This is a genomic window from Mesorhizobium sp. LNHC252B00 (assembly GCF_000502955.1).
Classification (GTDB): domain Bacteria; phylum Pseudomonadota; class Alphaproteobacteria; order Rhizobiales; family Rhizobiaceae; genus Mesorhizobium.
In genome coordinates, this window is sequence record NZ_AYWO01000022.1 from 1 (window position 1) to 57402 (window position 57402).

Consider the following 57402-nt stretch of genomic DNA (forward strand, 5'->3'; position numbering starts at 1 on the left):
CGTCAGGAGACGCTCAGATGAGCACCGCCACTCGTTCCATGCCCCGCACCATCGGAGCCCACGCGATCCTGCTGACCTACACGGTGATCGCGCTGTTTCCGGTGATCCTCGTCATCATGAATTCGTTTAAATCTCGCGCTGGCATCTTCGGCGCGCCGCTGACGCCGCCGACGCCCGGGACATTCGACCTGATCGGCTACACGACCGTGATCGGCCAGGGCGACTTCATCCACTATTTCCAGAACAGCCTCGTCGTCACCGTCGCCTCGTTGTTTTTCGTGCTGCTGTTCGGCGCCATGGCGGCGTTTGCGCTGTCGGAATACCGCTTTCGCGGCAATTCGCTGATGGGGCTCTATCTGGCTCTCGGCATCATGATCCCGATCCGCCTCGGCACCGTCGCCATCCTGCAATTGATGGTGGCAAGCGGGCTGGTCAACACGCTGACGGCGCTGATCCTGGTCTACACCGCTCAAGGCCTGCCGCTCGCCATCTTCATCCTGTCGGAATTTATGAAGCAGGTCTCCGACGATTTGAAGAATGCCGGCCGCATCGACGGACTGTCCGAATACACCATCTTCTTCCGGCTGGTGCTGCCGCTGGTCAGGCCATCGATGGCAACCGTCGCCGTCTTCACCATGATCCCGATCTGGAACGATCTGTGGTTCCCGCTGATCCTGGCGCCGTCGGAAGAAACCAAGACGGTGACGCTCGGCGCTCAGCTGTTCCTCGGCCAGTTCGTCACCAACTGGAACGCCATCCTGGCCGCGCTGTCGCTGGCAATCATGCCGGTGCTGATCCTCTACGTCATCTTCTCGCGGCAGCTGATCCGCGGCATCACGTCTGGAGCCGTCAAGTGAGTTCGCAAACGCCTCTTCGCGTCCCAAATCCTCTACGGGTAATCGTCGCCGGCCTCGGCAATATGGGCCGCAGCCACGCGCTGGCCTATCACACCAATCCGGGCTTTCAGATCGCAGCACTCATCAACCGCTCCGATGTGCCGCTGCCGGACGGGCTGTCCGGCTACGGCATCAGGCGTTCCTTCGATGATGCCCTGCGTGACGAAAAGCCCGATGTCGCCTGCATCGCCACCTATTCCGACAGCCATGCCGACTATGCGGTGAGGGCGTTGGAGGCCGGCTGCCATGTCTTCGTCGAAAAGCCGCTGGCGACGACCGTGGCCGATGCCGAGCGCGTCGTCGCGGCGGCCAAGGCCAATGGCAAGAAATTGGTGATCGGCTATATCCTACGTCACCATCCCTCCTGGATCAGGCTAATCGCCGAGGCGCGGAAGCTCGGCGGCCCCTACGTCTTCCGCATGAACCTCAACCAGCAATCCTCGGGGTCCACCTGGGAGACGCACAAGCAGTTGATGCAGACGACCTCGCCGATCGTCGACTGCGGCGTCCACTATCTCGACGTCATGCTGCAGATCACCGACGCGAAGCCTGTCGAGGTGCGCGGCATGGGCGTGCGGCTGACCGAGGAGGTCGCGCCCTCCATGTACAATTACGGCCATTTGCAGGTGCTGTTCGATGATGGCTCGGTCGGCTGGTACGAGGCCGGTTGGGGTCCGATGATTTCGGAAACGGCCTTCTTCGTAAAGGACGTCATCTCTCCTAATGGCTGCGTGTCGATCGTCATGAAGGAAGGTGTGAAGTCGGACGACATCGACACCCACACCAAGACATCGACCATCCGCCTGCACAGCGCCGCGACCGGACCGGACGGCAAATTCGCTAGGCCGGACGAAATGTTGTCGATGGCAGGCGAACCCGGCCATCAGGACCTCTGCGACCTTGAACAGGCCTTCGTGCTCAAGGCGATCCGCGAGGACCTGGATCTGACCAAACATATGGACGACGCGGTCAAGTCGCTCGCCGTCTGCCTTGCCGCCGACGAGAGCGTGCGCAGCGGAAAGGCGGTGCGATTGTGACCGCAGAATTGCCGTCAGGGGTTGCATTCGCGCCCACATTCCAATCCGGAGGATCGCCGTGGGCTCGCTGAACATCGAGAACGTGAAGAAGGCCTTCGGGCCGGTCGAGGTGCTGAAGGGCATCAACCTCGAAGTGAACGATGGCGAGTTCGTCGTCTTCGTCGGTCCGTCCGGCTGCGGCAAGTCGACCTTGCTCAGGGTCATCGCCGGACTGGAGGATTCGACCTCCGGCCGCGTGGTCATCGACGGCGCGGATGTCTCCGTCACGCCGCCGGCCAAGCGCGGCATTGCCATGGTGTTCCAGACCTATGCGCTCTACCCGCATCTGACGGTGAAGAACAATATGGGCCTCGGCCTCAAGCAGGCCGGGACGCCGGCGGCCGAGATCGATCGGCGTATCGGCATCGCCTCGTCGATGCTGTCGCTGGAGCCCTATCTCGAGAGGCGGCCGGCGGAACTCTCCGGTGGTCAGCGCCAGCGCGTCGCCATCGGTCGCGCCGTGGTGCGCGAGCCGAAGCTGTTCCTGTTCGACGAGCCTCTGTCTAACCTCGATGCCGCGCTGCGCGTCAACACGCGGCTGGAGATCGCGCAGCTGCACCGCCGGTTGAAGGCGACGATGATCTACGTCACCCACGATCAGGTCGAGGCGATGACGCTGGCCGACAAGATCGTCGTGCTCAACGCGGGTCGCATCGAGCAGATCGGCGGCCCGATGGAGCTCTACAATTCGCCGGCGAATGAGTTCGTCGCGGGCTTCATAGGTTCGCCGAAGATGAACTTCGTCGACGGCGCGAGGCTCGGAGAAACCGCCAAGACCATTGGCGTGCGGCCGGAACACCTGACCGTCGATCCCAGTTCAGGCGCATGGAAGGGAACGGTCGTCCATGCCGAGCATCTCGGCGCCGACACCAATCTCTATCTCGACTGCGAGAAGGCCGGGCTGATCACGGTGCGCATTTTCGGCGTCTATGATGCAGAGCCAGGTGCGACGCTGTATGCGACGCCGGATCCTGCGAAGACCTATCGGTTTGGCGCGGATGGGAAGGTGCTGAAGTAGGCGGGCGCAGCCCCCTCACCCAGCCTCCGCTTCGCTCGGCTGACCTCTCCCCGAGGGGAGAGGAGATTGTCAGCGCCGACGCTCACCTCTTCTCCCCAGCGGGGAGAAGGTGGCCGCGAAGCGGCCGGATGAGGGGGCAGCGCAACCTCTACACGTCCGCCTTGAACGTCTGCTTCTGCTGGCCGAGCCCTTCAATACCAAGCTCCACCACATCACCAGCCTTCAAAAACACCGGCGGCTTCATGCCGAGGCCAACGCCGGGCGGCGTGCCGGTCGAGATGATGTCGCCGGGGTGCAGCGACATGAACTGGCTGAGATAGGACACCAGGTACTTGACGCCGTAGACCATGGTCCTGGTCGAGCCGTTCTGCATCGTCTTGCCGTTGACCGTCAGCCACATCTTCAGGTTCTGCGGGTCGGCGATCTCGTCCTTGGTCACCAGCCATGGGCCGGTGGGGCCGAAGGTGTCGCAGGACTTTCCCTTGGTCCACTGGCCCTGCCGCTCGGCCTGGAAGGCGCGTTCCGACACATCGTGAGCAACGCTATAGCCGGCAACGTAGTCAAGGGCGTCGGCTTCGCTGACATATTTGGCTTTTCTGCCGATGACCACGGCCAGTTCGACTTCCCAATCGGTCTTGTCTGAGCCGCGCGGGATCAGCACGTCGTCATCCGGCCCGACAATGGCCGAGCTTGCCTTCATGAAGATGATCGGTTCCGGCGGCACGGTGGCGCCGGTTTCGGCGGCATGGTCGGAATAGTTGAGGCCGATGCAAATGAATTTGCCGGTGCCGGCGACGCAGGCGCCGAGGCGCGGGCTGCCGGAAACCGCCGGCAGCGATTTCGGATCGATCTTCGCCAGATCAGCCAGCAATGCCGGGTCCAGCGCCTTGCCACTGATGTCGGCGACATGAGCGGAGAGATCGCGGATGATGCCATCCGTATCGAGCAGACCTGGGCGCTCGCTTCCCACCTCGCCATAGCGCAGCAGTTTCATCTAGATACTTCTCCTGATTGCGGCCATCGGCCGATTACAATTCGCTCCGTCGCCGCGACGACGTGGTTCCAGGGCCGACGGAACCTAGCCAGTGGATGGTGGCCCGGCAAGCGCGGAAGCAACCTGCTTTTCCGCTAGGGAGAGCACCCTAGATCGACCAGCCGCCGTCGATATTGTAGGCCTGTCCGGACGTATAGGTGGCGCCCGCCAGATAGACGGCGAGATCGGCGATTTCCTCCGGCGTGCCGAGCCGGCCCATCGGCTGGCGGGCGATAAAGGCGGCGCGGGCGGCATCGTAATCGCCTTGCGCGTGCATGCGGTCCTGCAGCGAGGGGCTCTCGACCGTGCCGGGGCAAATGGCGTTGCAGCGTATGCCCTTGCCGACATAGTCAGCGGCGATCGCCTTGGTCAGGCCGATGACGGCGGCCTTGGTGACACCATAGGCGAAGCGGTTGGGCACGCCTTTGCCGGCGCCGGCGACCGAGGACATGTTGATGATCGATCCGTCGCCGCGCTCCAGCATGCCGGGCAGCACGGCCCGCACGGTGCGGATCATGGCGCGGACATTGAGGTTGAAGGCGAAATCGAGATCGGTATCCTTCATCTCCAGGATCGAGCCGGAATGGACGAAGCCGGCGCAATTGAAGAGGACGTCGACGATGCCGATCTCGGCAAAGGCCGCGTTGACGGCCTCGTCATTGAGCACGTCCAGCTTGCGGGTCTTGATGCCGGTGGTCTTGGCGAGCTCAGCCAGCAGCGCTTCGTTGATGTCTGTGGCGTGGACCACGGCGCCTGCCTTGGCGAACGCCAGCGCGCTCGCCTTGCCGATGCCTTGCGCCGCTGCCGTGATGACAACGACCTTGCCTGCCAGATCCGCCATGCTGTTCTCCTCGTCCGCTTGGCATCGTTAGGGTCTATCGGCAGCCGGCCGGGGCGTCATGTGCCAGTCAGCCATCATCATGCGGCCTGCGCGTCATCAACTCACAGATAAAGATGTTTTTTCTCGTTAAAGAACATGCATCCGGGCGTCAAGTCCGAATACGATCACCATCGCGGACAGCCACATGGCTCAATCCCCGTAAGGCACCCAGACATTCTTGACCTCGACGGCGCGGCGCAGGAAAGCATCGCCGGCGGCCTCGTCGGACGCCCAGTCGAGGCCGCGGCCATTGCCGCTCCAGACCCGCTTGAGGTTGCCGATGGAGTCGGCCTCCGCCTTGGCGCAGGTCTCGGCATCGGCGAACACCCACAGCCCGTCGACGTCGTCGTGCTTGGCCAGCACGCCGGCAAGTTCCGCCGTGCGGCCGGTGACGATGTTGATGGCGCCGGCCGGAACGTCGGAATATTCGATGACCTGATAGAGGTCCGTGGCCAGCAGCGGGTATTTTTCCGAAGGCACCGCGACCACCGTGTTGCCCATGGCCAGCGCCGGTGCGACCAGCGAGATCAGGCCGAGCAGCGGCGAGGTGTCAGGCGCGACGATGCCGACGACGCCGACCGGCTCGTGCAGGGCCAATGTCACGGCACGCGCCGGCGGCTGGTGCACGCGGCCCTCGAACTTGTCGGCAAGGCCGGCATAGAGGAACAGCCGCTCGATCGACTGGTCGACCTCCTCGCGCGCGGCCTTGGCGGTGACGCCCGTGAGCTGCACGAGGCGCGCCGAGAACTCGTCGGCACGGCCGGAAAGATTTTCAGCCAGATAATAAAGCACCTGGGACCTGTTATAGGCGGTCGCATCCGGCCAGCCCTTGCAGGCGCGGGCCGCAGAGACGGCATCGCGGATATCCTTGCGGCTGCCTAGCCCGACCTCGCCTGCAAGCTTGCCCTTGGCGGTGGCGACCGCCAGCGAGTAATTGCCGTCCGGCCGAATTTGCTTGCCGCCGATGAACAGCTTTGCCGTGCGGTCGATGGCCGAACCGTCCGCCTGCTCGACGGGCGGCGCCGAGATCGTCGCCGGCTTGATGACCGGGCCAAGCGGCAGTTTCGCCGTGAGATATTCGAACATGCCTTCCCGCCCACCCTCGCGGCCGAAACCGCTTTCGCGGTAGCCGCCAAAACCACAGGCGGCGTCGAACATGTTGGTGCCGTTGACCCAGACGACGCCGGCCTTCAGTTGCGGCGCGACATGCAAAGCGAGATTGACGTTCTCGCTCCATACCGAGGCGGCGAGCCCATAGCGCGTGTTGTTGGCGAGCTCGATTGCTTCCTCGGTGTTGCGGAAGGTCATGGTCGCCAGCACCGGGCCGAACACTTCCTCTTGAGCAAGAATATTAGCCGGCGAAACACCGGTGGCGAGTGTCGGCAGGTGATAATGGCCGGAGGACGGCAGCGCCGCATCCGGCTGCCAGCAGACCGCGCCTTGTCTGGCTCCTTCGGCGACCAGACCCTTGACCCGGTCGAGCTGGGTCAAATCGACCAGCGGGCCGATATCGGTGTTCTTGTCCAGCGGGCTGCCCACACGCAGTCGGCTCATTCGCGTCTTGACCTTGGCGATCAGGGCGTCGGCGATGCCTTCCTGGACCAACAGGCGCGAGCCGGCGCAGCAGACCTGGCCCTGGTTGAACCAGATGCCGTCGACCAGGCCTTCGACGGCGCTGTCGAGATCGGCGTCCTCGAAGACGATGAAGGCCGACTTGCCGCCGAGTTCCAGCGACAGTTTCTTGCCCGAGCCGGCGGTTGCCTTGCGGATGATCTTGCCGACCTCGGATGAGCCGGTGAAGGCGATCTTCTGGACGCCGGGATGGTTGACGATGGCGGCGCCCGCTTCCGGGCCGCCCTGAACGATGTTGACGACGCCTTTCGGCACGCCGGCGCGCTCGCAGATCTCGGCGAACAGGATCGATGTCAGCGGCGTGAACTCGGCCGGCTTCAGTACCACCGTACAACCCGCGGCGAGCGCCGGCGCGATCTTCCAGGCCAGCATCAGCAGCGGAAAGTTCCACGGGATGATCTGGCCGACGACGCCGACACCCTTGTGACCGGGGAAATCCCTGTCCAGCGCCTGTGCCCAGCCGGCATGGTGGATGAAATGACGGATCGCCAGCGGCACGTCGATATCGCGGCTTTCGCGGATCGGCTTGCCATTGTCGATTGTCTCAAGCACCGCGAACAGGCGCTGATGGCGCTGCATGGCACGGCCGATGGCATAAAGCACTTTCGCCCTGACATAGCCTGAACTGGCGCTCCACTTGGGCAGCGCCTTGGCGGCCGCCGCAACCGCCGCGTCGATATCGGTGGCCCTGGCGTCGGAGACTTTGGCCAGCAGCTTGCCGGAGGATGGCTCGCTGGTCTCGAAGCTCTTGCCGCCGGATGCGGCCTTCCAGGTACCATCGATGAACAGCGCCTTGGAAAAGTCGCGGGCGGCAAGCCAGGCATCGGCCTCGTTGCGGGCTTCCGGCGCCGGGCCGTAATCCATGGCGTGATAGCGGTCGAGAATGTTCATCAGGTGCCTCCTTCACCCTCCCTGCAGGGAGGGGTCGATCGGCAAGGCCGATCGGGGTGGGGTGCTCAAGCCATTGCGTGGCGATGATTGGCCGAATAGTGACCGGTCAAGTGATGTTCGAGCTGACGCTCGATGTCGGTCAAGAGGCTGGACGCACCGAAGCGGAACAGGTCCGGTTCCAGCCACGGCCGGCCGAGTTCTTCCTTCATCAGCACCAGCCAGTCGAGCGAAGCCTTGGCGGTGGAAATGCCGCCAGCCGGCTTGAAGCCGATGAGATAGCCGGTTTCCTCGAAATAGGCCCTGATGGCGCGCACCATGGCGAGGCCGACGGGCAACGTCGCGTTGACGCTTTCCTTGCCGGTCGAGGTCTTGATGAAATCGGCGCCCGCCATCATCGCCACCATCGAAGCCAGCATGACATTGCGCAGCGTGGCGAGGTCGCCGGTGCCGAGGATGACTTTTAGATGCGCGTCACCGCAGGCGGCGCGCATCGAGACGATCTCATTGTAAAGCTCCCGCCACTTGGCACCGAACACCAGGCCGCGCGGAATGACGACATCGATCTCGTCGGCGCCGTCGCGGACCGAAGCCTCGATCTCCTGCAGGCGGGTGGTGAGCGGTGCAAGGCCATGCGGAAAGGCGGTTGAAACGGCGGCGACATGGATGCCGGTGCCGCGCACGGCCTCGACGGCGGTGGCGACGAAGGGATGGTAGACGCAGACGGCGGCCGGGTGGATCTTTTCATCGGCTATGCCGAGACCCTCGGCGATGTCGCGGCGGAACGGGTTGATCGCCTTGGCGCAGAGGCGGCGCACGCGCTCCTCGGTGTCGTTGGAGTTCAGCGTCGTCAGATCCATGCAGGCGACGGCGCGCAGCAGCCAGGCCGCCTGGTTGTCGGCCTTGATCGAGCGCCGCTTGGTCAGGCTGGCGACGCGCCGTTCCAGCGCCGAACGGTTGACGCTGCGCACCGATTCCATGAAGCCGAGGTCGAGCTTCATGCCGGGATTGCGCGCGATGCGATGGTCCGGCGGAACGGCTGTGTTGGCGGCGGCACGCGCGGGCAACGGTGTCACCTTGGTGCCGAGATCGGCTTCGCGGATTGTGCTGCTCATCTCCTGCCCTTTCATTCAGCGGCGTGCGCTTATGCCTTGGCGCGTATCGCTTTCCCAAGACCGCTCGACCCTTTTGGACGATACGCACGAAGATAGCTCGCGAAGTTATACTTCACGAGTCCTGTGGGCCGTCATAGCTGAAAAAGGCTACCGGAGCAGCTGATTTTTGACCGCATGGTCAAAATGTAAAATTAAGATGTCGCCGGCCCAGGCCTAGCCGACGAAGGCGCGCTCGACGACGAAGGTCGCCGGATGGCTCAGCGAGCCTTCGACGAAGCCGAGGCTTTCGGCCAGTTCCTTGACATCCTTCAGCATGTGCATCGAGCCGCAGATCATGATGCGGTCGGTTTCCGGATTGAGCTTGTCGATGCCGAGATCGCTGTAGAACTTGCCGGAACCGATCAGCGCCGTGATGCGGCCCATGCGCGGCGATTCTTCGCGGGTCGTGGAATTGTAGAGCGTGACGCGGCCGGCGGTCAGCTCGCCGATCAACGGGTCGCTCTCCAGTGCAGCGACCAACTCCTGGCCATAGGTCAGTTCGGCATTGTCGCGGCAAGTGTGGGTCAGGATCAACTGATCGAACTTCTCGTAGGTATCGGGATCGCGCAGCAGGCTGGCGAAGGGCGCGATGCCGGTGCCGGTCGAGATCATGAACAGCCGCTTGGCCGGGGTCAGCGCGTCGACCACCAGCGTACCGGTCGACTTCTGGCGCATGATGACCGTGTCGCCGACCTGGATCTTCTGCAGTTCCGAGGTCAACGGGCCGTCCGGCACCTTGATCGAGAAGAATTCCAGCTCTTCGTCCCAGGCCGGGCTTGCCACCGAATAGGCGCGGTACACCGGCTTCTCGGCATTGGGCAGGCCGATCATGACGAACTCGCCGGAGCGGAAGCGCAGCGACTGCGGGCGGGTGATCCGGAACGAGAACAGCCGGTCGGTGTAGTGCTTCACCGAGACGACGGTTTCGGCGTAGACATTGGCCGGAATCGGGAATTGCAGCGGGCGGGCGCCGACGGTGTTGAGAGCGGTTGTGGTGTTCATCAAATCCAACCTTCTGGCCCAACTGTGGATGCGGGCGCCAAACTTTCACCTGCGCGCCCGAACCATTCAGGTCCCGGCGTGCTGTTCGCACACTCCAAAGCGGCAAGCTCTTGTGTCCCGAATTTATTAGTATACAAACGATATTTGCGTCAAGATGCTCCCTTAAAACAGCTTTCCAAACTGACGCATATCCGTAGTCCGCGCATTTCGGGTTTCGATGATGGAAGAGAATTTTTCGGCGCAAGCGCATGATTCCCTGGGAAATGTCGTTGCCGGTATCGATGTCGGCGGCACCTTCACCGATCTGCTCCTGATCGACGGACGCGACGGTGGCAGGGTGTATCTAGCCAAGACCCCGACCACGGTCGACAACCAGGCGTTCGGCGTCGTTTCGGCGCTCGGCGCCACCGGATTTGCCATCGACGGCATCGATCTCATCGTGCACGGCACGACCACCACAACCAATGCGGTGCTCGAACGCCGGCTGGCGAAAACCGGCATGATCACGACGCGCGGCTTTCGCGACGTGATCGAGCTTGGCCGACGCACGCGGCCGCAGGCCTATGGCATGACCGGCAGCTTCGTGCCGATCATTCCGCGCAATCTGCGGCTCGAGGTCTCGGAGCGCGTCGAGGCGTCGGGCGCGATACGCACGCCGCTCGACGAGGCCGAGATGCGTGACGCCGTGAAGACGCTGATCGCGGCCGGCTGCGAATCCCTCGTCATCCATTTTCTGCATTCCTACGCCAACCCGATGCATGAGCGCCGCGCCGCCGAAATCGCCGCCGAACTCTGGCCGAACGGCTACATCACCGCAGGCCATGCGCTGCTGTCGGAAGCGCGGGAATTCGAGCGGGGCGTCACCGCCTCGGTCAACGCCTCCGTACAGCCGATCCTCGAGCGCTACGTCGAGCGGCTGCGCAAGGAATTGGGCGCAAAAGGCTATGCCCGCGACTTCCTGATCATGAACGGCAATGGCGGCATGATCTCGGCCCGTTTCGTCACACGTGAATCAGCCAAGACGGTGATGTCCGGTCCGGCATCGGGTGTCATCGCCGCTGCCTATACGGGCAAGCGCGCCGGCTTCGAAAACCTCGTCACCTATGACATGGGCGGCACCTCCACCGACGTGGCGCTGATCCGCAATGCCGAGCCGGCTGTGTCGAACGAGATCGAGATCGAATACGCGATGCCGATCCACGTGCCGATGGTGGCGGTGCACACGGTCGGCGCCGGCGGCGGCTCGATCGCGCGCGTCGATGCGGCCGGCCTGATCCAGATCGGCCCGGAAAGTGCCGGCGCCAATCCGGGCCCGATCTGCTATGGACGCGGCGGCTTGGAGCCGACCATCACCGACGCCAATCTGGTGCTCGGCCGGTTGGCGCCGAAGAAATTGCTGGCGGTCGAAAACCCGGTCACATCAGAGCGCGTCACCGGCATATTCGAGGACAAGATAGGCAAGGCGACCGGCCTGTCCGGGGTCGAGGCGGCTGGTGCGGTGCTGCGGCTGGGCAACATGAAGATGGCCGGCGCCATCCGCATGGTCTCCGTGTCGCGCGGCCACGATCCGCGCGATTTCGCGCTGTTCGCTTTTGGCGGGGCGGGTCCGCTGCATGCGACAGCCCTTGCGCGTGAACTCGGCCTGCCCAAGGTACTGGTGCCCGCGCGTCCCGGCATAACCAACGCGCTCGGCTGCGTCGTCGCCGACCTGCGCCACGACTTCGTCAACACGATCAATCAGCCAGTCGCGGTGCTCGACGAAGTCCAGCTTCACAACCTATTGGAACGGCACCGAAACGAAGGCGAAGAGCTGATCGGCAAGGAAGCGGTGAAGCCGGAGACGATCCGCGTCACCCATTCGGCCGACATGCAGTTCGTCGGCCAGACCCACATCATCAACGTGGCGCTGCCGTCGTCATCGGTGACGCGGGCAACGCTGCAGCAGCTTTTCGAAAAGGCCTATTTCGCCCGCTTCAAAGTCGAACTGCCGGAAATCCGCGCCAATCTCGTCAATCTCAACACCTCGGTGACCGGCGTCAGGCCGGCGATCGATCTGTCGCGGTTGATCGATCCGGCGGGGCGCACCAAGACACTCGACGAGGCGCGACGCGAAATCCGGCCGGTCTGGTATGCCGGCCGCTGGCACGACACGCCGGTATACGCACGCGAAAAACTGCCGTTAGATGCGATCATCGAAGGACCGGCAATCCTCGAACAGATGGATGCCACCACTGTGCTCGAACCCGGCGACTGCGCACGCTGCGACGCCGACGGCAACATCATCATCGATATTGGCGAGGCCTGAGATGGAAAAACTCGACGCCATCACGCTTTCGGTCCTTCAGGCGGCGCTGCAGCAGGTCTGCGACGAGATGGACCTGACCTTTTCGCGCGCTGCGTTCTCGCCTGTGATCGCCGAGGCCAACGACCGCTCCGACGGCATCTATTCGGCCGTCGACGGTTCGCTGATCGCGCAAGGCAGCCAGGGCCTGCCGGTGTTCGTGGGTGTCATGCAGTATTCGACCAGGACGGTGATCGAGATGATCGCCGATGGCCGCTGCTTGGCCCCGGACCCAGGCGACATCTACATCGTCAACGATCCGTATCTCGGCGGCACCCATCTGATGGATGTGCGCTTTGCCATGCCGGTCTATCGCAATGGCAAGATATTCTGCTGGCTGTCCAACACCGGCCACTGGCCCGACATTGGCGGCTCCGTGCCGGGCGGGTTTTCCGCATCGGCAACGGCAGTCGAGCAGGAAGGGCTGCGGCTGCCGCCGGTCAAGCTGTTCAAGAAGGGCGTGTTCGACGCGGAGATCTACGCCATTATCTGCAACAACATCCGGGTCGCCGACCAGCGCATCGGCGACATCAGGGCCCAGGCCGCAGCGCTGCTGATCGGCCAGGACCGGCTCAACGGAATCCTGGATCGTTACGGCGACGAAACTGTTGTCGAGGCGATCGCCGAATTGCGTCGCCGCGCCGCCGAGCAGATGCGTGCCAACATAGTGGCCATCCCCGACGGCACCTACAGTTCCGAGGCGTTCGTCGACTCCGACGGGGTGGTCAACGAGCCGCTGACCATCGCGCTCGCCATCGAGAAGCAGGGCGATACGCTGACCTTCGATTTCTCCGGCTCGTCGAAACCGTGCGCCGGGCCGATGAACAGCGTGCTGGCGACGACCCTGTCGTCGGTCTATCTCGCCATGCGCCACATTTTCCCCGATGTGCCGATCAGCGCCGGCGCGTTTGAACCGCTGATCGTCAAGCGCCCGGAAGGCACTTTCCTCGACGCGAAATACCCGCGACCCGTATCGGGTTGCGCCGCCGAAGTGTCGCAGCGCATCGCCGAGGCGGTGTTCGCGGCCATGGTGCAGGCAGTGCCGGACAAGGTGACGGCGGCCCCGGCCGGCTCCAGCGGCAATTTCGCGCTCGGCGGCAACGACCCGGCGCGCGGCCGCGACTACGTCATGTACCAGATCTCCGGCGGCGGCTATGGCGGCAATTCAAGTCATGACGGCTTGACCAATGGCTGCTCGACCATCGGCATCTCCAAGTCGCCGCCGGTCGAGATCATGGAACAGGCATTCCCGGTGCTCTACCGCCACTATGCCTTGCGCGAAGGCTCGGGCGGCGCCGGCAAGCATCGCGGCGGCTTTGGCCTAGCTTATGAGGTTGAGATCCTGCGCGGCGACGCGCGCGCCTCCTTCGTCATGGATCACGGCCGTTTCGGCCCGCAAGGCGCACTCGGCGGTGAGGACGGCGCGGTCAACACCGTTACCGTTTTCCGCAATGGCGAGGAACATGTACCACTGCATCTGTCCAAGGAGCAGGACATCGCGCTGAAAGCGGGAGATCGGGTCAGGGTCGGCACGCCGGGTGGTGGCGGCTATGGCGATCCGCGCGAGCGGGATGCCGATCTGGTGCTGCGCGATGTGGCGCTGGGATATTATACGCCTGCGGAAGCCAGCGAAAAATTCGGCGTCGTCCTGTCGGTGGGCGAGCTCGCGGTCGACCGGAAGGCGACGGACAAGCAGCGCGCCCGCTAACAGCGAAACGACCGAAAAGACGGATGTTCGAGATCGCCGTTGAGCGCAAGAAGTCTGCGGGCTTCAAGGCGCGCGGCGGAGACGGAAACGAGATGGACATCAAAGGGCCGGATGCCGCGACGCCGCTTCGCGGCTGCTCCGCCCGTGGACGACGAAGTTGGGGAAGCCTCGGCCAATCCCAACTACCGGCTCCGCTTACCCCCGCCGATCCAGCCGCGCCACAAGCCTGTCCCCCACCCACTGGATGCCGCAGACCAGGATGATCAGTACGATGACCACGGCGATCATGACTGACGTCTCAAAACGTTGGTAACCGTAGCGGATGGCGAGGTCGCCGAGGCCGCCGGCGCCGATGGCGCCGGCCATGGCCGAGGCGCCGATCAGGGTCACCAGCGTCACGGTGAAGCCGGCGACGATGCCGGGCAGGGCTTCGGGCACTAGCACCTCGCGGATGATCGTCCAGCGATTGCCGCCCATGGCGCGGGCCGCTTCGATCAAACCATGATCGACCTCGCGCAGCGACACTTCTGCGATGCGCGCGTAATAGGGCGTGGCGGCGATCGACAGCGGCACGATCGCCGCCCATGTGCCGATCGAGGTGCCCACGATCAGTCGTGTCACCGGGATCAGCGCCACCAGAAGGATGATGAAGGGCACCGAGCGGAAGCCGTTGATGACGGCACCCAGCGCGCGATTCACCCACAGGCTTTCGGCAATGCCGCCGCGTTCGGTGGCAATCAAGGCCAGGCCGAGCGGCAGGCCGAAGACCAGCGAGATGAGGCCGGAGGCGGCCGTCATCAGCACCGTCTCCCAGATCGAACGCAGCAGAAGCTCAAACAGGATTGGCGACATGGCCAAGCACCTCCACCCGCGTCTGGCGGGCCTTCAGGAATGTGATGATGTCGGCGAGACGATTTGCATCGCTGCCGGGAACCGAAAGGAACAGCGTCCCGACCGGCTGCTGCTGGATGTGGTCGATGCCGCCATGGACGAGGCGGAAGGCACCTGGAACAGCCGTGGCAAGGTCGGACAGCAGCGGGCCGCTTGCCGCTTCGCCGGCCACATCGACGCGCAGGATCGTCTCCGCGCCGGCCGCCGGCAGCAGCCGGGCCGCCAGTTCGGCCGGAAGCTGCGGCCGGATGGCGCCGAGCAGGCTCCGCGTAATCTCGGAGCGCGGATCGGCAAACACCGACCAGACCGGCCCTTCCTCGACGATGCGCCCGGCGTCGATCACCGCCACCCGGTCGGCGATCGAGCGGATCACCTCCATTTCGTGGGTGATCAAAAGGATGGTCAGGCCAAGCCGCCGGTTGATGTCTTTCAGCAGGGCAAGGATCGACCGCGTCGTCTCCGGATCGAGCGCCGATGTGGCCTCGTCCGATAGCAACAGCGCCGGGCGCGCCGCAAGCGCCCTGGCGATGCCGACGCGCTGCTTCTGGCCACCCGACAGCAAGGCCGGATAGGCTTTGGCTTTCTCCGACAGGCCGACGAGATCGAGCAGCTCGGCCGCGCGCGCCAGCCGCTCGGCCTTCGGGCGGCCTTCGATCTTGAGCGGCAGCGCTACATTGTCCTCGACGGTCTTGGCCGACAGCAGGTTGAAATGCTGGAAGATCATGCCGATGCGCCGGCGCAGCGGCTGCAGGTCGCGCTCGCCGAGCCGGCCGATCTCGCGGCCCTCGATGAACACGCCGCCCGAATCGGGCCGCTCCAGGCCGTTCAGGCAGCGGATCAGCGTCGACTTGCCGGCGCCGCTGCGACCGATAATGCCGAGGATCTCGCCCTTGCGCACCGTCAGCGAGATACCGTCGAGCGCTGCCGTGACACCGAAGCGGCGTTTAAGCTCGACAAGGCGCACGACATCTTGCTGTGTTGCGCCGGCCTGCTCCGCGGTCTCGACGGTCGAGGTAAAGTGCTGGTTCATGGGCGGATCCTGAAAATACGAGTGCGGACCGCGCGTGGCGCGGACCGCCTTGCTGTCAAAGCAGACGCTTGAGCGCCTGTATGTCCTCAATAGGCGCTGAGGCCGGTGCCCTTGTAGACCTTGTCGAACTCGGCTTTCACCGCCTCGTTCTGGTACGAAGCCACCAGCGTTTTCACCCAGGCCTCATTCTCGTTGCCGGACTTCACCGCGATGAAGTTGCGGTACGGATTGTCGGCAATGGGCTCCTGCGCGATGCGGTTTTCCGGCGTCAGGCCGCTTTTTAGCGCCCAATCGGTGTTGACCACGGCAGCGTCGAGATCCTCAACCGAGCGTCCAACGATGCCTGCGTCCAACTCCTTGATTTGGACCTTCTTGGGATTTTCCGCGATGTCGGCAGTGGTGGCCAAGATGCCGGTGGCGTCTTTCAGCTTGACCACGCCTTCATTCTGCAAGACGCGCAGCGCCCGGCCTTCATTGGAGGGGTCGTTCGGAACGCCGATGACCGCGCCCTCGGGCAGCTCGGCGACCTTGGTGTACTTCTTCGAGTAGAGACCGATCGGCCATACGCCGGTGTAGCCGACGCGGACGATGTGATACCCTTGAGTCTTGATCTGGTTGTCGAGATAGGGCTGGTGCTGGAAGGCGTTGGCGTCGATCTCGCCACGCTCCAGCGCCTCGTTGGGTTGGGTGTAGTCGTTGAACACCACGGTCTCGATGGCGAGGCCCTTTTCGGCAGCCTGGGCGACGACGACCCGCCACACATCCTCGTCTTCGCCGCTGATGATGCCGACCTTGATCGCCTTCTTGTCTTCGGCGAACGACGCGCCGGGCGCCAACAGGCTGCCAATCGCGACGGCCGAGGCAAACAGCAGAGCAAGGCCACTGCGCCGGCTTAGGGGTGACCAGAGGGAAGAGGGCGAAGTGTTTTTGAAGTCGGTCATGATTGATCTCTGCGGTTGTGAAGTCATCGCGGCCAGGCGGACTGCCTAAGCCTTGGTCGCATCGTCATAAATTCTATCGATTATATCAAAGAACGCATTTCGCCGTTCCCACCACAGCCAGGAATATTCTCTCAAAAATTTCAACGAAGAGAGAACAGGACGGCTTCGGCCGACCGCAGCGGTGCACACAGCATCGACGACCCGCCGCCTTTTACGATTCTTTCGCACGAGTGGGAGACGCCCGGCCGCTGGTGGCGGAAGCAGTTGCGGGGGCGGTGACCGGATGATCATGGATGCGACCCTTGCGGCTCACGTCCGGTTTCCGACCACCACCCCGGCGCACGTCCCAGTGGCCGGCCATGATCCAGCCATGGCAACTTTTTCGTGAAGCTGCACGGGTTGATCCGATAGCCTGTTTGCCTAGGTAAAGAAGCGGCGGGGGCCATGCAAATCCGACAGTCGGTATGACATTTTCCTCGATTCGAAAGCTCGCCATTCCTGTTCTCTTCGCCGGTATCCTGTCTTCCTGCGTCGTTCCCGACGATACGTCACGCATGGCCAAGGCTGACCCCACAGCGTCGGCGGCCCGCAAGGAGATGGTCGGTCTCAGCGAAGCCGACGTTCGAATGTGCGCCGGGTTTCCGACCGCCACCGCGGACGCTGGCCGCTCGGGCCAGATTTGGACCTACAAGCGCATCGTTCAGCGCGGCAATCTAAGCATTGTCGTTCCAACCCTGGCGGTCGGCGCGATCCCGGCGGTCGGCGGTTCCGTCAATGTCGCTCCCGGCGGTTATTGCGACACGCAAATTCGCATGGTCGACGGCCGCGTCGCCGAAGTCGCCTACGCCGGCGACAACAATCTGCCGAACAGGCGCGACGCGCTATGCGTCAGCACGGTGGATGCCTGTGTTGCCTATGCCCGCCAACACAGTCAAAGGCCGGCGGCCAGATAGCCGGCAGCAACCAAACCGCGACGGCAGGCCGGGGTGCTCGATCTGTTGATGGAGTTGCAGCGCGCGCCCGGTGTCGCCATCCTGTATCTCGGTCTGTGTCCGCATTGTCCGCGTAATGGCGCCAAAGTGCGCCGCTTTGGCCATGAAATGCGCAGTGGCCTCTTGCCGATCATGCTCATCTTCCTAATGTTCGTCTTGCCGATGGGGATCGTGGAGGGCCGGTCGGCTTCATCGTGATGGGAGGAAGTAGACCATGAAGGCATGCTATTTCGTTTCTGCCGCCCTTCTCGCCGCTATTGCAAGCTCCGCTTCGGGTGCCGAGATTTCCGATGGCAAGGTCAAGATCGGTATCCTCAACGACCAGTCGGGCGTCTATGCCGATTTTGGCGGCAAATGGTCGGTCGAGGCCGCCAAGATGGCGGTCGAGGATTTCGGCGGCAAGGTGCAGGGAGCGCCGGTCGAAATCATCAGCGCCGACCACCAGAACAAGCCTGACATAGCCTCCAACATTGCGCGGCAGTGGTATGACACCGAACAGGTCGATGCCATCATGGAACTGACCACCTCTTCGGTCGCGCTCGCCGTCCAGGGCATTTCCAAGGAGAAGAAGAAGATCGACATCGTTACCGGTGCGGCGACCACGGAGCTGACCGGCAAGCAGTGCTCACCCTACGGTTTCCACTGGGCCTATGACACCCACTCGCAGGCGGTGGGAACCGGCGGCTCTCTGGTGCAGCAGGGCGGCGACAGCTGGTTCTTCGTTACCGTCGACTATGCATTCGGCTATTCGCTGAAGGAGCAGACCGCGAAGTTCGTCGAAAGCCACGGCGGCAAGGTGCTGGGCGAAGTGCGTTATCCCCTAGGGGCGACCGACTATTCGTCCTTCCTGCTGCAGGCGCAATCGTCGGGTGCCAAGGTCATCGGGCTGGCCAATGCCGGCCTTGATACTTCCAACTCCATCAAACAGGCCGCAGAATTCGGCATCGTCCAGGGCGGCCAACGTCTTGCCGCACTTCTCTTCACTCTGGCCGAGGTGCATGGGCTGGGCCTTCAGGCGGCGCAAGGCGTCGTGCTGACCGAGGGCTTCTACTGGGATCGCGATGACAAGAGCCGCGAATTCGCGCAGCGCTTTTCCAAGCGCACGAACCGCATGCCGAACATGATCCAGGCAGCGACATATTCGGCGGTAACGCAATACCTCAAGGCGATCGACAAGGCCGGCACCGACGAGACCGAAGCCGTCGCCAAGCAACTGCATTCGCTGCCGGTGAACGACGTCTTTACGGCCAACGGCAAGGTGCAGGCGGACGGCAACATGATCCACGACATGTATCTTTATCAGGTCAAATCGCCAGCCGAGAGCACCAAGGAGTGGGACTACTACAAATACCTCGCCACCATTCCCGGCAACGAGGCCTTCCTCAGCGAGAAGGAAAGCGGCTGTTCGACGGCCAGCCAGTGATCGGCGCGGCCATGGCGCCGCCTGAGGTGAACGCGAACGAGCCGCATGTGGTGCTTTCCGCCCGCGGGTTGCGGCGCGACTTTGCCGGCTTCGTCGCCGTCAAAAATGTCGATCTCGATGTCCGCCATGGCAACATCCATGCGCTGATCGGACCCAACGGCGCCGGCAAGACGACCGTCTTCAATCTGCTCACCAAGTTCCTGGCGCCGACCAGCGGCAGGATCGAACTGCTCGGCCACGACATCACCCGAACCTCGCCGGCCAGGGTTGCGCGCATGGGTCTGGTGCGCTCGTTCCAGATATCGGCGATTTTTCCGCACCTCAGCGTGCTCGACAATGTGCGCGTCGCGCTGCAGCGGCCGGGCGGGCTCAGCGTCCAGTTCTGGCGCTCGCTCGCGGCGCTCGATCGGCTGACGCCGCGCGCCGAGGAACTGCTGCGTTCGGTCGGTCTCGACGACGCCAGGAACAGGCTCGCCGGCGATCTCTCCTATGGCAGGAAACGCGTGCTCGAGATCGCCACGACACTGGCGCTCGATCCGAAAGTGCTGCTGCTGGACGAACCGATGGCCGGCATGGGACACGAGGACGTGGCCACGGTTTCCGACCTCATCCGCTCGGTGGCACGGGATCGCGCCGTGCTGATGGTCGAGCACAATCTGACTGTCGTGGCCGACCTTTGCGACTGGATAACGGTCATGCAGCGCGGCGAGGTGCTGGCGGCCGGCGACTACGCCACCGTCAGCCGCGACGAACGCGTGAAGGTCGCTTATATGGGTACCGCCGATGACTAGCGCCGCGCCCCTGCTTGCGGTCAGCGGTCTCAACGCCTGGTATGGCGAGGGTCACGCGCTGCACGGCGTCGATCTGGAGGTGTTTGCCGGCGAGACCGTCACGCTGCTCGGCCGCAACGGCGTCGGCAAGACGACGACGCTTCGCTCCATCATGGGGCTCATCCGCAAGCGAACCGGCCGGATCGCTTTCGACGGCAAGGATCTGATGCGGGTGCCGCTGCACCGCACCGCCCATCAAGGCATCGGCTTCGTGCCGGAGGAACGCGGCATTTTCGCGACGCTGACAGTCGACGAGAACCTGGTCTTGCCACCGGTCGTCGCCGAGGGCGGCATGAGCGTCGAGGAAATATTCGATCTCTTCCCCAATCTCAAGGAGCGGCGCAACAGTCCCGGCACCAGGCTGTCGGGCGGCGAGCAGCAGATGCTGGCGATTGCGCGCATGTTGAGAACCGGCGTGAAAATGCTGCTTCTCGACGAGCCGACGGAGGGTCTCGCCCCCGTCATCGTGCAGCGCATCGGCGAGTTGCTGGCGACGTTGAAAAAGCGCGGCATGACGATCCTGCTGGTCGAGCAGAACTTCCGCTTCGCCAGCCGCGTTGCCGACCGTTTCTATCTGATGGAGCACGGCAAGGTCGTGGCAGGATTTCCGGTCGGCGAACTGCCGGACCGCATGACGCTGCTGCACGAAGTCCTGGGTGTATGATGGCGCCATGACGATGATCTTCGGAATCCCCGTTCAGGCCTTCCTCGGCCAGTTGCTGGTCGGGCTGATCAACGGCTCGTTCTACGCCATGCTGAGCCTCGGCCTGGCCGTCATATTCGGCCTGCTGCGCGTCATCAATTTCGCCCATGGCGCCCAGTATATGTTCGGTGCCTTCGTCGGTTATCTGCTTCTCACCCATCTCGGCATCGGCTATTGGCCCGCTTTGATCCTCGCGCCGCTGATCGTCGGCGTCTTCGGCATCGTCGTCGAGCGCCTGGCACTGTCGAGGCTGTACGATCTCGATCCGCTCTACGGCCTGCTCTTCACCTTCGGTCTCGCGCTCGTGCTCGAAGGCATATTCCGCTACTATTACGGCGTCTCGGGAAACGCCTACGCCGTGCCGCCGCTGCTTTCCGGCGGCACCAATCTCGGCTTCATGTTCCTGCCCAACTATCGCGGCTGGGTGGTGGTCGCCTCGCTGATCGTCTGCTTCGGGACCTGGGCGCTGATCGAGAAGACCAGGCTGGGGTCGTACCTGCGCGCGGCAACCGAGAACCCCCGTCTCGTCCAGGCTTTCGGCGTCAACGTGCCGTTGCTGCTGACGCTGACCTATGGCCTCGGTTCAGCGCTTGCCGGGCTTGCCGGTATTCTGGCAGCACCCGTCTACCAGGTGAGCCCGCTAATGGGATCGGATCTCATCATTGTCGTCTTCGCGGTCGTCGTGGTCGGCGGCATGGGATCGATCCTCGGCGCGATCGTCACCGGCTACATGCTCGGCCTCGCCGAAGGCCTGACCAAGGTCTTTTACCCCGAGGCTTCCAACCTGGTGGTCTTCGTCATCATGGCAATCGTGCTTTTGGTCCGGCCTGCCGGCCTGTTCGGAAGGGACGCCTGAGATGCCGGGAGAGACATCCGAGATGTCGGAAGCGAGATCCGACGTGGCTGACCTGACGCTTCGCGAAACATCGGCCAGGACCTCGGCAAGGCTTGAATGGACGCTGGTCGGGCTCGGCATCGTGGCGCTGCTGGTTGCGCCTTTCCTGATCTATCCGATCTTCCTGATGAAGATGCTGTGTTTCGCGCTGTTTGCCTGCGCGTTCAATCTTCTGCTCGGCTATACCGGGCTCCTGTCGTTCGGCCACGCCACCTTCTTTGGCGGCGCCGCCTACTTCACCGCGCATGCCGTCAAGGTCTGGGGCTGGCCGCCGGAAGCGGGCATCCTGCTTGGCATGGCAGGCGCGGCCCTGCTCGGCCTTGTCATGGGCTTTTTCGCCATTCGCCGGCAAGGCATCTATTTCGCCATGATCACGCTGGCGCTGTCGCAGATGTTCTTCTTCTTCTGCGTGCAGGCGCCCTTCACGCAAGGCGAGGATGGCATCCAAGGTGTTCCCCGCGGCATCCTGCTTGGCATCCTCGACCTGAATGTCTCGCTGAACATGTATTATTTCGTGCTTGTCGTATTCCTGGTCGGCGTCTTCGCCATCTGGCGCATCGTCAATTCGCCGTTCGGCATGATCCTGCGCTCGATCCGGGAAAACGAAAACCGCGCCATTTCGCTGGGCTATTCCGTCGCCAACTACAAGCTGGGCGCCTTCGTCATGTCGGCGGCGCTGGCCGGGCTGGCCGGCTCGCTCAAGGCGATCGTCTTCCAGTTCGCCACGCTCACCGACGTCACCTGGCAGATGTCGGGCGAAGTGATCCTGATGACGCTTCTCGGCGGCATCGGCACGATGGTCGGGCCGATGATCGGCGCCAGCCTGGTCATCGGACTGGAAAACACCCTTGCCACCTCCGGCTTTCCGGTGACCATCGCCACCGGGCTGATCTTCATGGTGTGCGTGCTGATCTTCCGGCGCGGCATTGTCGGTGAATTTTACGCGCGGGTGATCAGGCGGGCGGGGAAGGAGTGAACAGTTCCGGATAGGTTTGGATGCGGTCCAGCGGTCCTGAAGGATCTGCAGGACGCGTTGCGCCCGACCATGCTGTTCATTAGCAACGATCTGCTCTTCGCGACCTCCTCAGGAGCTCGGAAGGCCAGCCCTCGACAGCATTTCAAGGAATCTCGCGTGATGATGATCCTTCACATAGCGCGGCACAAAGCCGGGGCAGACATTACCCAGGTTGAGATGCGGAAGTTGTGACAGGCAATGATGGATGGCCCGCGAGGCCTCTTCGTTGTTTCCGGTTGCCGACGCGGCAGCAGCCCAGTAGAGGGCGCCGCGAACGAATCCCGGCTTTGTCCTAACCACCCTGCGTGCGGCTTCGAGCGCCCGCCGATCGTCTCCGCCGGCGAACAGTGCAACAGCCAGGCCATGGTGACGCCAGAAGTCGATGACGTCATGCGTTCCGAGCCGGATTGCCTCGTTGGCTTCACGCACTGCTTCACCGACCTGTCCGCGCAACGCGAAGAGCATCGAAATGTCGCCATGGCCGGTCGGATAGCTCGGGTTGAGGCTGATCGCATGTTGGCACTCGGCGATCGCCTCGTCGATGCGACCGGAACTTTCGAGCGCGAAGGACAGGATGCAGCGGGCGATTTCGTCGTCAGGCACTGCCCGTACCGCTGCTTCCGCAAGCTCGACCGCACGCTCGATTTGCCCTGGCTCCCGGGGCAGCGAGCCAAACGCCACGCCCATGGAAATTAAGACCGAGAGCGTTCGCTTCGCACGAGCGTTGTCGGGACCTATCGCGACAGCATTCTCGGCAAGCTCTATCCCGACCAACAGCGAATCCCGGGTCATTTCAAAATATTTCATGAGAGCTTCGTTCACCAACCTGCGCACTTCAGGGGGACCGGGTGGGCTCTTGTCGCGGACTTTCCAGTTGGTCAGTTGAAGGTCGAGGATCACGGCCAGCACAACCGCCTGAGCGATCCTGTCCTGGAATTCGAGCGCGTTCTCGGAGTGGCCATCGAACTTCTGGGCCCAGACGTTGTGGCCGCCGGCGGCATCGACAAGCTGGATGTTCACCCTCAGCCCATTGCCGGATCTCTGGACGCTACCGCTGAGCACATATTGCGCCCGAAGCATGCCCGGGATTTTGGTTTCTTCGGCAGGGCCGTTCTTCTCCACGGGTGGAAATGCGGAAAGCACGATATAGTCGGCGACCTCGGAGAGGGCCGTGGTGATGTCCTGGACGAGTCCCTTGGCGAAAAAATCGTCGCCCTGCTTTCCGGTCAGATTGATGAAGTCGGCAACGCTGATCGATGGGTGCCCGAGGCGCTGGCTGGCTGGAACAGCATTTGCCGGCTGGGCATTTGAGGCCGTGGCGACGGCAGACAGCACGGATTGCCAAAGCGCTCGCGTCTGCGGGCCAACGTGGACGCCGAGCTCCTTCTTCAGCATGCTTCTACAGGCCTCGTATGTCCTAATCGCCCTGTCGTGTTGACCACATGCGAGGAGCAATTCCATCTTGAGCCGGTAGGATTCTTCCCGCGTCGGCTCCATGGCCAGAACACGATCGACCAGGATGACCCCGGTTTCCGCGTCGACGAGGCGGGCCAATTTTTCGAAGGCCTCAAGTGCGCGGCTCAGCAGCCTGTCGCGTTCGGATGCGACCCAGTCATCGAACCCACTGCTTCCCAGATAAAGCCCGTCGAGGAACGGCCCGGTGTAGTTCGCCAGAGCCTTTTCGAGTTCCTGCACGGAACGGGCCGAGAGGCCTGCTTCGAATTCCTCCACGTCAACTCGAACCGCGTCTGGCGCGAGGCCGATTAGGTCCCCGCGGGAATGGATAAGATCCACACCTGCGCGCGACAGATCCCGACGCAGGACACTGAGCGTTTGCCGCAGGCTATTACGCGAGTGTTCGCTATCGCTGTCACCCCAAAACAGATCAGCCAGTCTCTCCCGTGTCGCCACCATGCCTGGACACCGGGCCAGATAGGCAATGATCGCAGGACCTCTTTTCCCTGTCAGCCGGAGCGGATCCGCCGACCCATTTTCGATCCGGAAACCACCGAAGAGTGAGATTATATTGGCGCCACTGCCCTCATTTTGCATTTGCTCTTCCAGCCTGACGAAATTCTAACTCAAAACTAACGCTTCGGAACTCTAGCGCCCCGCACTCAAGCGCTGTCGTGACGCAAGGTCAATTAGCCTTCGCTGAATTAGGGCCAGCCGAGTCAGCAATAGGCTTTGGCTCGAGGGGGTGGCGGGTGTCCAAGACTAGAGCCAATTTGCTGCTGCTGTTTGCAGCCGCTTTGTGGGGCCTCGGCAATGTCGCGCAAAAGACGGTACTTGCTCATCTCGACCCGCTGAGCGCCGTCGGCCTGCGCTGCCTGATCGGTGGGCTGCTTGTGCTGCCTTTCGTCTTGACCGAAAGGCGACTGCCCGCCGGGCCGGGCTATCTTTCCAGCCTGGCCAGGGTGGGCGTTCTGTTTGCCATCTCCATCACGCTTCAGCAGCTTTGCTATCTCGGCGCCACGGTCACGAATGCAAGCTTCCTGGTGAGCACTGCAACGGTGATGACACCACTGGCCGCCTGGCTGCTCATCGGCGAACGTCCGACAGCGAGCCTCACCGCTGCCGCCGGGCTGACCGTGGTCGGTGCCATGCTCTTGTCCGGCGGGATCGCCGGTCTCAGCAGCGGCGACCTCACCGCCATCCTGTCGGCTGGCTGCTATGCGCTCTGGATGGTCGAGCTTGGTCGGCACATGCAGGCGCATGCGCGCCCGTTCACTGCCGCGGCGACACAGTTCCTCGGCGCCGCCGCCTTCGCCCTGCCGCTCGGGGCACTGCAAGGCAACCTGTCGCTGGCCGCAGCATTTGCAGCCGGCCCGGAACTCGCAGTCCTCGGCGTATTCTCCACCGCAATCGCTTTCGGCATGCAGATTGCCGCCCAGCGCTTCACCTCCGCTAGTCATGCCGCTGTGATCGTCAGTGCCGAAAGCGTCTTCGGGGCGTTGGGCGCGGCGATCTTCCTCGGTGAACGGAACTCATCCGGGAGCGCACTGGGTGCCGCGATCATTCTCGGTGCGATCCTGTCGGTCGCAATGTCGAATCGAACGCCGCAGGCACGCACGCCCTCGCTGGCCGGTCCGGTTCCCTTCGACGCGGCGCCCGCCTTTGCGGCTGTGCCTGCAGCCTGGGCGGGGAATCGTCTTGCTCTCAATTCAGGTCCAAAGGAGGAATGTGATGACCCTTGCGGTTGATGCGAACGTATTCCCAACCCGACGGCCGCCCCGCACGTCTGCACCGACCGGCTTTCGCCGGCAGGTTCGGGCGATACTCAGCGGCATTCCGATGCCGACGAAACGATCGACCAGAGAACCGGCAAGACGGATCAATTCGTATTTGAGAGTGGCGGGGACACTTGCAGCTTCGGTGTTTTGGGGACTGCAGGCACACGCAGCCGACGTTGATGTTGCCGTTGTATTCGCTGTCGACTTCTCGTCCTCGATCGATCCAGAGGTTGCCGATCTACAGCGCGAGGGTCATGCCGCGGCGCTTACTTCGCCGGAGATCATCGCGGCCATCACGCGGAACTACGTTGGCTGCATCAGTGTGGCCTACTTTGAATGGTCGAGTCCCGGGCACACACGCATTGTGCTGCCGTGGACAAGCATCTGCGGGCTGGAGGATGCCAGAGCGGCCGCGTCGGTGATCAGCAAGAAAGGCGATACCGGCGTTACCCGTAGAGGGCGAAGAGGAACATCCGTTTCCTCCGCTATTGACGTCGGTAGTCTTCTGCTCGACCAGTTTCCGGGAAAGGCGGCCAAGAAAGTAATCGACATCTCCTCCAACGGCGAGAACAACGATGGGCTTCCTGTTCAACCGAGCAGGCTGAACGCCATTGCCAAGGGGTATACGATCAACGCGATCGCCATTCCAACGCAAGATGAGAATCCCGATCAACCGTTGGCGTCTTACTTTGCCCAATCGGTCATTGGCGGTTCGCAAGCCTTCGTCATAACGCCGAAGGGGCCAAACGACTACGCCATTGCCCTTCGCCGCAAACTGGTCACCGAAGTAAGCATGGACGTCGGCCGACAGTTCCCGCCACCGGCCGATGATCGCACTTCAAGCCAGTGATCCCGGAACCTTGAGGAGAGTTGAGCCTAAGCCGGCCTGTCCCGAGCTGGGCGGTATTGGTCGACGATCGCAACGGCTCCGAAAGTAAAGTGGTCGTTAGCCGTTGCAGCGGATGCCGCCATCAACCAGCGCGCGCCCCTGCACATCATTGGGACAGAGCAGCGGCTTCAAGCCTAGACGCGCCGCTCCCCCTCACCCATAACACCCGCGCTCCACCGCCAGCCGCCGCACCAGCGCCAGCACGGCATCGATGGTGGGTGTCGGCTTGTCCGTTAGCCGGCCAAGTTCCTGGACTGCGGCCACCAGCGCGTCGATCTCCATCGGCCGGCCGCGCTCGAGGTCCTGCAGCATCGAGGTCTTGTGTTCGCCGACATCGCCGGCGCCCTTGATGCGCCGATCGACCGCTATGGGGAAACGCACGCCGAGGCTTTCGCCTATCGCCTGCGCCTCCAGCATCATGGTGCGGGCCAGCGTGCGGGTGCCGTCGTCGGCAACGATCGCCGCCAGCGTGCTGCCGGTCAGCGCCGAGATCGGGTTGAAGGAAAGATTGCCCCACAGCTTGACCCAGATCTCGCTGCGTATGTCGTCGCGCACCGGGACCTGCAGTCCGGCCTTGACCATTTCCTCGGCCAGAAGCGTAACCCGCTCGCTGCGCTCGCCAGACGGTTCCCCAAGCGAGAAACGCTTGCCCTCGACATGGCGGATGAGCCCGGGCGCATCGACTTCGACGGCGGGGTAGACGACCGAGCCGATGACGCGCTGCGGCCCGATCCGCTGCCAGATTGCGCCGCCGGGATCGACCGCGTTCAGCCTGGTGCCTTCGAGCGGCCCGCCAACGCCATGGAAGTACCACCACGGCACGCCGTTCTGCATGGTGACGACCGATGTGTGGTCCCCGAGCAGCGGCGCGATCTGGTCGAGGGCCGGGGTGAGGGAGTGAGCCTTCAGTGCCACCACGACATAGTCCTGGGCGCCAAGTTCCTCTGCCTTGGCGACGGCCCGGACGGGGACCGAAATTTCCCGGCCATCCTCGATCAGGCGCAGGCCATTTGCCTTGATCGCTTCCAGATGGGCGCCGCGCGCGACGATCGAAAGATCGGTCCGTCCAGTGATGGCAAGCTTGGCCGCGAGATAGCCGCCGATCGCGCCGGCGCCGAAAATGGTGATCTTCATCGTCAAAGCCCGAGTTTGGCGGCGAGGCCGATGCGCTGCAATTTGCCGGTCGCGCCCTTGGGGATCTCGTCCAGGATCAGGATTTTGCGCGGCACCTTGAAATCGGCAAGCCGCGTCGCGGCATAGGTGCGGATGTCGCCCTCGGTAGCACTGATACCATCGCGCAGCACAACCGCCGCCGCCACCTCGTCGCCAAGCTTGTCATGCGGCATGGCGAAGGTGACGACCTGCGCCACCGCCGGATGGTCCATCAGCACATCGTCGACCTCGAGCGGCGAGATCTTTTCGCCACCGCGATTGATGATCTCCTTGAGCCGTCCGGTGACCCTGAGATATCCGTCATCGTCCAGCACGCCCTGGTCGCCGGTGTGGAACCAGCCATGTGCGAACGCCGTGGCGTTGGCATCCGGGTTCTTCTCGTAGCCATCCGTCACATTGGGTCCGCGAATGACGATCTCGCCGGTCTCGCCGGCCTTGAGCAGTCGCCCGTCGGGAGCCATGACGGCCACGTCCGGACCGGCGGAGGCGCCGACGCTACCCGGCTTGCGCAGGCCCGGCGGCAGCCGGTTCGACGCCATTTGGTGCGCGGCCTCGGTCATCCCGTAGGATTCGATCACCGGGCAGCCGAAGGTCGCTTCCAGTTCGGCCATCACTTGCGCCGGCAGCGACGCCGAGGACGAACGGATGAAGCGCAGACGCGCCGCTGCCAGCACCTCGGCATTGCGCGCTGCGCGCGGCAGGATCGCCTGATGCATGGTCGGCACCGCCGTGTACCAGCTCGGCCGCGCCTCGCCCAGCCACTGGAAGAAGCGCAGCGCGTTGAAGCCGGGCGTGCAGTAGATGCTGCCGCCTGATGCCAACGACGACAGCACGGCCGCGATCAGGCCGTGAATGTGGAACAGCGGCATGATGTTGAGGCAACGGTCATCGGCCGTCAGGCCAAGCGTCGCACGAATATGGGCGGCCGAGGCCGCGATGTTGGCATGGCTGAGCGGCACCAGTTTTGGACGTGATGTTGTGCCGGAGGTATGCAACAGCAGCGCGATGTCATCATCCCGCGCCATGTCGGGCGTTGCCGGCGGTCCGATCGCTGGGCCCTCGATGGCAAAACTGCCGGCCGGTGTGTCGGGCTGCACGACAAGCCGCAGCACGCCGATGCCGAGGCGTTCGGCCACCGTCACCGCCGGTCCGGTCTCGCCCTCGGCGACAAGGATCGCCTTGGCGCCGATGTCCGTCAGGTAGAAATCAAGCTCGTCGACCCGGTAGGCGGGATTGAGTGGCGCCGTCGAGGCGGCGGCCGCCACGGCGACGAAGGCGGCGGCCATCTCGGGCCCGTTCGGCAACACGATGGCCACCCTGTCGCCCCGGCCGATGCCGCGCGCATGCAGCTGTTTCGCCGTGTCGGCGATCAGGTCGCGCAAACCGCCATGGGTTAGCGTCGCCCTGTCGGGCGCCGAAATCGCCGGCGCATCATCGGTGCCGGCGGCGAGACGGCGGGAGAGGTCTTTGGGATTTGCAATATTGGTCATGATCACCGGTTGGATTTCGAACGACTATTGGCGGGAGCCCCGCTAACGGGCTTGCCTCGATATGGATACGCCATTGGACAACGGATCGCCTCAGTAGCCAAGCGCCAAACCATCCTTGCGCGGATCGGAGGCGCCGGTCAGCGTCCCTTTCTCCCAGTCGATCAGCACCACCTGTCCGCCACCAAGCGGATGATGCGGTTCGGTGATGCGGTGGCCGCGCCGGCGCAGACCGTCGATCGCTTCGGCGGGCACGTTGCGTTCGGCCTCCACTGTATCGTCATTGTAGAACACCCGCGGGGCATCCAGCGCCTGCTGCGGGTCCATGCCGAAGTCGAGCATGTTGGTGAGCAGATGGACATGGCCGAACGGCTGATAGCCGCCGCCCATGACGCCGAACGGCATCACGACGCGGCCGTTCTTCGTCGCCATGCCCGGCATGATCGTGTGCATCGGCCGCTTGCCGGGCGCGATCGCGTTCGGGTGCGTCGGATCGAGGCGGAAGCTCGAGCCGCGGTTCTGCAGCACGATGCCGGTTTTCGGGCTGACCACGCCGCTGCCGAACGAATAGTACGTCGAGTTGATGAAGGAGACGGCGTTGCGGTCGCGGTCGACGATGGAGATGTAGACCGTGTCGCTGCCGGGCAGGTCCACGCGCGGCAGGTGCGTCATGGCGCGGTCGCGGTCGATCTCGGCGCGCAGCCGGTCGGCATAGGCGCTGGAGAGAAGCTCTTTCACCGGCACCGGGACATGATCCTGGTCGCCGACGTAGCGGTCGCGGTCGCGATAGGCCAGCCGCCCGGCCTCGATCTCCAGATGCAGGCGTTCGGCGCCGTTGGGGTCCAGCCCGCCAAGCTTGAAGCCCGACAGCAAATTCAGCATCAAAAGCGCCGTCAGCCCCTGATTGTTCGGTGGCATCTGGTGGATGTCATGACCGCCATAGGAGGTGCTGACCGGCGTCACATAGTCGCCTCTGGTCGCGGCAAAATCCTCGGCCGAATGAAGGCCGCCCAACTCGTTGAGCCGGCGCACGATATCGTCGGCGACGGCGCCTTCGTAGAATCCGGCGCGGCCATGCGTGGCGATGATGCGCAAGGTGGTCGCCAGTTCCGGCTGGCGGTGGACGTCGCCGGCCTTCGGCGCTTTGCCGCCCGGCAGGAAGATGCGCGCGGCATGTTCGTCGGCCGAAAGATCGGTCTCCGGCTCGGCCCAGTCGACGGCGACGCGGTCATGCACGACATAGCCGTTTTCGGCATAATGGATGGCCGGCGCCAGCGCTTCGGCAAGGCCCTTGCGGCCATAGTCTTCGAGCAGGCGGCTCCAGGCATCGACGGCGCCCGGCACGGTGACCGCGTGCGGGCCCTGCAGCGGGATGCGGTCGAAGCCTTTTTCCAGATACCAGTCGACCGTCGCCTTGGCTGGCGCTCGGCCTGAACCATTGAAGGCCAGCACATTGCCTTGCCCTGCCGGGCTATAGAGCACGAAACAATCGCCGCCGATGCCGGTCGACTGCGGTTCGACCACCGCCTGCACCGCGGCGGCGCAGACGGCGGCATCCATGGCATTGCCGCCGGAGCGCAGCATCTCGATGGCGGCAAGGGTTGCAAGCGGATGTGACGTTGCGGCAACCGCCTCAGTGGCACGAACCGGCGAGCGGCCGGGAAACTGGAAATCACGCATTCTGTCTGGATATCCCCTAGTCACTTCTGCAAATTGGTCACTTCTTCGAATTGGTCATCTGAATCAATGCCGCCGCCCGAAGATCTGCGCAACCGACAACAGCACGACCGAGAGCACGATCAGGCAGGTCGAGATGGCGGCGATCGTCGGGTCGATCTGGTCGCGCAGCGCGTTGAACATGCGGCGCGTCAAGGTCGTGGTCTCGCCGCCCGAGATGAACAGCGAAACCACCACTTCGTCGAAGGAGGTGATGAAGGCAAACAGCGCGCCAGAGATGATCGAGAAGCGGATCTGCGGCATGGTCACCTGCCAGAACGCGGCGACACGTCCGGCGCCAAGGCTGCGCGCCACGCGTTCCTGGTTCATGTCGTAGGAGCGCAGTCCCGACAGCACGGTCAGCACCACCAGCGGCAAGGCCTGCACCGTATGCGCGATGACCAGCCCGGTCAGCGTGTTGTTGAGCCCGATCCGCGCATAGAGGAAGAAGGTGCCGATGCCGATCAGGATCACCGGCACGATCAGCGACGCCGTCAGCAGCGCATTGATGGTGCCGTTGAAGCGCAGCGTGCCCCTGTTGATCGCGTAGGCTGCGGCGGTGCCGAGCGGTGTCGCGACGAACACGGTCATGACAGCCACCTTGACCGAAACGATGGTCGCGTCTCGCCACTCCAGCGACTGGAAATAGGTCTGGTACCAGCGCAGCGACCATTGCTGCGGCGGGAATTGCAGCAGCGTCGAATCCGAAAACGACATGATGACGATGATGATCGACGGCGCGATCAGGAACAACAGCACGAGACCGCCGAGGCAGTAGAGCCACAGGCGTTGCCGGTGCGAAATAGGCAGGCCGATGTCCTCGCTCATCGTGAACTCCACACACCGGTGGCGCGCGCGCCGAGCAGCCACTGGAACAGGCCAAGAAGCGCCAGTGTAACCACCAGCAGCACCACGCCGAGCGCGGCACCCGCCCCCCAGTTGGAATAGAGGCTGGTGGTCTGTTCCATGCGCATTGCCCACATGATCACCTTGCCGCCGCCCATCAGCGCAGGGGTGACGAAGAAGCCCAGGCACAGCACGAAAACGATGACCACGCCCGAGGCGAGTCCTGGAAGCGACAGCGGAAAGAAGATCTGCCGGAAGGTGGCGACCGGACCGGCGCCGAGGTTCATGCCGGCGCGCAGGCAATCGGTGTCGATCGTCTTCATCGAGGCGTAGAGCGGCAGCACCAGGAACGGCAGCAAGATATGCGTCATGCCGATGACCACGCCCGACAGATTGTTGGCGAGCGACAGCGGTTGGCTGATGACGCCGAGGTCGATAAGCCAGCTGTTGATCAGCCCCTTGCGCTGCAGGATCACCAGCCAGGCATAGGTGCGCACCAGCACCGATGTCCAGAACGGCAAGATGACGAAGATCAGGCAGATCGACGCCGCCCGGCGCGGCAGTTGCGACAGCATGTAGGCCAGGGGATAGCCAAGCAGGACACAGGCGCCGGTGACGATGAAGGCGACCTTGAAGGTGGTGACGAAGGTCTTGATGTAGGAGGCCTGCTCGAAGAAGCGCGCATAGTTGGCGGCGCTGAAGGCGCCGGCCTCGTCGAACAGCGACAACCAGAACAGCCAGCCGATCGGCACGATGATGATGGCGAAGACCAGGAACAGGCTGGGTGACAGCAGCGCCAGCAGCCGGAGCTGCTCGCGCCGCGCATCGGCGCGCAGCGCTTGCGCGTTGAGGTCCCGACCGGGGCCGCCCGCAGTCTCGTTCAGAAGGACGGATTGCGCGCTCATCGCTCGGCCGCCACCAGGATCGTGTCCTGCGCATCGAGGCCGAGACTGATCGGCTGGCCGGGAGCCGGCATTCTGGCCAGCACGTCGCTGCGGCAATAGTCGCGCAGCGTCAGCTGGCGACCGTCGCGCAGCGCCGCGTAGCAGACGAAGCTGTCGCCCTGGTAGATGATGTCACTGAGCGTCGCGTCGAGTACATTGACGCCGCTTTGCGGTTCGGCGTTTGCCAGCAGCCGCAGCTTTTCCGGCCGCACCACCATCAGGTGCAGGCCCGATGCAGGCGCCGGCGCTGCGGTGTGGATTCGTCTGTCCTCGTACCAGACCGACCCATTGCGGCACTCGACCGGAATGAAATTCGATTCGCCGATGAAGCCGGCTACAAACCGCGTCCGCGGCGTGGCGTAGAGGGTTTCGGGTTTGTCGAGCTGTTCGATGCGTCCGCCGTTCATGACGGCGATGCGATCCGACATGGTGATCGCTTCGCGCTGGTCGTGCGTGACATAGACCGTGGTCATGCCAAGCCGCCGGTGAAGGGCACGCAGCTCGATCTGCATATGCTCGCGCAGGCCCTTGTCGAGCGCCGACAGGGGTTCGTCCATCAGCACGATGCGCGGCTCGAACACGATGGCGCGCGCCAGCGCCACGCGCTGGCGCTGGCCGCCGGAAAGCTGGTCGACCCGGCGCTCACCCAGGCCCTGCAATTTCACCAGATCGAGCGCCTTCTCGACGCGCTCGGCCGTCTCGGCGGCAGCGACGCCGCGCTGCTTCAGCGGAAAGGCGATGTTGTGAAAGACGTTCATATGCGGAAACAGCGCGTAGTTCTGGAACACCATGCCGATGTTGCGCTTGTGCGGCGGCGTGGTGATGATCTCGTCATCGCCGACCCTGATCGAGCCGGCATTGGCCCGCACGAAGCCGGCCAGGATCATCAGCAGCGTCGTCTTGCCGGAGCCGGAAGGCCCGAGCAGCGTCAGGAATTCGCCGGCCTCGACATCAAGGTTGAGGTCACGCAGCACCGACACGCTGCCAAATCGTTTCTCGATCCGGCGCATGCCGATCGGCAGCGCGGATGGCGCAATGGACAAGATCATCGTCTCCTAAGCAGGGGCGGCAGAAGCAGGGCGAGGCGCCGCCCTGCCGTGGTTTGGGCTGCGGCCTATTGCTGGACCAGATTGTTGAACTTTTCCGTCGCCTCGACCAGATTGTCGCGCCAGAACTCGGGATCCTGCAGCACCTGCTTCTTGACGTTTTCGGGCGACGAATTGATGTCCTTGATCCGGTCCGGCGGGATCTTGCCGGTCTCGAAGGCCTTTTCGTTCGCTGGCCCATTGTCGACATAGAGCGGCAGATTGGCCTGCAATTGCGGGCTGACGAACATCGCCAGCGCCTTCATCGCCGCCTCCTTGTTCTTAGCGCCCTTGGGAATGACCATGCAGTCGGCGGTCAGCACACCCTGGTCGAAGGAGAAGCTGACCGGCGCGCCTTCCTTCTTCAAGGTGCCGGCGCGGCCGTTCCAGATGCTCGCCATGTCGACTTCGCCGTCCTTGACCAGCTGCATGGCCTGGGCGCCGGAGGTCCACCAGGCGTCGACATGGCTGCGGATCTTGTCGACCGATTTCAAGGCGCCGTCGATATCGACCGGATAGACCTTGTCGATCGGAACGCCCTCGGCAAGTGCGGCAACGCTCAGCGTTTCCGTCGCCTGGCTGCCGCTCAGCGCGCGCCGTCCCGGGAATTTCTCGACGTTCCAGAAATCGGCCCATGTCTTCGGACCTTTGTCGCCGAAAACATCGGTCCGGTAGATGAGCACGACCGACGTGTAGGAAATGCCTACCCAGTCGTCATGGACGAGCTTCGGGTTGATGCCGCTCTTGTCGATGATGCCGTAATCGAGCTTCTCGAACAGCCCTTCCTTCGAACCGCGCGCGCATTCGTCGGCGCCGAGTTCGGTGATGTCCCATTTCACCGCATTGCCGGTCACCTGCAGCCGCACGTCGTCGAGGCCGTTGGTGGTGTCTTCCTTGATCGTGATGCCGAGCGCATCGGCGGTCGGCTTGAAGAACGCCTTGGCCTGCGCCTCCTGATAGGTGCCGCCCCATGAGGCGACGGTGATGGTGTCGCCCGCCATTGCGGGGGCAGCGAGCGAGGCCATGAGGCCGGCAACCGCAACAACGCTAACGCTTCTTGTCCTGTTCATTTTCGGCTCTCCAACCGGTGTTCCCATTTGTTTTTGATTTCGCATGCTATCTTGTATACAATTTTGAGTGTAGCCTAGCGGTCGATCTTGTCAACACCGACCGGCGCGATCGGATGAACGCGTTTCGTGCCGGACAAAGTGGCGGGGGACGGGCCTCGCCGGGCGTGGCAAATTACGCCGACTGCGGCTACAGCTATGCGTGTTCCGGCTGAAAGACCGGAGAAGTGGGAAGGGAATCTTGGCCAAGGAAACCAAAGATACGCTGCGCGACTCGGTCTATTCCTCGCTCAAGGCGATGATCGTGACCGGCCAGATTCCGCCGGGCTCGCGCGTCACCGAAAACGACATCGCCGTGAAGCTCAGTGTCAGCCGTACGCCGGTGCGCGAGGCCTTCAACCGCCTCGAGCGCGATGGGCTGGTCACCGGCAGGCCCCGCCAGGGCTATGTCGTCACCGAATTCGACATCAACATGTTCCGCGAGGCCTTCGACATCCGCGAACTGCTCGATGGCCATGCGACGGAACTGGCAGCAACCGCTGCTACGGAACAGGACAAGGCGCGGCTGCGCGCGATGCTGGCCGAATGCGAGCGGCTGGCCGCCATTCCGGAATGCACCAACAGGGAAAAATTCCAGGAGCTGGAAGTCGGCATCGACCTGCACCGCGTCATCGCCGAAATCAGCGGCAACGTGATGCTGCACGGCATGCTGTGCGGCATCCTCGACAAGTGCCAGCACTATGTCTGGACCGAGCTGCTGTGGCTGGACGAATGGAAGATTGCCCGCGACGAGCACACCGAAATCGTCGACGCCATCTGCGCCGGCGACGCCGGCCGCGCCGGCACATTGGCGCGCGCCCATGTGCGCGGATCGCGCGACAATGTGCTGCGCCTGCTGCAGGCCAAGTCGGACTATCGGAATTTTCTCGCTAAGGCGTCGTGAGGAACCACCTGGACGCTACCGATGCGCGCCGCGAGAATGATCAGTGTGTGGTGGGATCAATCTGGCGGAGGCGCGAGCGCGCTTCAGCCACATTTTTTTGCTCGGATCTGATCCGGCAGCACAGGGCAAGGCTGATGCCAACGCCACGCTCCTCGTCCAGCATCTCGTTCGCTCGCTTGAGAAAGACTTCCGCCCGCTTGACGCGCTGCCTGGCTCTCGCCAGTTCCAGTTCCAGATGGTCGTGCATTATTCCGCACCCTTGAGGTTTGCGGTCCCTTCATGGGAAAACCGCTGCTGAGCGGTTTGGTTCCCGCCGATTGGCGGATGTGCCGATCGACGTTCAGCCCTTGCGCTCCTGCAGGCTGTTGCCGCCGTCGACCACCAGCAGGGCGCCGTTGACATAGCTGGCGCGTTCCGAGGCCAGGAACATCACCGCTGCGGCCACTTCGTCGGGTCGCCCGGCTCGCGCCGGCGGCGTATGCAGGGCAGCTTGCCGCTCCATCTCGCTCGACGAACCCGTTTCGATCCAGCCGGGGGCCACGGCGTTGGCCGTAATGCCGCTTTTCGCCACTTCCAGCGCCAGCGTGCGCGTCAGGCCGACCATGCCGGCCTTGGCGGCGGAATAGGCTGATGTGCCTTCGAAAGACACCAGCGGCCCGGTGACCGATGTCACATTGACGATGCGCCCGTAGCCCGCTTCGACCATCGCCGGCAGGAACGCACGGGTGACCAGAAACGCGGTCTTCAAGCTGACGTCGATCCCCTGATCCCAGTCGGCCTCGGTCATGGCTAGAAACGCCTTGTCGACCGATGGCGATGCCAGCGAGCCCATGCCGGCATTGTTGACCAGTATATCGACCGTGCCGACATCCGCCCGCAGCCGCGCGACATCGGCGGCTTTGGTGAGATCGGCAATTGCGGCGTTCGCATCGATGCCTTCGGCACTAAGCTCGGCGGCGCGATCGAGCACACGCGCACTGGCGCCGGTGAGGAAAACCGCGTGGCCGGCACGGCCGAGTTGCCGGGCAATGGCAAAGCCGATGCCGTCGGCCGCACCTGCCCCGGTGATTAAGGCGCGCTTGATGGTGGAAGAAGGCATGGTCAAATCAGGCTCCGCGGGTTTCCGCCTGTCCCGCACTGTCGCAATCAACGAACCATAGTCCATGGATGAATTTGGCGCGCCATCACAGGTGATGATGAGAACTATGTCTACGCGATTGCCCTCCAAAGTGACACTCGGAAGCAGACCGGAACTTGCTGAAATCACGGCGGGTTTCCGGCCGCTTCCTCCCACGCCGTCAAACGGCTGGAAGAAAATCTGTTGGGCGTCTTCGCTGCCATGGCCCCATCCTCTTGAGAGCCAAGCTTGGCGCGGCTCATCCCAGATTCGACAGTCTCATGCGACGGTTCTCATCCACGCCAGGAAGGACTCTATCACCGCGGATCTCGGACTGTGGGGCATCCATACGATATAAAAACTGTAGCCCGGCAAGGATAATTGATGCGCTTTGACGAGCGAGCCGTTTTCCAGTTCACGGCCAACCACGACATCACTACAGATCGCAATGCCTTGCCCGGCGACAACCGCATCGATCGCATGCAGTTCCTCGCGGAAGCTCAAATCCCAAGCTTTGTGCGGGATTAGGTCTGGATCGATTGAACGGGCCGTCGCTAGCCACCGGGGCCAAGTGGGAGCGTCCGGATCCCGGTTCATCCAGTCGAAATGGATCAACGGATAACGCAGGAGATCAGCAGCACGCTCAATCGTTCGCCCGTCGCTTGCCAATAATCGGGGACTGCATATGGGAAAGAAGGAATCACGGCATATCTCCTGCGCGGCAAAGCCCAAAGGCGAGCGACGTGTGTAGCGGATCGCCACATCTGCGGCGCCGGCGCGTAAATCGAGTACTGCGTCCGTCCCGATGATATCCAGTGGTACGGCCGGGTTGGCCTCTCGCCATTTAGGCAATCGAGGCACCAGCCATCGACTCGCGAAAGCGTTCGGGCTTGTCACCCGCAATGGCGCTTGAAAATCTGGCTCGGCGACTGCGGCAAGGGAGCCGGAGAGAAGATCAAAGCCGTTGCGGAGTATAGGAAACAGTCGCGTTCCCGCACCCGTCAACACGAGCGGGCGCGGTCGGCGCTGGAACAGCTTGCGACCGCATATCTCTTCCAACAAGCGGACGTGGTGGCTGATCGCTGTCGGCGTCACGCCGAGTTCCGCCGCTGCGGCTTTGAAGCTGCCGTTCCGAGCGACGGCCTCGAAGGCGTGCAAGGCGCGGAGAGGCGGGCAGTTTCTCATGCCGGCAGTGTAGATGAGTTCCTCTCACCTAGCAGCTAAGAATTTCGCTTTTGCAGAAGGTTGCGTCTCTGTGAGATCATAGTCCTGCCAGAACCGAGGGCGATACCGATGGAGATTCCGCGACAGACCGAGGCGCTATTGGGCCGATCCCATTCTCCGAGTGCGGCGATTGAACTGCTCCGGCAAGGCTTGCGGGGCGAACTGGTGTTGCCGACGGACGCTACCTACGACCAAGCACGCGGAGTCTGGAACGGGGCGATCGACAAACACCCTGCTGCAATTGTCTTTTGCGCCGATCCCGCCGACGTCGTCCATGCCGTGACCTATGTCAGGTCACAAGGCTGTCTCGTGGCGGTACGCAGCGGCGGCCACAACGTCGCCGGTCTGTCCGTCTGCGACGATGGGATGGTGATCGATCTATCACGCATGAAGAAGATCGCAGTCGATCCTGGGCGTCGCATTGCCAGGGCCGAAGCTGGTCTGACCCTCGGCGAGTTCGACGCAGCCACGCTGGCCCACGGCCTTGCGACGACCATGGGCGTCAACAGCGACACTGGTATTGCCGGCCTCACGCTGGGTGGAGGCTTCGGCAAGCTCGGACGAAAGCACGGCCTGAGTTGCGATAATTTGATCGCGGCTGAAATTGTCACGGCCGACGGACGGCTGTTGCGAACAAGCGCCAGCGAGTATCCCGAACTGTTCTGGGCCTTGCGAGGGGGCGGGGGCAATTTCGGCATCGTGACGACGTTCGAATACCGGCTGCACCCGCTTAGCCCGAACCTTCTCGTGGGCTCGGTGCTTCACGATTACGATCATGCGCGCGAGGCCATGCGGTTTTACGATGGATTCTCCCGCGACGCCCCGGACGAGGTGAGCGTCGATGCCGCGCTCGTCACGCTGCCCTCGGGCGAGCGTGCCTTCAGCATCTCGGCTTGCTATGTCGGGTCGCCCGAAGCGGGCGAACCAGTCATCGCACCGCTGATGAAGTTCGGATCCCCCATCGACAGTCGCCTTCAAGCCATTCCTTATCTTCAGATCCAATCGGCGGCCGACAGCCTCTTTCCACGCGGGCGACGCTATTACTGGAAAGCGCAGTTCATGCGCGAGATCAGCGATGGCGCGATCGAGGCCCTGCTCGACGCTTACGCGCGGGCTCCCAATCGCTCCTCCCTGTTGGTTTTCCAGCAGGTCGGCGGCGCGATCGCTCGCATGCCCGCATCGCACTCGTCCTACGCCAATCGCGATGCGGCCTTTGACTGCTTCCCGATCGCGATCTGGGACGATCTGGCCGATGACGAGGCAAATACCCGCTGGGCGCGCGACCTGTGGAATGCGGTCAGACCATTCTCGACCGGTGGCGTCTATGCCAACAATCTCGGTGATGAGGGTGACGAGCGCGTGCGTGATGCCTACGGCGCCAATTATGCGCGCCTCGCTTCTATCAAGAAGCAATACGACCCGACCAATTTCTTTCGATTGAATCAGAACATCAGGCCTGAATAGTTCGGAACAAACATAACGGGGAACCGTGCGCCGTCGCTGGACGATCCTTGCTGTCCTGTTTGTCGCCCGCGCCGCAATGGCGTTTCGGTTTCAGAGCGTCGGCGCCGTCGCGCCTCTTATCAGCGATAGCGTCGGAGCGAGCCTGGCCGACATCGGCATTCTAATCGGCCTATCTTGCACCGGGAGTCGCATTGGCCCTGCCTGGCGCGACCATCGGCCAGCGCTATGGCGATAAGGCGACCGTTCTTGCCGGGCTCCTGATGATGCTGGCGGGTGAAATGCTGATGGCGGCATCGCCGTTCTGGAGCCTGCAGGTCGGCGGCCGATTGATAAGCGGCACTGGCGGCGTTCTCCTGAACGTCCTGATGACCAAGATGGTCGCCGACTGGTTTGCCGGCCGGGAAATCGCAACCGCCATGGCCATCTACATCAACTCGTAGCCAGCGGGCATCGCTATCGCTCTCATGCTGCTGCCGGCAATCGCAACGACATTCGGGGTGACCGCCGGGGCCATTGCCGTTTCGGTCCTGGCCATCGTCGGCATCGGCCTGATGACCTTCATCTACCGCACCCCGGAGGTACCGCCCGCTGGTGGCGTCGAACGCTCTGGCATTTCGGCGGGGACAAATGGCGTTCGCAAATCAGGACGATTTAGAGTCAAATGGCGCGCCCGAAGAGATTCGAACTCCTGACCCCCAGATTCGTAGTCTGGTGCTCTATCCAGCTGAGCTACGGGCGCGCAACAGGCCATGCTTTCCATGGCCCCGCGATCCGATCGTGAACGACCGGCCGCGACGAGACGTGTTCCCTAGCGACTGAATTTCGGAAAAGCAAGCCGATCCGGCAAAAGTTTTGTCGCAGGCGTGTCATCCGGCAATGATGGCCCGTTTCCCAGCGCCTCAAAACCACCAAAGCGCATCGTGTCCGGGCGGCCACAAGTGATGCGCTTCCGATGCATCACGTCCGCCCAAAGCCGGAGACGCCTTCGGGTGACATGTTTCTGCAAGGAAAGGAGGAAAGATCGGTCGCCGGGGCAAAACAGCGCCGATCCGTCATGCCGGGCGGCGCAGGCCGTTGCTGCGGGCCTGGTCGAGCCGTGCCGGCTGGTCGGGAATGGTGACCGCGAATGTGGTGCGCCCGCCAATGCTCTCGACCAGCTCCACCGTGCCGCCATGCGCCCGGATGAGTTCGTGCGCGATCGCCAGTCCAAGGCCGGTGCCGCCGCTGCGGGCCGAGCCGCGGAACGCCGCGAACAGGTTCTCCCGCGCCTTGGGCGGCAGGCCCGGTCCGGTGTCGCTGACGGCGATGCGGCTGACGCTGCCCAGGCGCACGGCCGACACGGCCAGGCGGCGCACCAGGGCGCTTTCACTGTCTGCAGCCATCGCCTGCACGGAATTCCGGCACAGATTGGTGAGCACGCGGAACAGCTGATCGGAATCGGCGTCCACCTCGAAGGTCGGCTCGACGGAATTGACGAACTCGATGCCCTGCCCGATGTCGAGCAGGCCGTGCACGTCCTCGACCAGCTGGCGCAGCCTCAAGCGTCGGCGCGCCGGTGGCGGCTCCTGCGTGCGGCCATAGGCGAGCACGCCTTCGGAATAGGAGACGGCTCGGTCGAGCGCGCGCAGCAGTTTCGGCGCGAAGGCCTGCACGGTCGGGTCCTTGACCTGGCGCAGGCGGTCCGACATCAGCTGCGCCGAGGCCAGGATATTGCGCATGTCATGGTTGATCTTGGAGACGGCAAGGCCGAGGTCGGCAAGGTGCTTCTGCTCGGAGAGCATCTTTTGCAGCCGTTCCTGCATCTGCGACAGTTCGCGCTCGGCAACGCCGATCTCGTCGGCGCGGGCGGCCGGGTGGATGATGCGCCCGGGATCGTCGGGGGCTTCCGAAAAGGACAGCATCGAGCGCGTCATGGTCCGGATCGGCCCGATCATGATCAGGTCGATCGCGGCATAGACCAGCATTGCGGTGAACAGCGAGATCAGCAGCGAGACGAAGGCGACGTTGCGCGAGTATCGCAGCATCGCATTGCGCAGGCTGTTATCGGGCATGATCAGCTCGAACTCCTTGTCCGAGTCACCGACAGGCCCGAAAACGCGCAGCATCCGGTCGCCGCCGAAAAACAGCGTGTCGAGTGCACCGGTCATGCCCTTGATCATGCCGATGCCGGCGATATCGATGTGTTCGTCGACCTTCGGCGGCATTTCGGCCACCACCAGCAGCCGCGAGACGCCACCGTCACGCACCGCGATCGCCTTGGCGCCGATCGCCATCAGCACGTCGTTCTGGGCCGTGCGTGACAGCGAGGTGGGCTCACCCTGCACCAGCACGATCGACACCGCCGCCGCCGTGCTCAGCCGCTCCTTCAGCCAGTTCAGCCGGTAGCTGGCGATCCAGGGCAGGAAGATCAGCACTTCGGCCAGCAGCACGAAAACGATGGTCAGCAGCAGCAGCTTGGTCGACAGGCCGCGCGACAGCGGCACCGTGCGCACGATGGTGGGTTCGGCCGTGCCGGTCCCTTCCTGCGCTTGTATGGTTTCGCTCATGCGGTCCATGTCTTCACAATCACTTGATCAACGCAGATTAGGCGATTACGGCTTTCTTGCCAATTTCATCCTTGGTCGGAAACATAAACCGGCCTGGACGACGCCGGGGTTTCGGCCCGACGACGCCGGATTGACTTCCAAAAGCCTTCTTTCTATAAGCCCGCACACGCTCGGGCCATTCGTCCCGGCGCGGTTTCGATCGCGCCAAAGCCGGCCCGGCAAAGCTCCTGTTACACAGTGACAGAATCAAGAAGGGCCGCACCCCGCGGTATTAAAACAAATGAAGCGTACCTACCAACCGTCCAAACTCGTCCGCAAACGTCGGCACGGCTTCCGTGCCCGCATGGCCACCAAGGGTGGTCGCGGCGTCGTCGCAGCTCGCCGCAATCGCGGCCGCAAGCGGCTCAGCGCCTGAACGGAAGACGAGATCGTTGCCCGCAACCGGCAAGCCAGTGGGACCAAATCCCCAGCGGCTTCTGAAGCGCGCGGAATTCCTGGCCGTCCGTCGTGGTGAAAAGCGACGTGGGCGGCTTTTTCTCGTTGAAGTTCTCGACCGCGGCGACGGCCTGTCGCCGCGCGTCGGTTACACGGTCACCAAGAAGGTCGGCAATGCGGTTATCCGCAACCGCGTCCGGCGGCGGCTGCGAGAAGCCGTCCGTACACACGCTGCATGTGACATGGCGCCTGGCAATGACTATGTCATCGTCGGGCGCGAAGACGTGCTTACCATTCCGTTCGGCCAGTTGAAGGCCGAACTCTCCCGCCGACTGCGCGGAACACGATAGGCCAAGGGCTTTCGATGGAAAACAACCGGAATTTCTTCATCACCATCGCATTGTCGGTGCTGATCCTGGCCGTATGGCAATATTTTTACGTGTTGCCGCGCAGCGAGCAGCAGCGCGAGGCGGCGCGCGTCGAACAGCAGCGCATCGAGGAGCAGAAGAAGGCCGCCCAGGGCACCAATCCCGGCACCGACACCGGAACGCCCGCTGCTCCTGGCGCCATTCCGAACGCACCCGGCACCGATGCCGTGACGCCGGCCGGTCGCGAACAGGCGCTGGCCACGACGACCCGCGCCAAGATCGATACGCCGAGCCTCGAGGGTTCGATCAACCTGACCGGCGCCCGTCTCGACGACCTCAAGCTCAAGCACTACACCGAGACGGTCGACAAGAACTCGCCCGAGATCAGCCTGCTCAACCCGGCGGCACTCCCCAATGGCTATTATGCCGAGATCGGCTTCGTCGGTAATGACAAGACCGGCGCGGTGCCTGGTCCGGAGACGGTATGGGCCGTCGACGGCAATGCGACGCTGACGCCGGCGACGCCGGTCACCCTGACCTATTCGAACGACAAGGGCCTGACCTTCAAGCGCACCTTTTCCGTCGACACCAACTACATGTTCACGGTTTCCGACACGGTGCAGAATGCGGGCACGGCTGCCGTCTCGCTGTCCAATTACGGCCGCGTCACCCGGTTCGACAAGCCGCTCGTCGCCAGCACCTATGTGCTGCATGAGGGCCTGATCGGCTTCACCGGCACCGAAGGCCTCCAGGAACACAAATACGCGTCCATCGAAAAGGACAAGCAGGCCACGCCGGGCAAGTCGACCGATGGCTGGCTTGGCATCACCGACAAATACTGGGCGGTGACGCTGGTGCCGACGGAGAAGCAGCCGTTCCAGCCGCGCTACGCCTATTTCGAGGACGGCCGCCATCGCTACCAGTCTGACTTCCTGACCGATCCGATCACTGTCGATGCCGGTCAGTCGGCGACGGTGGAGAGCGAAATCTTCGCCGGCGCCAAGGAAGTCGCCAAGATCAACGCCTATGCGGAAGACCGTCACATCAAGCGGTTCGACCTGTTGATCGACTGGGGCTGGTTCCACTTCATCACCAAGCCGATGTTCTGGCTGATCGACACGCTCTACAAATTCTTCGGCAATTTCGGCCTGGCGATCCTCGCCACCACCGTCATCGTCAAAGCCATCTTCTTCCCGCTCGCCAACAAGTCCTATGCGTCGATGGCGAACATGAAAAAGGTGCAGCCGAAAATGCTCGAAATCCGCGAGAAATACGCGGACGACAAGATGAAGCAGCAGCAGGCGATGATGGAGCTGTACAAGACCGAGAAGATCAATCCGCTCGCCGGCTGCTGGCCGGTGGCGCTGCAGATCCCGGTCTTCTTCTCGCTCTACAAGGTGCTCTACATCACCATCGAGATGCGGCACGCGCCGTTCTTCGGCTGGATCCAGGATCTGGCGGCACCCGATCCGACCTCGATCTTCAACCTGTTCGGCCTCGTTCCGCTCACGCTGCCGCACATGCTGATGATCGGTGTCTGGCCGCTGATCATGGGCGTCACCATGTTCCTGCAGATGCGCATGAACCCGACGCCGCCGGATCCGACGCAGGCCGCGATCTTCACCTGGATGCCGGTCATCTTCACCTTCATGATGGCGGGTTTCCCGGCCGGCCTCGTCATCTACTGGGCCTGGAACAACACGCTGTCGATCCTCCAGCAGGGCGTGATCATGAAGCGCCAGGGCGCCAAGATCGAGCTGTGGGACAATCTGGTTGCGCTGTTCCGAAAGAAACCGTCGCCGGCAGAATAGCAGGCGTTGCCTACGCGAAATCAAAAGCCCCGGTCAGTTCATTGCCCGGGGCTTTTTTGTCGGCGAGGCATCCCATTCCAACCGATTTCCAATCTGCGGCGAAACTTTGGCCTGACGCACCTCGTAACTGCGCTTTGCCATTCCCTGCGGCATGCGCTTCGGCACGCCTTTGCACAGGCCATGGATTGCGGCCACCGTGTTTTCGCGACGGCGGCAAGATACCCTTGCCAAGACGGCTTCCGGCGCAAGGGTGCCGGTGTTTGGGAGGCCGTAGGCAGACCGGGGTCCTGTCGGCCTCCACGGGGCCCCGGTTCTTTTGCTTGGACTCGAAGATCTGTAGGGTTTGGCTTGTCGACGCCGACTGCTCCAGGAGATCGCTTCTTGGCGGCGCTGTCGTCGACCTTGGCCTATGGCGACAGCAAATGAGCAAAGCCGCCATCGAAAGCTCGCTCGTCAGCCGATTGGTGCTATAGGGCGGATCAGGCTATTTTGGACAGGCGCATGCGGATTTCGGATGCGCCTGGCGGCCTTTTTTTTTACGGATCTCGACATGGACGGACCCAACCCCAACATCAAGCACCCGATCCCGATGCACACGCGTGTCGGGTTCCTCAAGGGACTGGTGAGCGCGCCGAACATCGAGATCGGCGACTTCACCTATTATGACGATCCCGATGGGCCGGACAAATTCGCCGAGAAATGCGTGCTGCATCATTATCCCTTCATTGGCGACAAGCTCATCATCGGCAGGTTCTGCGCCATCGCCGAAGGCGCACGCTTCATCATGAACGGCGCTAACCACGCCATGTCCGGCTTTTCGACCTACCCGTTCAATATTTTCGGCCATGGTTGGGAGAAGGGTTTTGACCCGGCGACCTGGTCCAAGGAAGTGCGCGGCGACACAATCGTTGGCAACGACGTTTGGATCGGCATGGAGGCGGTGATCCTGCCCGGCGTTACGATCGGCCATGGCGCCGTCATTGCCGCGAAGTCGGTGGTCACGCACGACGTGCCGTCCTATGCGATCGTCGCAGGCAATGCGGCCAAGGTGGTGAAGATGCGTTTCGACGACCGGACGATCAGGCGGCTGCTGGCGGTGGCCTGGTGGGACTGGCCGGTGGACAAGATCAGCCGCAACCTCGATGCTATCCGGGGTGCCAATATTTCTCTTCTGGAGGCAGCAGCTTGAACGCTCTAAACAGCAGCACGATCGGCACCGACCTGTTTACACGGGGGTGGGTATTCATTCGTGGCGTGCCGGCCATGAAGTTCCTGCCGCCGGAAGGACCGCCGGAAATCGCTTTTGCCGGCCGCTCGAATGTCGGCAAGTCGTCGCTGATCAACGCGCTGGTCAATCAGAAGGGACTGGCGCGTACCTCCAACACGCCGGGGCGCACGCAGGAGCTCAATTATTTCGTACCGGACGGTTTTTCGGGCGAGGGCGCCGACCTGCCGCCCTTGGCGCTGGTCGACATGCCGGGCTATGGCTACGCTACGGCGCCGAAGGAGAAGGTCGACGAGTGGACCAAGCTGGTTTTCGACTATCTCAAGGGTCGCGTCACGCTGAAGCGGGTCTATGTGCTGATCGATGCCCGCCACGGCATCAAGGCCAAGGACGATGAAGTGCTGTCGCTGCTCGACAAGGCGGCAGTGTCCTATCAGATCGTGCTGACCAAGACCGACAAGATCAAGGCTGCCGGCGTGCCGCGGCTGATCGAGGAGACGCTGGCAAAGATCAAGAAGCGGCCGGCAGCGTTTCCGTTCGTTCTGGCGACATCTTCGGAAAAGGCCGAGGGCCTGCAGGAATTGCAGGCCGCGATAGTGCTTGCGGCCAACGGCGGGTAGAACAATTCCCAAAGCGCATAGGGCCTTCCCTTAGGAATTGCGCGGAAACAAAAAGCTAAGGCTTGGCCTCGATGGCAATCGTTTGATGGCTTTCTTCCGCCACGAGCCTTTCGGTGCCGTAAGCCTTCAGGAACATGCTGACGCCTGACGTGACGATGTGGTCGATCTCGTCCTGCGACGGGGCCTTGGTTCGGTAGGCGAAGATGCACTGGCGGAACAGACTGGCCAGGCACAGTTCAGTGAACTGATAGGCGGCGAGATCGACATCATCGATCCGCAACAGGCCGCGCTCGATGGCAGCATTGAGAAAGGCCACGACCTTGTCGTGACCGCGCTTGGGTCCACGTTCGTAAAAACGCGCGCCCATGTCGGGAATCCGGTCGGATGCGCCGATCACGGTACGCTGTGCCTGGATGACCTTGGCTGATGTGATCTTGAGCGCCAGCACCTTGCCGAACTTCACCAGTGTCTGGCGAAGGTCGTCGGATTTCTCCAGCATGTCGTACATGTTCTTGAAGATGCTGCCGCGCTCTTCCTCGATCAGCGCTTCGAACAGCTCTTCCTTGTTGGCGAAGTAGACATAGATCGTGCCCTTGGAGACACCGGCCTCGCGGGTGATGTCGTTCATCGACGCCGCTTCGAAGCCCTTGTCGATGAAGACACGCCGGGCGCCATCGATGATCTGGCTACGCTTGACCGGGTCCTGCCCTGCCGCCGGGCGACCACGGCGCAAGCTGTCCAGCAAATCGCCACACTGGTCGGTTTCGGCGTTGCGCAGAGTCTCGGCCATAAAGGTCACACCTCGAAAATAATTCGAACCATCCGGTTCGATTGCACTTGATATGGTCCTCTTTACGCGCTATGTCAACGTCCTGATCGAACCGAACGGTTCAGTACTATTACATTAGAGAGATGTCATGTCCTCGAACGCGCCAACATCAGCCGAAGTCCGTCCCTTCCCCAACGCCAAGGTCGCGCCGGCGACGGAAGCACCTGAAATACCCGTCCAGCCCGCGGTATCGCCGCCGTCGACACAGGCTCCGGCCAAGAAGAAACGCTCGGTGCGCTCCTTTTTGCTGCCGGTCATCGGCGTTGCCTTGCTGGGTGCCGGCGCCTGGTATGGTTACGATTACTGGACCACGGGCCGCTTCATGATCTCGACGGACGACGCCTATGTACAGGCCGATATGGCGTTCATATCGCCCAAGATTTCCGGCTATGTCGATCAGGTCAAGGTCAGCGAGAACCAGCTGGTCAAAGCCGGCGACCCACTGCTCGTCGTTGACGATGGCGACTATAAAATAGCTGTCGCCCAGGCCGAGGCGCAGATGGCCACGTTGAGCAAGACGCTCGACCGTATCGACGCCCAGACCGAGGCGGCGCGCGCCTCGTTGCAGCAGGCCCAGGCGCAGAAGGTCGCCGACCGGGCCTCCGCCGACAATGCGGCCAAAGTCGCGGCGCGCGCCTCGCAGCTGCTCAAGACGCATGTCGGCACGCAGGCGCAACTGGATGACGCCCAGACGGCAGTCCAGCAGGCCGACGCAGCCCTTGTCGGCGCCGACGCGCAGATCGCCGCGGCGCAGGCCAATATCGGCGTGCTGCAGGCGCAGCGCGCCGAATCGGCAAGCACGCTCGCATCCTTGCAGCTCAGCCACGACAAGGCCCTGCGGGATCTTTCCTTCACCGTGCTCAAGGCGCCTTATGACGGTGTCGTCGGCAACCGTTCCGTGGAGCAGGGCGATCTCGTCAGCCCCGGCCAGAAGCTTGCCGTCATCGTGCCGATGGACAAGCTCTACATCGTCGCCAACTTCAAGGAGACGCAGCTTGCCCGGCTGGTGCCCGGTGAGAAGGTCAAGATCTCGGTCGATGCGACCGACGGCCAGGACTTCGAGGGAACCGTCTCGTCGCTGGCGCCGGCTTCCGGTGCCGTGTTCTCGCTGCTGCCGCCCGAAAACGCCACCGGCAACTTCACCAAGGTCGTGCAGCGCGTTCCGGTCCGCATCGACGTGCCCGCCGACGCGCTGAAGAGCGGCAAGCTGCGCGCCGGCCTCAGCGTCGTCGTCGCCGTCGACAGCCGCACCGCCCCCGCCGCGTCGGCGTCGGCGGCTGCGTCGAACTGAGCGGCCGCCGGGGAGCAATGCCATGGCAACCGCAACCCTGACAGCAGGAGCACCGCCGGCAAGGCCGGCTGCGCCCGACACCATCTCGACACGGCGCGTCATCGCTTTCCTGGCGATGGTGTTCGGCATGTTCATGGCCATCCTGGATATCCAGATCGTCTCCGCCTCGCTGGCCGAGATCCAGGCCGGCCTGAGCGCCAGTTCCGATGAAATCCCGTGGGTGCAGACCGCCTACCTGATCGCCGAGGTGGTGATGATCCCGCTGTCGGGCTTCCTCAGCCGGATGCTGTCGACGCGCGTGCTGTTCACGATTTCGGCGGCGGGTTTTACCGCTGCCAGCGCCCTTGCCGCGACCGCCACCAACATCGACCAGATGATCGTCTACCGCGCCGTCCAGGGCTTCATCGGCGGCGGCATGATCCCGAGCGTCTTCGCTGCCGCCTTCACCATCTTCCCGCCGTCGCGCCGTGCCGTCGTGTCGCCGATGATCGGCCTGGTGGCAACGTTGGCGCCGACCATCGGCCCGACCGTCGGCGGCTATATCAGCCATGCCATGTCCTGGCATTGGCTGTTCCTGGTCAATGTCGTGCCCGGCATCCTGGTGACGACGGCGGCCTGGACGCTGATCGACTTCGACAAGCCCAATCTCAAGCTGTTCAGCAAGTTCGACTGGTGGGGTCTCGCCGGCATGGCGGCCTTCCTGGGCTGCATGGAATATGTGCTTGAGGAAGGACCCAACAACGACTGGCTGCAGGACCAGGGCGTCTTCATCTGCGCCATCGTCATGACCATTGGCGGGGTGCTGTTCTTCTGGCGCGTGTTCACGGCCGAAGAGCCGATCGTCGACCTGAAGGCCTTCACCAACATCAATTTCGCCTTCGGCTCCCTGTTTTCCTTCGTCATCGGCATCGGCCTCTACGGCCTGACCTATCTCTACCCGGTATTCCTCGGGCGCATCCGCGGCTACGATTCGATGATGATCGGCGAGGCGCTGTTCGTCAGCGGACTGGCGATGTTCTTCACCGCGCCGATCTCGGGCATCCTGTCGAACAAGATCGACCCGCGGCTGATGATGATGATCGGCTTCTTCGGCTTCGCCACCGGCACCTGGTGGATGACGCATCTGACCGCCGATTGGGATTTCTACGAGCTGCTCATCCCGCAGATCCTGCGTGGCTGTTCGATGATGCTGTGCATGGTGCCGATCAACAACATAGCGCTCGGCACGCTGCCGCCGGAGCGGTTGAAGAATGCGTCCGGCCTCTTCAATCTCACCCGCAACCTTGGTGGCGCCGTCGGCCTCGCCCTGATCAACACGGTGCTGATCGACCGCAATGCCTTCCACTTCGCAAGGCTTTCCGAGCATGTGCAATGGGGCAGTGAAGCCGCGCAGTCCAAGCTGCAGAACATGACGTTCAATTTCGAACAGACCCCCGGCCTGAACGCGACAAATGCCGCGATCTCCAAGCTGTCGGGCATGGTCCATCAGCAGGCGTCACTGCTGTCCTTCATGGACGTGTTCTTCATGCTGACAGTGCTGTTTGCGACGCTCGGGCTGTTCACCATGCTGATCCGCAAGCCGGTCGCCGCCGGCGGCGGTGGCGGGCACTGATACCGGAGCAATTCCAGGAAAAGTGTAAGGCGGTTTTTCCATCAGGAATTGCGACAAGCAAAGTTGCGTGGGCAGCGTTTCGGGAAGCTCCTCCAGTCGACGCCCGAAAAGCTCTGACCGCGAAAAAACTCCGGGCTGCCAAGCCCGGAGTTTTTCGTTTCCAGTTTGGAACTTGTCAGGCGGTGGCGGGCTTGAAGCTAAGCGCCACGCCGTTGATGCAGTGGCGCAGGCCGGTCGGCGCCGGGCCATCGTCGAAGACGTGGCCAAGATGGCCGCCGCAACGGCGGCAATGCACCTCGGTGCGGGTCATGCCGAGCGACCTGTCCACGGTTTTGCCGATGCCATTGGGGATCTCTTGCCAGAAGCTCGGCCAGCCGGTGCCGGATTCAAACTTCGTCTCCGACGGGTAGACCGGCAGGTCGCAGCCGGCGCAGGCAAAGATGCCCTTGCGGTGTTCGTTGAGCAATGGGCTCGTACCGGGATATTCCGTGCCTCCCTTACGCAGCACGTCGAAGGCAGCCGGCGACAGGATGGCTTTCCATTCGGCGTCGGTCTTGGTGACTTCGAACTTCTCGGCGGCCTGCGCCGCCTGCGGGTTGCTCATGCGCAGCACTGTCGCCGCGGCCCCGGCGACGCCAATGGCGGCGGCACCGCTCAAAAGAAAGTCGCGACGGTTCATGACCAATTCCTCCTATCGTCTCTTTGCCAAACTATACCGCCGTGCGGAAATCAAAAGCCGGTGACGGTGGCCCTCAACCGAACACCCCCGCGCCGTTCCACATCTGAATGTGGACGCCGCGGAGTGCGCGGGTCGATTGCGGATCTCGGGAGCGGGATCACGCAATCGACGGAGGGTTCTTGCAGCCAGTTCGTCGGCTGCAAGCCCCCTGTTACATCTTCGACAAAAGAAGTTACATCTTGGGCAAAAGAACCTTGTCGATGACGTGAATGACGCCGTTGGACTGTTCGACATCGGCGATCGTCACATGGGCGACATTGCCGTTCTCGTCGGTGACGGCGACCTTGCCGCCTTCGGCCTTGAGCGACAGCTCGCAGCCGCCGACAGTCTTGACCTTGTGGGTGCCGCCATCGGCCTTGGCCATCGAGGCTACATCCGCCCTCATCGCCTTGGCACCGACGACATGGCAGGTCAGAATTTTGGTGAGCTTGTCCTTGTTCTCGGGCTTGAGCAGCGTCTCGACCGTGCCGGCCGGCAGTGCCGCAAAGGCTTTGTTGGTCGGCGCGAACACCGTGAACGGACCGGCGCCCTGCAGCGTCTCGACCAGGCCGGCGGCCTTCACGGCGGCGACGAGCGTCGTGTGGTCCTTCGAGTTCACGGCGTTTTCGACGATGTTCTTGTTGGCGTACATTGCGGCGCCGCCGACCGTCGGGTTTTTGGCATAGGCGGCGGTGGCAAGGGCGGAGACGGCGATGGTACCGGCGAGCAAAAGGGTGGCGAATCTGCGCATGATATAATACTCCTCGGGTTTTCCACTTCCCATCTTTGGGACGAGAGGAGATACGGGACAAAAATGCGCTAGTTTCAGGAATATTGTGATTTTTTTAAGTTACCAACCCAGGCCAGATACATTTTCGAATGCCGCCGGGTTTGCCGACGAACATGCTCACTGAGGCATGTGCAGCGAATAATAGACTTCAGGTAATCTATTTTGAGTTTGCAGACGCAAGGGCCGGTCAGATGCTCTTCAGATCGCCCGCGGCGACCACCGGGCCGGTTGGCTGGCCGGTCGGCGAACCGCCTGACGGCTCGAGGCTGACGGCCAGCACCGCGCCCTGGGCGAGCTTCTGCCGGGCCGCCGGCGAGACGATGATGCGCGCCGTAGCACCTGCCGGAATGACGCCCATCGACACCGGCGGGTTCTTGCCTTCGATCATCCACAGCTCGAAGTCCTTGCCGGCGGCGCGCTCACCGGAGACGTGCGACAGGCCGACCTCGTGATGCGCGGCGTCGTAGACGGCGAGATATTTGACGTCGCTGCCTTCGGCGGCCAGCGAGGCGACGAGGCGCGCCTGCGGTTGCTCGACCGGCGGGTTAAGTATGGGCACGGCGATGTAGATCACCAATGCGGCGACCGCTGCCGCGGCGAGGCCGCGCCAGAAGGTCAGGCTGGACCACAATCCGCGCGGTTGAGCGGGTACGGCAACGGCCCCGGCGGACGCAAACAGCCTGCGGTCGATCGCCGGCTTGACCGAAGCCGGCGGCTCGATGTCCTGATAGGCGGCAGCCAGCGGCGAAAAACTGACCTCCCAGCCGTCGACAAGGCGGGCGAAGTCGGTCTCGGCTTCGATGCGGCGGGACGCGATCTGGCGTTCGTCGGCAGCCAGCACGCCGAGAACGTATTCGGCGGCGAGCAGGTCGTCGCCTCCACGTTCCGGTCCTGTGTCTTCTGCCAGCGTCATCTTTCCAGACATTCTCTGAGTTTCAGCAGGCTGCGGCGCAGCCAGGTACGCATCGTGTTCAGCGGCACGCCGTGGCGCTCCGCCAGTTCGGCATAGCTTTCGCCCTTGAGATAAGCACCCCGGACTGCCGCCGCCCGGTCCTTCTCCAATTCATCGAGGCAATGGTGGATGCGTTCGGATTCGTCGCCCGCCACCACCATCGCTTCAGGCCCCGGCGCCGGATCGGCCACGTCGAGTGCGGCATCGATGTCGGCAGCAGGCTTGCGCCGCGCCCTGATGCGATCGATCGCATGATTGCGCGCGATCGCCACCAACCAGGAGATCGGGCTCAGGTCGGAGACGGCAAAACGGTCCGCCTTCGTCCATATCTTGACGAAGACTTCCTGTAGAGCTTCTTCCGCATCTCCCCGATCGTTCAATACACGAAGACAAACGCCGAAAAGTTTCGCGCTGGTCTGCCGGTAGAGCAGATCGAACGCGGCCCGATCCTTCATCGAAGTCCGGACGATCAGCTTGGTGATGTCCTGCGGCGTCATCGCAGGCAAATTAGGCGATTGCGATATATTTGCAACGGCGGAAAACCTTGTGCACGCCTTAGCTTTGCGTGTCGCCAGCCCGGCTCCGCCCGTCGATTGCTAATGTAGTCGCCACTGGCTAGCTTGCTGCAGGGACGGGGAGCGCGCATGTCGGTTGAACAGATACTATGGTCGCAAGACGCAACCGGCCTCGCCGATCTGATTCGCAAGGGCGAGGTCTCGCCCGTCGAGTTGACCGAGGCCGCGATTGCCCGCGCCGAGGCCACCCGTCCCGACATCAACGCCACGGCCGTGTCGCTCTATGATGCCGCCCGCGCCCGCGCAAGGATCGTCGACCGCTCGCTGCCGCTGGCCGGCGTCCCGTTCGCCATCAAGGATCTCGGCATCGCCATCAAGGGCGTGTCGACGCATGGCGGCAGCCGCATTCCGGCATGGCTGGCCGACGTCGATTCGGCGCTCACCGACCGCTATCTTGCCGCCGGGCTCATTCCGATCGTCACCTCGACGTCGCCGGAACACGGGCTGCGGTTGATGACCGAGTCCAAAGCCTTTGGCATCACCTGCAATCCGTGGAACACCGGCCATACCAGTGGTGGCTCGTCGGGCGGTGCGGCGGCACTGGTCGCCGCCGGCGTCGTGCCGGTGGCGCACGCCTCGGATGGCGGCGGCTCGATCCGCGTGCCCGCCGCCTGCACCGGGCTTGTCGGCCTGAAGACGTCGCGCGGCCGCACACCGCTGACGCCCCTGGTGAGCGAAAGCTGGTACGGCATGGTGGTCGACCATGCGCTCACCCGTTCGGTGCGCGATTGCGCGTTGCTGCTCGATCTCACCCACGGACCCGACCTTTTGTCGCCCTATGCCGCGCCGCCGCCGAAAGGCACGTTCACGGCGGCCGCTGCGCGCGATCCCGGCAAGCTCAGGCTGGCCGTGTACCGCAAGTCGCCGCTTGGCCTGCCGATCTCGGATGAGACGCTCAAGGCGCTCGACACGGCGGTGGCGCTTGCCCGCGAGGGTGGCCACACCGTCGAGGAGATCGACCTGCCCTTCATAGGTCGAGATTTCCTCGCCGGCTTCTGCAGGACGGTTGCCTCGGCCGTCGCCGGCACGATGCGGGCGGAGGCGCTGCGTGTCGGCCGTTCCGTTATGGGCGACGTCGAGCGGGCCACCCGGGTGCTCGGCAGGTTGGGCGAGATGCTGTCGGCCGGCGAGACCTATGCCGACCTGCAGCGGTTGCATGCCGCCTCGCGGCAGCTGATCGCGGAGACTGCTCGGTATGACGCCGTACTGATGCCGATCATTGCCCATCCGCCGCTCGCCTGCGGCACCATGGATCCGAAAGGCACCGACGAGTTCATTGAGAACCTGCTCGACAAGTTTCACCTGACGCCCTTGCTGAAGCTGAAACCGTTCTTCGGCCAGTTGATGGACAAGAGCCTCTGGTTCACCCATTGGCCGGCGATCCAGAATGTCAGCGGCCAGCCGTCCATCGCACTGCCGGTCCATGTCACCGATACCGGCCTGCCGCTCGGCATCCAGGCGGCGGGCCGCCCGGGCGACGAGGAGACGCTGCTGTCGCTCGCCGCGCAGATGGAAAAGATCTCGGGCTGGCTGGGCCGCAGGGCGCCGCTGAAGGTGCCGTCATGATGACGAGGTCGTGAGGCGCTGGAATATGACAGCAAAGCCATTTGCGGGTGGCGCCAATTCCCGCTAAGACGCCGCCGTCTTTACCGATCTCCAGGGAACCAAGCCGATGACGGACATCGCCGCCACCGCCGAAATGCAGGCAGCCCTGCTGTCGCGGGCGCTGCCCTACATGCAGCGCTACGAGAACAAGACGGTCGTGGTGAAATATGGCGGCCACGCCATGGGCAATATCGAACTCGGCAAGGCGTTCGCCCGCGATATCGCGCTCTTGAAACAATCCGGCGTCAACCCGATCGTCGTCCATGGCGGCGGCCCGCAGATCGGCGCCATGCTGGCCAAGATGGGCATCGAATCCAAGTTCGAGGGCGGCCTGCGCGTCACCGACCAGAAGACGGTCGAGATCGTCGAGATGGTATTGGCCGGTTCGATCAACAAGGAGATCGTCGCCCTGATCAACGCCGAGGGCGAATGGGCGATCGGCCTGTGCGGCAAGGACGGCAACATGGTTTTCGCCGAAAAGGCCCGCAAGACGATGATCGACCCTGACTCCAATATCGAGCGCGTGCTCGATCTCGGCTTTGTCGGCGAGCCGGTCGAGGTCGACCGCACCTTGCTCGATCTTCTGGCGCGCTCCGAAATGATCCCGGTGCTGGCGCCGGTGGCGCCCGGCCGCGACGGCCACACCTACAACATCAATGCCGATACTTTCGCCGGCGCCATTGCCGGAGCCTGCCAGGCGACACGCCTGCTGTTCCTCACCGATGTGCCGGGCGTGCTCGACAAGGACAAAAACCTGATCGATGAGTTGACAGTTGCCGAGGCCAAGGCGCTGATCAAGGACGGCACGGTCTCGGGCGGGATGATCCCCAAGGTCGAAACCTGTATCGAAGCGATCGAGCGCGGCGTCGAAGGCGTCGTCATCCTCAACGGCAAGACGCCGCATTCGGTGCTGCTCGAGCTGTTCACCGAACACGGCGCCGGCACGCTGATCGTGCCCTGAGCGGCGGCCGATCTGTCGATCGGTCTGCCGCCGATCGATCAAGCGGCCTGAGGAAGGCGTGCAATGACCTTTATCTCGAAGTCGAAGCCCGCCAGCCAGTTCACGCCCACTGCGGTCCAGTTCGTGTAAGGCGGTTCGCCGAATACCTTCTTTCGAACCGCGTCGATCGCCTCCCACTGCGCGGCCGGATCGGTGTGGAATGTGGTGACGTCGACAATGTCGTCGAACGTGCCACCGGCGGCTTTCAGCACGGCTGCGAGATTATCGAAGGCAAGCTGGACCTGCTTTTCGAAGACCGGCTCGGGCGACCCGTCTTCGCGGCTGCCGACCTGGCCGGAGACGAACAGAAGGTCGCCCGAACGGATCGCCGCCGAATAACGGTTGATCTCGTAGAGAGCCTGCCGGCCGGCCGGAAAGATCGCGTCGCGTTTGGTCATAGTTTCACTCCATCTAGATAAGGCAGGTCCGACCTCCTGATGATCGCGACGTGGCTTCGCCGAGAAGGCGAGAGCTATCCGCAGGGCTTCAGGGTTTTGGATCGCTGCACTCCAACATCCGGGACGGTTGTTGACATACGTCCCGTATGCCGGATGTGGGAACATACGGCGCGTATGTCAATGTGAATACGTCGCGCATGTTTTTATGAGATTGCCAAGAGCTGTCACGCGCGGGGTGAAATCGTAATCTCGGGCGACGTCAGCTTTCGCTTTAGGCGTTGGACAACCATGGACTCCTCTTCCGTGTCCTGCGGAGCGCCCCAGAATTCGGCAAGCGTCGGGCCGTCCTTCACCCTGATGTCGCGGACCAGAAAACCCCAGACCTCGCGGAACCAGACGCGCCGGCCCATCTGGATATACCAGCGCATCGAGTGCCGCTGCTCGGGATCCCTATGGAACAGGATGCGGGCCAGCGCCTTCGGCCGCGACTGCACCGCCAGCTCGATCAGCTTGACGCTGAAGAACAGCATCCACGGCTTCAGCCGCGTCATCTGCAGCACCTGGTGCTTGTAGTCCCACAGCCGGGCATCCTTCTGGATCACCTTGCGGCTCCGCGCGATCCTGAAGAACGGCGTCCAGCGATGCGGCGTCACATAAAGCGCCTGGATCTGGTCCGGGTCGTAGGCGATCAACTGGCGAAAGCCGCGCCACAGGTCGCGAAACCCCTCATCCTCGAAGCCGGCTACCCAGGTCGCCATCGACAGTATGCCGTTGAGGCGCAGCAGCCTTATCGCCTCGCGGTCGGATGAGGTGCTGCCGCCCTTGCGGATCAATTGAAGCGTCTGCTCGTCGGTATTTTCCATGCCGAGCAGCCAGCGGATGACACCTGCCTTGCGATAGAGGTGCAGGATGTCAGCGTCGCGCACGATGTCGTCGGCGCGGGTCGAGCCGACGATCAGCACCGGCACATTCTCGATAATCAGGGCATCGAGAAAGGCGCGCCAGGCCTTCTTCGATACCGTCGGGTTCTCGTCGGCGAGATTGATCAGTTCAACGCCATGCTCGCGGTGCAACAATGCTATTTCTTGCGC

The 57402-nt window shown here is 63.1% G+C and carries 54 protein-coding genes and 1 tRNA gene (1 of these 55 only partly in view); 26 read left to right on the forward strand and 29 right to left on the reverse strand.

The genetic code is table 11. The features are described from left to right. Positions 1–17 precede the first annotated feature (17 nt). The 3 genes from X744_RS147520 to X744_RS147510 are packed head-to-tail and all read left to right on the forward strand — an operon-like array spanning position 18 to position 2990. A complete protein-coding gene (locus X744_RS147520; RefSeq protein WP_023761319.1) occupies positions 18–857 on the forward strand; it encodes a carbohydrate ABC transporter permease in 840 nt (279 codons plus the stop codon). Continuing rightward, positions 854–1933 carry a Gfo/Idh/MocA family oxidoreductase gene (locus X744_RS147515; protein ID WP_023761320.1) on the forward strand — a complete coding sequence of 360 codons (1080 nt, stop codon included), beginning with the start codon at positions 854–856 and terminating at the stop codon, positions 1931–1933. The genes X744_RS147520 and X744_RS147515 overlap by 4 nt, the downstream gene beginning before the upstream one ends. A 58-nt stretch (positions 1934–1991) precedes the next feature. Continuing rightward, positions 1992–2990 (forward strand): ABC transporter ATP-binding protein, encoded by a 999-nt coding sequence (locus X744_RS147510; protein WP_023761321.1) that lies wholly within the window; start codon positions 1992–1994, stop codon positions 2988–2990. Between the two features lie 148 nt (positions 2991–3138). Here the strand turns inward: X744_RS147510 and X744_RS147505 are convergent, their stop codons facing one another. From X744_RS147505 to X744_RS147485, 5 genes are all read right to left on the reverse strand, one after another. After that, the gene (locus X744_RS147505; protein WP_023761322.1) at positions 3139–3984 is read right to left on the reverse strand and encodes a fumarylacetoacetate hydrolase family protein; all 846 of its coding nucleotides are present in this window, start codon (positions 3982–3984) and stop codon (positions 3139–3141) included. 148 nt (positions 3985–4132) lie between these two features. After that, on the reverse strand, positions 4133–4864 hold the full coding sequence (locus X744_RS147500; protein WP_023761323.1) for an SDR family oxidoreductase: 732 nt from the start codon (positions 4862–4864) through the stop codon (positions 4133–4135). Positions 4865–5053: 189 nt separating this feature from the next. After that, a complete protein-coding gene (locus tag X744_RS147495; RefSeq protein ID WP_023761324.1) occupies positions 5054–7426 on the reverse strand; it encodes an aldehyde dehydrogenase family protein in 2373 nt (790 codons plus the stop codon). Between the two features lie 65 nt (positions 7427–7491). Further along, positions 7492–8538 carry a deoxyribose-phosphate aldolase gene (gene deoC, locus X744_RS147490; protein ID WP_031260758.1) on the reverse strand — a complete coding sequence of 349 codons (1047 nt, stop codon included), beginning with the start codon at positions 8536–8538 and terminating at the stop codon, positions 7492–7494. A 213-nt stretch (positions 8539–8751) separates the two neighbouring features. Next, positions 8752–9579 carry a ferredoxin--NADP reductase gene (locus X744_RS147485; RefSeq protein WP_023761326.1) on the reverse strand — a complete coding sequence of 276 codons (828 nt, stop codon included), beginning with the start codon at positions 9577–9579 and terminating at the stop codon, positions 8752–8754. A 220-nt stretch (positions 9580–9799) separates the two neighbouring features. Here X744_RS147485 and X744_RS147480 point away from each other — a divergent pair, with 220 nt between their 5' ends. Then, positions 9800–11884, forward strand: a complete 2085-nt coding sequence (locus X744_RS147480) for a hydantoinase/oxoprolinase family protein (protein WP_023761327.1) — start codon at positions 9800–9802, stop codon at positions 11882–11884. Between the two features lies 1 nt (position 11885). Continuing rightward, the gene (locus X744_RS147475) at positions 11886–13628 is read left to right on the forward strand and encodes a hydantoinase B/oxoprolinase family protein (protein ID WP_023761328.1); all 1743 of its coding nucleotides are present in this window, start codon (positions 11886–11888) and stop codon (positions 13626–13628) included. A 195-nt stretch (positions 13629–13823) separates the two neighbouring features. Here the strand turns inward: X744_RS147475 and X744_RS147470 are convergent, their stop codons facing one another. The 3 genes from X744_RS147470 to X744_RS147460 form a co-directional block, all read right to left on the reverse strand. Next, positions 13824–14480 carry a methionine ABC transporter permease gene (locus tag X744_RS147470; RefSeq protein WP_023761329.1) on the reverse strand — a complete coding sequence of 219 codons (657 nt, stop codon included), beginning with the start codon at positions 14478–14480 and terminating at the stop codon, positions 13824–13826. Further along, positions 14461–15549, reverse strand: coding sequence for a methionine ABC transporter ATP-binding protein (locus X744_RS147465; protein ID WP_023761330.1), 1089 nt, complete (start codon positions 15547–15549; stop codon positions 14461–14463). The genes X744_RS147470 and X744_RS147465 overlap by 20 nt, the downstream gene beginning before the upstream one ends. An 86-nt stretch (positions 15550–15635) precedes the next feature. After that, positions 15636–16490, reverse strand: a complete 855-nt coding sequence (locus tag X744_RS147460) for a MetQ/NlpA family lipoprotein (protein ID WP_023761331.1) — start codon at positions 16488–16490, stop codon at positions 15636–15638. A gap of 464 nt (positions 16491–16954) precedes the next feature. Here X744_RS147460 and X744_RS147455 point away from each other — a divergent pair, with 464 nt between their 5' ends. Genes X744_RS147455 through X744_RS147425 form a run of 7 tightly spaced genes read left to right on the forward strand, consistent with a single transcriptional unit; the run spans position 16955 to position 22309 of the window. Beyond that, positions 16955–17443: a hypothetical protein gene (locus X744_RS147455; RefSeq protein ID WP_023761332.1), complete on the forward strand. Its 489-nt coding sequence runs from the start codon at positions 16955–16957 to the stop codon at positions 17441–17443. Positions 17444–17476: 33 nt separating this feature from the next. Beyond that, on the forward strand, positions 17477–17680 hold the full coding sequence (locus X744_RS147450; protein ID WP_031260759.1) for a hypothetical protein: 204 nt from the start codon (positions 17477–17479) through the stop codon (positions 17678–17680). Positions 17681–17696: 16 nt separating this feature from the next. Continuing rightward, positions 17697–18905 (forward strand): ABC transporter substrate-binding protein, encoded by a 1209-nt coding sequence (locus tag X744_RS147445; RefSeq protein ID WP_023761334.1) that lies wholly within the window; start codon positions 17697–17699, stop codon positions 18903–18905. Positions 18906–18916: 11 nt separating this feature from the next. Beyond that, positions 18917–19696: an ABC transporter ATP-binding protein gene (locus tag X744_RS147440; RefSeq protein WP_023761335.1), complete on the forward strand. Its 780-nt coding sequence runs from the start codon at positions 18917–18919 to the stop codon at positions 19694–19696. After that, positions 19689–20399, forward strand: a complete 711-nt coding sequence (locus X744_RS147435) for an ABC transporter ATP-binding protein (RefSeq protein ID WP_023761336.1) — start codon at positions 19689–19691, stop codon at positions 20397–20399. Before X744_RS147440 ends, X744_RS147435 begins: the two co-directional genes overlap by 8 nt. Positions 20400–20406: 7 nt before the next feature. Further along, positions 20407–21294 (forward strand): branched-chain amino acid ABC transporter permease, encoded by an 888-nt coding sequence (locus X744_RS147430; RefSeq protein WP_023761337.1) that lies wholly within the window; start codon positions 20407–20409, stop codon positions 21292–21294. A gap of 22 nt (positions 21295–21316) precedes the next feature. After that, the gene (locus tag X744_RS147425) at positions 21317–22309 is read left to right on the forward strand and encodes a branched-chain amino acid ABC transporter permease (RefSeq protein WP_031260760.1); all 993 of its coding nucleotides are present in this window, start codon (positions 21317–21319) and stop codon (positions 22307–22309) included. Positions 22310–22417: 108 nt separating this feature from the next. Here the strand turns inward: X744_RS147425 and X744_RS147420 are convergent, their stop codons facing one another. Further along, on the reverse strand, positions 22418–24400 hold the full coding sequence (locus X744_RS147420) for a BTAD domain-containing putative transcriptional regulator (RefSeq protein ID WP_023761339.1): 1983 nt from the start codon (positions 24398–24400) through the stop codon (positions 22418–22420). A gap of 155 nt (positions 24401–24555) precedes the next feature. Here X744_RS147420 and X744_RS147415 point away from each other — a divergent pair, with 155 nt between their 5' ends. After that, positions 24556–25551 (forward strand): DMT family transporter, encoded by a 996-nt coding sequence (locus X744_RS147415; protein WP_023761340.1) that lies wholly within the window; start codon positions 24556–24558, stop codon positions 25549–25551. 91 nt (positions 25552–25642) lie between these two features. Continuing rightward, on the forward strand, positions 25643–26431 hold the full coding sequence (locus X744_RS147410; protein ID WP_050589578.1) for a DUF1194 domain-containing protein: 789 nt from the start codon (positions 25643–25645) through the stop codon (positions 26429–26431). A 192-nt stretch (positions 26432–26623) separates the two neighbouring features. On the opposite strand, the gene X744_RS147405 is transcribed toward X744_RS147410, so the two are convergent. From X744_RS147405 to X744_RS147375, 7 genes are all read right to left on the reverse strand, one after another. Further along, positions 26624–27604 carry a 2-dehydropantoate 2-reductase gene (locus X744_RS147405; RefSeq protein ID WP_023761342.1) on the reverse strand — a complete coding sequence of 327 codons (981 nt, stop codon included), beginning with the start codon at positions 27602–27604 and terminating at the stop codon, positions 26624–26626. A 2-nt stretch (positions 27605–27606) separates the two neighbouring features. Further along, on the reverse strand, positions 27607–29133 hold the full coding sequence (locus X744_RS147400; RefSeq protein WP_023761343.1) for an acyl--CoA ligase: 1527 nt from the start codon (positions 29131–29133) through the stop codon (positions 27607–27609). Positions 29134–29223: 90 nt separating this feature from the next. After that, complete coding sequence (ggt, locus tag X744_RS147395; RefSeq protein WP_023761344.1) at positions 29224–30810, reverse strand: gamma-glutamyltransferase; 1587 nt, start codon at positions 30808–30810, stop codon at positions 29224–29226. Positions 30811–30873: 63 nt separating this feature from the next. Further along, positions 30874–31674, reverse strand: a complete 801-nt coding sequence (locus tag X744_RS147390) for an ABC transporter permease (RefSeq protein WP_023761345.1) — start codon at positions 31672–31674, stop codon at positions 30874–30876. Further along, positions 31671–32597, reverse strand: coding sequence for an ABC transporter permease (locus X744_RS147385; RefSeq protein WP_023761346.1), 927 nt, complete (start codon positions 32595–32597; stop codon positions 31671–31673). The genes X744_RS147390 and X744_RS147385 overlap by 4 nt, the downstream gene beginning before the upstream one ends. Further along, positions 32594–33679 carry an ABC transporter ATP-binding protein gene (locus X744_RS147380; protein WP_023761347.1) on the reverse strand — a complete coding sequence of 362 codons (1086 nt, stop codon included), beginning with the start codon at positions 33677–33679 and terminating at the stop codon, positions 32594–32596. Before X744_RS147380 ends, X744_RS147385 begins: the two co-directional genes overlap by 4 nt. Positions 33680–33750: 71 nt before the next feature. Next, positions 33751–34791, reverse strand: coding sequence for an ABC transporter substrate-binding protein (locus tag X744_RS147375; protein ID WP_023761348.1), 1041 nt, complete (start codon positions 34789–34791; stop codon positions 33751–33753). A 238-nt stretch (positions 34792–35029) separates the two neighbouring features. Between X744_RS147375 and X744_RS147370 the strand changes: the two genes are divergently transcribed. Beyond that, positions 35030–35731 carry a GntR family transcriptional regulator gene (locus X744_RS147370; RefSeq protein WP_023761349.1) on the forward strand — a complete coding sequence of 234 codons (702 nt, stop codon included), beginning with the start codon at positions 35030–35032 and terminating at the stop codon, positions 35729–35731. 40 nt (positions 35732–35771) lie between these two features. Here X744_RS147370 and X744_RS147365 read toward each other — a convergent pair whose 3' ends face one another. The 3 genes from X744_RS147365 to X744_RS147355 form a co-directional block, all read right to left on the reverse strand. Further along, entirely contained in the window at positions 35772–35978 is a 207-nt protein-coding gene (locus X744_RS147365) for a hypothetical protein (RefSeq protein ID WP_023761350.1), read from the reverse strand. Positions 35979–36071: 93 nt separating this feature from the next. Beyond that, complete coding sequence (locus tag X744_RS147360) at positions 36072–36830, reverse strand: SDR family NAD(P)-dependent oxidoreductase (protein WP_023761351.1); 759 nt, start codon at positions 36828–36830, stop codon at positions 36072–36074. Between the two features lie 297 nt (positions 36831–37127). Then, positions 37128–38006, reverse strand: coding sequence for a LysR substrate-binding domain-containing protein (locus X744_RS147355; RefSeq protein WP_245266805.1), 879 nt, complete (start codon positions 38004–38006; stop codon positions 37128–37130). Positions 38007–38141: 135 nt separating this feature from the next. Between X744_RS147355 and X744_RS147350 the strand changes: the two genes are divergently transcribed. Next, entirely contained in the window at positions 38142–39536 is a 1395-nt protein-coding gene (locus X744_RS147350; protein ID WP_023761353.1) for an FAD-binding oxidoreductase, read from the forward strand. A 191-nt stretch (positions 39537–39727) separates the two neighbouring features. Further along, entirely contained in the window at positions 39728–39976 is a 249-nt protein-coding gene (locus X744_RS1000000175390; RefSeq protein ID WP_023761354.1) for an MFS transporter, read from the forward strand. On the opposite strand, the gene X744_RS1000000175395 is transcribed toward X744_RS1000000175390, so the two are convergent. The 3 genes from X744_RS1000000175395 to X744_RS147340 form a co-directional block, all read right to left on the reverse strand. Next, positions 39961–40098, reverse strand: a complete 138-nt coding sequence (locus X744_RS1000000175395) for a hypothetical protein (RefSeq protein WP_245266806.1) — start codon at positions 40096–40098, stop codon at positions 39961–39963. The two genes, X744_RS1000000175390 and X744_RS1000000175395, sit on opposite strands and share 16 nt — an antisense overlap. 100 nt (positions 40099–40198) lie before the next feature. Next, positions 40199–40275 (reverse strand) — tRNA-Arg (locus X744_RS147345). Between the two features lie 313 nt (positions 40276–40588). Then, a complete protein-coding gene (locus tag X744_RS147340) occupies positions 40589–42082 on the reverse strand; it encodes a HAMP domain-containing sensor histidine kinase (RefSeq protein ID WP_023761356.1) in 1494 nt (497 codons plus the stop codon). 280 nt (positions 42083–42362) lie between these two features. Here X744_RS147340 and rpmH point away from each other — a divergent pair, with 280 nt between their 5' ends. From rpmH to yihA, 5 genes are all read left to right on the forward strand, one after another. Continuing rightward, a complete protein-coding gene (gene rpmH, locus X744_RS01000000170100) occupies positions 42363–42497 on the forward strand; it encodes a 50S ribosomal protein L34 (RefSeq protein ID WP_008833937.1) in 135 nt (44 codons plus the stop codon). 16 nt (positions 42498–42513) lie between these two features. Continuing rightward, the gene (gene rnpA, locus X744_RS147335) at positions 42514–42867 is read left to right on the forward strand and encodes a ribonuclease P protein component (RefSeq protein ID WP_023761357.1); all 354 of its coding nucleotides are present in this window, start codon (positions 42514–42516) and stop codon (positions 42865–42867) included. A gap of 14 nt (positions 42868–42881) precedes the next feature. Continuing rightward, complete coding sequence (gene yidC, locus X744_RS147330; RefSeq protein WP_023761358.1) at positions 42882–44696, forward strand: membrane protein insertase YidC; 1815 nt, start codon at positions 42882–42884, stop codon at positions 44694–44696. 550 nt (positions 44697–45246) lie between these two features. Continuing rightward, the gene (locus X744_RS147325; protein WP_023761360.1) at positions 45247–45885 is read left to right on the forward strand and encodes a CatB-related O-acetyltransferase; all 639 of its coding nucleotides are present in this window, start codon (positions 45247–45249) and stop codon (positions 45883–45885) included. Further along, entirely contained in the window at positions 45882–46541 is a 660-nt protein-coding gene (gene yihA, locus X744_RS147320; protein WP_023761361.1) for a ribosome biogenesis GTP-binding protein YihA/YsxC, read from the forward strand. Before X744_RS147325 ends, yihA begins: the two co-directional genes overlap by 4 nt. Before the next feature lie 55 nt (positions 46542–46596). On the opposite strand, the gene X744_RS147315 is transcribed toward yihA, so the two are convergent. Continuing rightward, a complete protein-coding gene (locus tag X744_RS147315) occupies positions 46597–47331 on the reverse strand; it encodes a TetR/AcrR family transcriptional regulator (protein WP_023761362.1) in 735 nt (244 codons plus the stop codon). A gap of 127 nt (positions 47332–47458) precedes the next feature. Between X744_RS147315 and X744_RS147310 the strand changes: the two genes are divergently transcribed. Both X744_RS147310 and X744_RS147305 read left to right on the forward strand, forming a co-directional pair. Then, on the forward strand, positions 47459–48661 hold the full coding sequence (locus X744_RS147310; RefSeq protein ID WP_023761363.1) for an HlyD family secretion protein: 1203 nt from the start codon (positions 47459–47461) through the stop codon (positions 48659–48661). Between the two features lie 22 nt (positions 48662–48683). Next, positions 48684–50273 (forward strand): DHA2 family efflux MFS transporter permease subunit, encoded by a 1590-nt coding sequence (locus tag X744_RS147305; RefSeq protein WP_023761364.1) that lies wholly within the window; start codon positions 48684–48686, stop codon positions 50271–50273. A gap of 175 nt (positions 50274–50448) precedes the next feature. Here X744_RS147305 and msrB read toward each other — a convergent pair whose 3' ends face one another. The 4 genes from msrB to X744_RS147285 all read right to left on the reverse strand — a co-directional run bounded on the left by msrB (position 50449) and on the right by X744_RS147285 (position 53230). After that, positions 50449–50952: a peptide-methionine (R)-S-oxide reductase MsrB gene (msrB, locus tag X744_RS147300; protein WP_023761365.1), complete on the reverse strand. Its 504-nt coding sequence runs from the start codon at positions 50950–50952 to the stop codon at positions 50449–50451. Positions 50953–51184: 232 nt separating this feature from the next. Then, positions 51185–51742 carry a fasciclin domain-containing protein gene (locus X744_RS147295; protein ID WP_023761366.1) on the reverse strand — a complete coding sequence of 186 codons (558 nt, stop codon included), beginning with the start codon at positions 51740–51742 and terminating at the stop codon, positions 51185–51187. Positions 51743–51968: 226 nt separating this feature from the next. Continuing rightward, positions 51969–52694, reverse strand: a complete 726-nt coding sequence (locus X744_RS147290) for an anti-sigma factor (protein ID WP_023761367.1) — start codon at positions 52692–52694, stop codon at positions 51969–51971. Continuing rightward, a complete protein-coding gene (locus tag X744_RS147285) occupies positions 52691–53230 on the reverse strand; it encodes a sigma-70 family RNA polymerase sigma factor (RefSeq protein WP_023761368.1) in 540 nt (179 codons plus the stop codon). The genes X744_RS147290 and X744_RS147285 overlap by 4 nt, the downstream gene beginning before the upstream one ends. A gap of 147 nt (positions 53231–53377) precedes the next feature. Here X744_RS147285 and X744_RS147280 point away from each other — a divergent pair, with 147 nt between their 5' ends. Continuing rightward, a complete protein-coding gene (locus X744_RS147280; RefSeq protein ID WP_023761369.1) occupies positions 53378–54874 on the forward strand; it encodes an amidase in 1497 nt (498 codons plus the stop codon). A gap of 106 nt (positions 54875–54980) precedes the next feature. Then, complete coding sequence (gene argB / locus X744_RS147275; RefSeq protein WP_023761370.1) at positions 54981–55874, forward strand: acetylglutamate kinase; 894 nt, start codon at positions 54981–54983, stop codon at positions 55872–55874. A 38-nt stretch (positions 55875–55912) separates the two neighbouring features. Here the strand turns inward: argB and X744_RS147270 are convergent, their stop codons facing one another. Together X744_RS147270 and bchE are read right to left on the reverse strand one after the other, a co-directional pair. Further along, positions 55913–56311, reverse strand: a complete 399-nt coding sequence (locus tag X744_RS147270; RefSeq protein WP_023761371.1) for a RidA family protein — start codon at positions 56309–56311, stop codon at positions 55913–55915. Positions 56312–56535: 224 nt separating this feature from the next. Further along, positions 56536–57402, reverse strand: partial view of a magnesium-protoporphyrin IX monomethyl ester anaerobic oxidative cyclase gene (gene bchE, locus X744_RS147265; RefSeq protein WP_023761372.1) — the 3' portion only. Its footprint extends 681 nt past the window's final position; 867 of the gene's 1548 nt are visible here — the last part of the coding sequence; its start codon lies off the right edge, out of view; it ends in the stop codon at positions 56536–56538.

Excerpts from the sequence above, each read along its gene's own strand:
- X744_RS147350 (WP_023761353.1), top strand. The coding sequence starts at position 38,142 with ATGGAGATTCCGCGACAGACCGAGGCGCTATTGGGCCGATCCCATTCT.
- rpmH (WP_008833937.1), top strand. The coding sequence starts at position 42,363 with ATGAAGCGTACCTACCAACCGTCCAAACTCGTCCGCAAACGTCGGCAC.
- X744_RS147420 (WP_023761339.1), bottom strand. The coding sequence starts at position 24,400 with ATGCAAAATGAGGGCAGTGGCGCCAATATAATCTCACTCTTCGGTGGT.
- X744_RS147285 (WP_023761368.1), bottom strand. The coding sequence starts at position 53,230 with ATGACGCCGCAGGACATCACCAAGCTGATCGTCCGGACTTCGATGAAG.
- ggt (WP_023761344.1), bottom strand. The coding sequence starts at position 30,810 with ATGCGTGATTTCCAGTTTCCCGGCCGCTCGCCGGTTCGTGCCACTGAG.
- X744_RS147375 (WP_023761348.1), bottom strand. The coding sequence starts at position 34,791 with ATGAACAGGACAAGAAGCGTTAGCGTTGTTGCGGTTGCCGGCCTCATG.
- X744_RS147290 (WP_023761367.1), bottom strand. The coding sequence starts at position 52,694 with ATGACGCTGGCAGAAGACACAGGACCGGAACGTGGAGGCGACGACCTG.
- X744_RS147520 (WP_023761319.1), top strand. The coding sequence starts at position 18 with ATGAGCACCGCCACTCGTTCCATGCCCCGCACCATCGGAGCCCACGCG.
- X744_RS147495 (WP_023761324.1), bottom strand. The coding sequence starts at position 7,426 with ATGAACATTCTCGACCGCTATCACGCCATGGATTACGGCCCGGCGCCG.
- X744_RS147465 (WP_023761330.1), bottom strand. The coding sequence starts at position 15,549 with ATGAACCAGCACTTTACCTCGACCGTCGAGACCGCGGAGCAGGCCGGC.
- X744_RS147400 (WP_023761343.1), bottom strand. The coding sequence starts at position 29,133 with ATGACCAATATTGCAAATCCCAAAGACCTCTCCCGCCGTCTCGCCGCC.
- X744_RS147460 (WP_023761331.1), bottom strand. The coding sequence starts at position 16,490 with ATGACCGACTTCAAAAACACTTCGCCCTCTTCCCTCTGGTCACCCCTA.
- X744_RS147360 (WP_023761351.1), bottom strand. The coding sequence starts at position 36,830 with ATGCCTTCTTCCACCATCAAGCGCGCCTTAATCACCGGGGCAGGTGCG.
- X744_RS147470 (WP_023761329.1), bottom strand. The coding sequence starts at position 14,480 with ATGTCGCCAATCCTGTTTGAGCTTCTGCTGCGTTCGATCTGGGAGACG.
- X744_RS147440 (WP_023761335.1), top strand. The coding sequence starts at position 18,917 with ATGGCGCCGCCTGAGGTGAACGCGAACGAGCCGCATGTGGTGCTTTCC.
- X744_RS147505 (WP_023761322.1), bottom strand. The coding sequence starts at position 3,984 with ATGAAACTGCTGCGCTATGGCGAGGTGGGAAGCGAGCGCCCAGGTCTG.
- X744_RS147305 (WP_023761364.1), top strand. The coding sequence starts at position 48,684 with ATGGCAACCGCAACCCTGACAGCAGGAGCACCGCCGGCAAGGCCGGCT.
- X744_RS147425 (WP_031260760.1), top strand. The coding sequence starts at position 21,317 with ATGTCGGAAGCGAGATCCGACGTGGCTGACCTGACGCTTCGCGAAACA.
- X744_RS147410 (WP_050589578.1), top strand. The coding sequence starts at position 25,643 with ATGCCGACGAAACGATCGACCAGAGAACCGGCAAGACGGATCAATTCG.
- X744_RS147435 (WP_023761336.1), top strand. The coding sequence starts at position 19,689 with ATGACTAGCGCCGCGCCCCTGCTTGCGGTCAGCGGTCTCAACGCCTGG.
- X744_RS147455 (WP_023761332.1), top strand. The coding sequence starts at position 16,955 with ATGACATTTTCCTCGATTCGAAAGCTCGCCATTCCTGTTCTCTTCGCC.
- argB (WP_023761370.1), top strand. The coding sequence starts at position 54,981 with ATGACGGACATCGCCGCCACCGCCGAAATGCAGGCAGCCCTGCTGTCG.
- X744_RS147280 (WP_023761369.1), top strand. The coding sequence starts at position 53,378 with ATGTCGGTTGAACAGATACTATGGTCGCAAGACGCAACCGGCCTCGCC.
- X744_RS147310 (WP_023761363.1), top strand. The coding sequence starts at position 47,459 with ATGTCCTCGAACGCGCCAACATCAGCCGAAGTCCGTCCCTTCCCCAAC.
- X744_RS147500 (WP_023761323.1), bottom strand. The coding sequence starts at position 4,864 with ATGGCGGATCTGGCAGGCAAGGTCGTTGTCATCACGGCAGCGGCGCAA.
- X744_RS147430 (WP_023761337.1), top strand. The coding sequence starts at position 20,407 with ATGACGATGATCTTCGGAATCCCCGTTCAGGCCTTCCTCGGCCAGTTG.
- X744_RS147445 (WP_023761334.1), top strand. The coding sequence starts at position 17,697 with ATGAAGGCATGCTATTTCGTTTCTGCCGCCCTTCTCGCCGCTATTGCA.
- X744_RS147325 (WP_023761360.1), top strand. The coding sequence starts at position 45,247 with ATGGACGGACCCAACCCCAACATCAAGCACCCGATCCCGATGCACACG.
- msrB (WP_023761365.1), bottom strand. The coding sequence starts at position 50,952 with ATGAACCGTCGCGACTTTCTTTTGAGCGGTGCCGCCGCCATTGGCGTC.
- X744_RS147365 (WP_023761350.1), bottom strand. The coding sequence starts at position 35,978 with ATGCACGACCATCTGGAACTGGAACTGGCGAGAGCCAGGCAGCGCGTC.
- X744_RS147405 (WP_023761342.1), bottom strand. The coding sequence starts at position 27,604 with ATGAAGATCACCATTTTCGGCGCCGGCGCGATCGGCGGCTATCTCGCG.
- X744_RS1000000175395 (WP_245266806.1), bottom strand. The coding sequence starts at position 40,098 with ATGAAGGTCATCAGGCCGATGCCGACGATGGCCAGGACCGAAACGGCA.
- X744_RS147340 (WP_023761356.1), bottom strand. The coding sequence starts at position 42,082 with ATGAGCGAAACCATACAAGCGCAGGAAGGGACCGGCACGGCCGAACCC.
- X744_RS147385 (WP_023761346.1), bottom strand. The coding sequence starts at position 32,597 with ATGAGCGCGCAATCCGTCCTTCTGAACGAGACTGCGGGCGGCCCCGGT.
- deoC (WP_031260758.1), bottom strand. The coding sequence starts at position 8,538 with ATGAGCAGCACAATCCGCGAAGCCGATCTCGGCACCAAGGTGACACCG.
- X744_RS147480 (WP_023761327.1), top strand. The coding sequence starts at position 9,800 with ATGGAAGAGAATTTTTCGGCGCAAGCGCATGATTCCCTGGGAAATGTC.
- X744_RS147475 (WP_023761328.1), top strand. The coding sequence starts at position 11,886 with ATGGAAAAACTCGACGCCATCACGCTTTCGGTCCTTCAGGCGGCGCTG.
- X744_RS147390 (WP_023761345.1), bottom strand. The coding sequence starts at position 31,674 with ATGAGCGAGGACATCGGCCTGCCTATTTCGCACCGGCAACGCCTGTGG.
- X744_RS147270 (WP_023761371.1), bottom strand. The coding sequence starts at position 56,311 with ATGACCAAACGCGACGCGATCTTTCCGGCCGGCCGGCAGGCTCTCTAC.
- X744_RS147485 (WP_023761326.1), bottom strand. The coding sequence starts at position 9,579 with ATGAACACCACAACCGCTCTCAACACCGTCGGCGCCCGCCCGCTGCAA.
- X744_RS147295 (WP_023761366.1), bottom strand. The coding sequence starts at position 51,742 with ATGCGCAGATTCGCCACCCTTTTGCTCGCCGGTACCATCGCCGTCTCC.
- yidC (WP_023761358.1), top strand. The coding sequence starts at position 42,882 with ATGGAAAACAACCGGAATTTCTTCATCACCATCGCATTGTCGGTGCTG.
- X744_RS147315 (WP_023761362.1), bottom strand. The coding sequence starts at position 47,331 with ATGGCCGAGACTCTGCGCAACGCCGAAACCGACCAGTGTGGCGATTTG.